Raw genomic sequence first — 55,160 nt, 5'->3', positions numbered from 1 at the left:
CAGCTGGGCGGGCGCCTTCCCCGTCCGGCACAAGGACGGCAGCACCCGGCTGGTGGAGTTCCGCAACATGCGGCTCACCGACGGCCTGGGCGACGTCTACGCCCTCGGCATCGCGGCCGACCACGCCACGGTCCGGCAGGTGGAGACCGACCTCGCGCTCTCCCAGCGGCTGGTCTCCCAGTCCCCGATCGGGCTCGCCCTGATGGACACCGACCTGCGCTTCGTGCTGGTCAACCCCGCCCTGGAGCGGATCGACGGCATCCCCGCGGTCCAGCACCTGGGGCGCCGGGTCCGCGGCACCCTGCCCTTCCAGGACATCAGCGGCACGGAAGCGGCGCTGCGGCAGGTCCTGGCCACCGGCCGGCCCCTGCTGGACCGGGAGGCGGTGGGCGCGCCGGCCGCCGACGACGGGGCCGAGCGGGCCTGGTCGGTGTCGTTCTACCGGCTGGAGGGGGCCCAGGGACGGGTGCTGGGCGTGGCCATGTCGGTGGTCGACGTGACCGAGCGGCACCGGGCCTCCACCGAGGCCGACCGGGCCCGGCGCCGGCTGGCGCTGATCGCCGACGCCTCCGCGCGGGTGGGCACCACCTTGGAGGTGGACCGGACCGCCGAGGAGCTGGCGGCGGTGACGGTGCCGGTGCTGGCGGACATCGCCGCGGTGGACGTGCTGGACTCCGTGGTCTCCTGCCGCCGCCCGGGCACGATGGAGGACAGCGGGCCCGAGCTGTTCCGGGCGCTGGCCCTGTCGACGGCGTACCCGACCGAGGCCGAACAGGCCGCGGACCCGCCCGGGGAACCCGCCATGTACGGCGCGGACCGGCTGGTCACCCGCTGCGTGCACAGCGGCCGGCCGGTGCTGGTGCCCCGGGTCGGCCCGGCGGACCTGGCCCGGATCGCCCGCAGCGCCCCGGCCGCCGCCGCGCTGGCCCGGGCCGGCGTCCACTCCTACCTCGCGGTACCGCTGATCGCCCGCGGCGAGGTGCTGGGCGCGCTGGACCTCAAGAGGGCCCGCAACCCGCTCCCCTTCGACGAGGACGACGTCCTGCTGGCGGTGGAGCTGGCCTCCCGGGCCGCGGTGGGCATCGACAACGCCCGCTGGTTCCAGAGCGTGCGCAACTCCGCCGTCACCCTCCAGCGCAGCCTGCTCCCCGGCCGGCCGCCACCGCCCCTGGGGCTGGAGATCGCCTCCCGCTACCAGCCCGCGTACGCCTCCAGCGAGGTCGGCGGGGACTGGTACGACGTGATCCCGCTGGCCGGGGAGAAGACCGCGCTGGTGGTCGGGGACGTGATGGGCAGCGGGATCGACGCCGCCGCCACCATGGGCCGGCTGCGCACCGCCACCTGCGCCTTCGCCGACCTGGACCTGGAGCCGGAGCAGGTGCTCCGGCACCTGGACCGGATCACCGCCGGGCTGGAGCACTACATCGCCACCTGCCTGTACGTGGTCTACGACCCGCACGGCGCGCGCTGCCGGATCGCCAACGCCGGGCACCTGCCGCCGGCCCTGGTGCCGGCCGCCGGGCCGCCGTTCCTGGTCGAGCTGCCCACCGGGGCGCCGCTGGGCGTGGGCGGGGTGCCCTTCGAGACCGTCAGCGTGCCCTTCGCCCCCGGCGACCAGCTGGTGCTCTACACGGACGGCCTGGTGGAGACCCGGCACGACCCGATCGACGAGCGGCTGGCCGCGCTGACCGCCCTGCTGGAGGGCGCCCAGCGGCGGCCCCTGGAGGAGACCTGCGACCTGCTGCTCGGTTCGCTGCGGCAGGCCGGCTACCTCGACGACGTGGCCCTGCTGCTGGCCCGGAGCCTGCCGTGACGCCCCGGGGCCGGCCGCGCAGCGTCGCCGGGCAGGTCTTCGCCCTCCAGGCGCTGATCGTGCTGCTGCTGGTGACCGTGGGCGCCCTGGCGCTGGTCCTGCAGGCCAAGCACGACACCGAGCGGGACGCCCGGGACCGGTCGCTGGCGGCGGCCGAGGCCTTCGCACAGGCCCCCGGGCTGGCCGCGGCGCTGCGCTCGCCCGATCCCACGGCCGTCCTCCAGACCCGGGCGGACGCGGCCCGGCGGGCCTCCGGGCTGGACTTCGTCGCCGTCATGACCACCGACGGGATCCGGTACACCGACTCCCGTCCGGAGCTGATCGGGAAGCGGGCCGACGGCGACCTCGCCCGGGCGGCGGCCGGCGACTCCTTCACCGAGCTCTACAAGGGCGAGCCCAGCGACGCGGTCCGGGCGGTCGTCCCGGTCCGTGACGACACGGGCAAGATCGTGGGCCTGGTGGGCACCGGCATCGAGGTGCGCACGGTGGCCGACGCGGTCGGCGGCCAGCTCCCGCTGCTGCTGGGGGCCGCCGCCGGGGCGCTGGCCCTGGCCACCACCGGCGCCGCCCTGGTCAGCCGCCGGCTCAAGCGGCAGACCCACGGCCTGGGCCCGGTCGAGATGACCCGGCTCAACGAACACCACGAGGCGGTGCTGCACGCGGTGCGCGAGGGCGTGCTGATCGTCGGCGCGGACCGCCGGCTGCTGCTGGCCAACGACGAGGCGCGGCGGCTGCTGGACCTGCCGGCCGACGCCGAGCAGAAGCACGTCGGCGAGCTGGGCCTGGCGCCGAGCACGGCGGAGCTGCTGGAGTCGGGACGGGCCGCCACCGACGAGGTGCACCTGGCCGGCGACCGGCTGCTGGCGGTGAACGTCCGGCCCACCACGACCCGGGGGCGGGACCCGGTCAGCGTGATGACCCTGCGGGACACCACCGAGCTGTCCGCGCTCAGCGGCCGGGTGGAGCTCGCCCGGGGCCGGCTGGAGCTGCTGTACGACGCGGGCGGCCGGATCGGGACCACCCTGGACGTGGTGCGCACCGCCGAGGAGCTGTCCGAGGTCGCGGTACCCCGGTTCGCGGACTTCGTCACGGTCGAGCTGGTGGACGCGGTGCTGCACGGCGGCGAGCCGGCCGGCACCCCGGTGGAGATGCGCCGCACCGCGCTGCACGGCATCCGGCCGGACCAGCCGCTCCAGCCGGTGGGCGACCTGATCCGGTTCGTGCACCCGGCCACCCCGATGGCCATGGCCCTGGACACCGGTCACGCCGTGCTGGAGGCCGATCTGACCGCGACGACCGGCTGGCGGGCGCACGACCCGCAGGGGGCCGAGGCGGCCCTGGCGTACGGCATCCGCTCGCTCGTGTCGGTGCCCCTGCGGGCGCGGGGGGTGGTGCTCGGGCTGGCGAACTTCTGGCGGACCGGGGACGCGGAGCCCTTCGGCCCGGAGGACACCTCCTTCGCCGAGGAGCTGGCCGCGCGCGCCGCGGTCTCCATCGACAACGCCCGGCGCTACACCCGCGAGCACACCATGGCGGTGACGCTCCAGCGCAGCCTGCTGCCCCGGGTACTGCCCGAGCAGAACGCCGTCGAGGTGGCCTACCGCTACCTGCCGGCCCAGTCCGGGGTGGGCGGCGACTGGTTCGACGTGATCCCGCTGCCCGGCGCCCGGGTGGCGCTGGTGGTGGGCGACGTGGTGGGGCACGGGGTGCACGCCGCGGCCACCATGGGGCGGCTGCGCACCGCGGTGCACAACTTCTCCTCGCTGGACCTGCCCCCCGACGAACTGCTCGGGCACCTGGACGAGCTGGTCACCCGGATCGACCGGGACGAGGCCCGGGACGGCGCCGCCATCACCGGCGCCACCTGCCTGTACGCGGTGTACGACCCCTCGACGGGGCGGTGCGTACTGGCCCGGGCGGGGCATCCGGGGCCGGCGCTGGTGCACCCGGACGGGGTGGTGGAGTTCCCCGAGGTGCCGCCCGGACTGCCCCTGGGGCTGGGCGGGATGCCGTACGAGACGGCGGAACTGGAGCTGCCCGAGGCCGGCCGGCTGGTGCTCTTCACCGACGGGCTGCTGGAGGACCGGGAGCGGGACCTGGAGACGGGGCTGGCGCTGCTGCGCGGCGCGCTGGCCCATGCGGGCCGCAGCGCCGAGCAGACCTGCGCGGACGTGCTGCACGCACTGCTGCTGCCGGAGCCGAGCGACGACATCGCCCTGCTGGTGGCGCAGGTGCGGCGGCTGCCCGCGGACCAGGTGGCCGAGTGGCAGGTGCCGGGTGATCCGGCGGCGGTGGCGGCCGTGCGGGCCGCGGGCTCCCGGCAGTTGGCCGCGTGGGGGCTGGGCGATCTGGCCTTCACCGCCGAGCTGATCCTGAGCGAACTGGTCACCAACGCGATCCGGTACGGCGAGCAGCCGATCCGGGTGCGGCTGCTGCGGGACCGGGCTCTGGTGTGCGAGGTGGCCGACCAGAGCAGCACCTCCCCGCACCTGCGGTACGCGGCCACCACTGACGAGGGCGGCCGGGGCCTGTTCCTCGTCGCGCAGTTCGCCGAGCGCTGGGGCACCCGGTACACCCAGCGGGGGAAGGTGATCTGGGCCGAGCTGTCCCTGGCGGAGCCGCCCGGGGCGGACGGGGGCCCGGCGGGCGAGCCGGACCTGGACGCCCTGGAGGGGCTGGCCTGGTGAGCCCCCGGTGTCAGGAGCCGTCGCGGACGGCCACGATGCCGTTGAAGACCCCGACATAGGCGGTGCCGTCCGGGCCGAGGGTGATCGGCGCCCAGTTGTTGTCGTAGCCGGGGCCGGTACCGGTCAGCCGGCGCCACCGGCGCGCGCCGGTGCGGAAGTCCACGGCGGTCAGGTACCAGGCGTCGATGCCCAGGGGGTTGCGGTCCTTCTCGTAGAAGTAGAGCAGGCCGTTGCCGGCGGAGAGCTTGGGCACCGTCGAGGGCGAGCGGATCCCGCTCTCCCAGACGGTGTCGCAGCCGCTGCCGTCGGGCCGGACGTCGATCCGGGTGACCCCGCCGGTGACGGTCTTGCCGAAGAGCAGGGAACCGACGTTCTCGTAGCCGTAGTTGTTCTCCACGACCAGGCTGTCGCCCCAGGTGACCAGGGAGTTGTCGGTGGTGGAGGCGCCGGCGCGGAAGACCGGCACCCGGCACACCAGCCGCCGGTCCGCGGGCACGTCCGCGCCGCGCCGGTAGACCAGGACGTTCATGCGGTCGTCGGCGTTGTCGGTGATCGCCACGTACCCGCCGCCGGTGCGCGCCGGATCGCCGAAGAGGTCGGGGGTGGTGCCCGAACCCTGGTTCACGGAGCCGGGTTTGGTGCCGGAGCCCCGGTCGTAGGTCTGCCGCCACACCACCCGCGGGGTGCCGTCGGGTGCGGCGGTGAAGGAGTACAGGGCGTGGTCGGTGACGATCGAGACCCCGTCGGCGGCCACCGAGAAGGAGTTCTGGATCTCCTCCCCGGCCAGCCGGACCGCGCGGATCACCGAGGTCCGCGGGTCGACGGTGCCGACCCGGCCCTGCCGGGTCACCCACCAGATGCGGCCCTGCCAGTCGGGCATCACGGAGGTGACCGGGTCGCAGCCGCCCTTGGGGCGCAGCTCGGTCCAGCGGACGCAGTCGTGCGGCACGAGACCGGTGAGGTCCCAGTCGTCGTCGACCCTGAACCTCCAGCGCCCGTCCGGGCCTTGGACGTGCGCCAGCCGCAGGATGTGCTGGCGGGAGTCGGCGAGGACGGCCCGGTCCCGGTCGTCGAGGTAGAAGTAGGCCCCGCCGGAGGTGTCCTTGAAGATCTTCGACAGGTCGAGGGTGGTGAGGGCCGCGACGGTCGAGGAGCGCTGCGGCAGCCGGTACTCGGCCAGCGTGGCCAGGCTCCGCGGGTCCAGCAGCTTCACCCGGAACCCGGCGAAGGTCCCGCAGACGGCGACCAGCCGGCCGGCCCGGTCGAAGGTGGTGGTCGCACACTCGCCGCCGAGCGCGGCGATCCGCCGACCGGTCACCTTCGGGTCCCGGCCCAGCGGCCCGGACCAGGGGTAGCTCGCGCTCCCCCCGGCGTCGGCGTGCATGCCGCTGCGGCCGTTGGGCGCCATGTACGGGTGCCGGGGCGGTCCTTGGCCCGGCAGCGGGTCGGGCCTGGCGGGGGCCCCGTCGTACCGGCTGACCAGGCGGTGGCCGGGGGTCTGGGGGATGCCGTGGGCGGGTGCCGGGATCCCCAGGACGGCCGCGGCCAGGGCCAGCACCGGTAGCACCGCGCAGTGCGGTCCGCTTCGGAACATCCGTCGCCTCCCTCGTGGCACGGGCCGTGCCGCCGCCGGGACGGTAGGGCGCACCGGCCGAGGAATCCAGAGCCGCGGGGCCCCGGCCCGGGTACGGGTGCCGTGGCTTGGGCCCGCGGGGCCCCGGCCCGGGTACGGATGCCGTGGCCAGGGGTGCCGCGGGTACGGGTGGCCGCTGCGCGGAGCGGTTCCCCACCCCGCCCTCCCCCAGACTCCGTCCGGGGGGACCCCCATCCCGAAACCATGGGCTCCGCCCCCGGACCCCCGTTGCCCGGGCGCTACGCGCCGGGCCTTTCGGGGCTCCGCCCCGGACCCCGCGCCTCAAACGCCGGCGAGGCTGGAATTGCCCCGCCACGGCTGGGAGGCGCCCCCAGCGAGGCCGCGTAGTCCCCGGGTTGGTCCTGCCGCAGGGCCCGCAGGCCACGGGGCGTCAAGCGGCGAGGGGACCCACACACCACGACCGCCCGCCCCGAAGCCCCCCTCAAGGCCGGAATCCCCCCACCACCCCCGCCGTGGCCGCCAGTCCGTCGTGCAGGGTCGGCGCGATGCTGCTGCTCGCGAGGTAGAAGCCGAGGAGCAGGCAGACCAGGGCGTGCGAGAGCTTCAGGCCGCCGCTGCGCAGGAAGATCACCGCGAGGACGAGGAGCAGTACGACCACGGAGAGGGAAATGACCATCGAGACCTCCTACGCCGCCGCGGCCGAGTGCGGCCGGCCGCACGGGTGGGGCCCCGTACGGCTGCGGCATCCGGGCGCCATCGTGGCGCAGCCGGCGGCCCCGGCACGGCCGCGACGTGGGGGCCGTCCGGGTGAATGACCCTGGGTGACGGCGCGTCAAGATCCTTCCGCACAGCACTTGATGCTCCACCGGCCACCGTGTCATATATGTCTAGACCTTTACCCCGAGGGGAGGAGCCACCATGCGCCGCACCACCGCACCGGCGGCCGCACTCTGCTGCACCGCACTGTGCTGCACCGCCCTGCTGGCCGCCTGCGGGGGCCCCGGCAAGGACACCACCGCCCCGCACTCCCCCGCGGGGCTGAGCGCCGCCACCGGCAGCGCGACCTCGGCCCACGTGATGTGGGACGCCGCCGCGCAGGCCGACGGCGTCACCGGGTACCAGGTCTTCCGGGACGGCCGGCTGGTCCTCGACGTACCGGCCGAGAAGACCATGGTGGACGTCGAAGGCCTCTCCCCCGCGACCGCCTACGCCTTCACCGTCCGGGCGAAGGACGCGGCCGGGAACCTCTCGCCGCTGACCGCGGCGGCCAAGGTGACCACGGCCGCGGCCGCCGCCCGGGACGACCGCGCCCCCACCGCCCCGGCCCGGCTCACCGGACGGGCCGAGGACGCCCGTACCGTCTCCCTGGTCTGGACGACCGCCACCGACGACACCGCCGTCACCGCGTACGACGTCTACCAGGGCGGGGTGCGCATCCACACGGCCGCCGCGGCCGAGCGCACCGCCCGGCTGACCGGGCTGCGGCCCGGCACCTCCTACCGCTTCACCGTCCGGGCCCGGGACGCCGCCGACCACTCCTCGCCGGACGGCCCGGCGCTGGCCCTCACCACCCCCGCCGCGCCCGACGACGACTCCACCGCCCCCGTCGACCTGCTCGCCGCGGTCTCGCCGGGCGTGCTCGAACTTTCCTGGAGTGCGCCCGGAGGCGCTCATCCTCCGCTCGAGTACGAGCTGTACGTGAACGGAAAAAGCGCGACCGTGATCCGGTGGGGGGCCGGCGCGGTCCCCACCGGACGGGCCGTCTACCGGATGGACACCCGGGAGCCGGCGGGCACCGTCTGGGCCCTGAAACTCCGGGCCCGGCTGGCCGACGGCGGCTGGGGCGACTTCTCCGCGGAGCGATCGGTCACGCTCGCATCACCTGCGTCACACTGAGCCCTCAGTTGATGACTATTCGATCAACAATGATCAATAGGACTTGCCCGACCGGGCCTTTGAGTCAGAATCTGACGCCGTGCTGGGGAATCTGCCGCCGGAATCGGCGAGCTTCGTGGGGCGGGGCGCGGAACTGGCGCAGCTGGCCTCCCATTTGGAGACGTACCGGCTGATCACGCTCACCGGGGTGGGCGGGGTCGGCAAGTCACGGCTCGCGCTGCGCGCCGCCCGGGCGGCCCGGGCGGGCCGTCCGGACGGCGTCTGGTGGGTGGAGCTCTCCCCGCTGCGCGACCCGGGGCTGCTCTCCGCCACCGTCGCGCACGCCTTCGGGCTGGCCGAGCAGCCCGGCCGCTCCCCGGACGAGAACCTGTGCGCCTGGCTGTCGGACAAGAAGCTGCTGCTCGTGCTGGACACCTGCGAGCACTTGGTCGAGGCCTGCCGCCACCTGGTCGCGGAGCTGCTGCAGTCCGCTCCCGGGCTGACCGTCCTGGTCACCAGCCGGCAGCCGCTGGCCTGTCACGGCGAGCGGGTCAGCGAGGTCCGGCCGCTGCCGGTGGACGGCCCGGACAGCGACGCCCTGGCCCTCTTCCGCGAGCGCGCCCTGGCGGCCACCGCGCACGCCGCGGACGCCTTCGCCGACCCGGTCCGCCGGCGGACCGCCCTGGAGGTCTGCCGGCGGCTGGACGGCATCCCGCTCGCCCTCGAACTGGCGGGCGCCCGGATGCGGTTGTGGAGCCTGGAGGAGATGGCCGAACGGCTGGAGGCACGCTTCGACGTGCTGGCCGACGGCCACGACCCCCAGGTGCCCCGGCACCGGACGCTGCGCACCGCGATCGGCTGGAGCCACGAGCTCTGCGAGCCGCTGGAGCGGCTGCTGTGGGCCCGGCTCTCGGTCTTCGCCGGCGACTTCGACCTGGCCGCCGCCCGGGCGGTGTGCTCCGGGGGCCCGCTGCCCGCCGCCCGGGTCGAGCGGCTGCTCGCCTCGCTGGCCGCCAAGTCGGTGCTGCGGCGCACCGTCGAGGGGGCCCGGGAGCGCTACCGGATGCTGGACACCATCCGCGAGTACGGCCGCCAGTGGCTCACCGAGCTGGGCGAGGGGGCGCTGGTGGCCACCCGGCACGCGCACTGGTTCGCCGCGCTGGCCCGGCAGGGGGACGCGGGCTGGCTCGGGCCCGAGCAGCTGGACTGGTACCGCCGGATCAGCACCGAGCACATGGAGCTGCGCACCGCGCTGGAGCACCTGCTGGGCACCGATCCGCACACCGCCCTGGAGATGGCCGGGCACCTGTGGTTCTTCTGGTTCGGCTGCGGCCACCTGCGGGAGGGCCGGGGCTTCCTGGAGCGCGCGCTGGCCGGCGGCCCGGCCGAAGGGCCCGCGCACCTCCAGGGGCTGTGGGCGCTGGGGCTGACCGCGATGCTCCAGGGCGACCTGGTGACCAGCCTGGCCATCGGCGAGGACTGCGTGCGGATGGCCGAGGGGGGCGAGGACCCCGAGCCGCGGCTGCGGGCCGCCTACCTCACCGGGGTGTCCGCGCTGATGCCGGGCGATCCGGAGCGGGCCCTGGCCCTCACCGGGCCCGGCCCGCGGGCGGCCCGGCACGGCCGCCCCGACGGCCCGGGCTGGCTGCTGTGCCAGCTCGGCAGCGCGTACGCCCTGTGCGACCTGGAGCGGTACGAGGAGGCCACCGCGGAGGCACGGGGGCTGCGGGAGGCCTGCGCCCGGCTGGGCGACCGGTGGCTGCGGGCGTACGCCGACTACGTGCTGGCGGTGGCCGCGCTCCGGCTCGGTCACCCGGGCGAGGCCGCCCAGCACGTCCGGTCCATGCTCTCGGGCAAGCGGCTGCTGCACGACAGCTTCGGCATCGCGATCGGCCTGGACCTGCTGGCGGCCGCGGTGGCCGCGCAGGGCGACGGCGAGCTGGCGGCCCGGCTGCTGGGCACCGGGCACGCCTGGTGGCGGACGGTGGGGCAGCCGCAGATGGGCTCGCCCTCGCTGCGCGCGACCCGGGACGCCGGCGAGCGGCAGGCCCGGGAGTCGATCGGCGACGAGGCCTACGAGCGGGCCTTCCACGGCGGCGCCCAGGTGCTGCCCCAGGCGGGCTGAGACGGCCCCGGACGGGGCCGTGGGGTGGATCCCCCGCCCCGGCGGGGCGGGGGGCGGGCTCCCGTCAGTACGGGAGGGTTCTGCCCGACGGGGTGCGGAGGTCCTGTTCCCTGGGTGCGGGCTTCGGGGTGGGCTTGCGGATCTGGATCTGACGCATGGTCTTCCCCCTTCAGACTCGGGCGAGGAGCGTGCGGCGCGGCTGCACCACACGGCCGTCCGGGAGCTGCTCCCCGGTGTCGTCGAAGAGGACGACGCCGTTGCAGAGCAGGCTCCAGCCTTGTTCCGGGTGCGATGCCACGGTGTGGGCGGCGTCGCGGTCGGCGCTGTCGGCACTGGGGCAGGGCGGCTGGTGGGGACACATGGCGCACCTCCTCGCTCAGTGGCGGCGGAGGGCCGGGTGGTCACTGCGGTCCGAACCGCCATCCACGGTGGCCGGAAGTATTACTGATCAGAAGCTCCGGATGGAACCCGTATTCGAGGTTCGTCTCACGGACCGGAAGGAGTTTTACGATCAGTACATGCCCCTTATCCGGATTGTGCACACCGCGGATGTAGCGCCGTACGAGGCATGGCGGCGGTTGACCGACTGGGAGCGGCACGGCGCACAGGTCCCGTTCACGGTGACGTTCCTCACCACCGCACCACCCACCGCCGTGGGCACCCGCTTCACCGCGCGCACCGGTTTCGGGCGCCTGTCCTTCGACGATCCGATGGAGGTGGTGGCCTGGCGGCCGCCGGCGGCGGGCGCGCCGGGCCACGTCCGGCTGGAGAAGCACGGCCGGCTGGTCCTGGGCTGGGCCGAGATCGAGGTCCGCCCGGCGCCCGCCGGGGGCAGCGAGGTGCACTGGCGGGAGGAACTGCGCGTGCGGGGCCTGCCGCGGCTGCTGGACGCCCCGCTGGCACTGGCCGGCCGGGCCCTCTTCGGAAGGGCGCTCGGCCGGCTGCTGGCCGGCTAGCGGGGCGTGCGGCCGACGACGGCCGGCCGCCCCGGCGCGTTTCCTTCAGACCAGCCGTTCGACGGCCGGGGCGTCGTACGCGGCGCGGGCGGCGTGCACCTCGTCCATGTGGTCCTCCGCCCAGGACTTGATCGCGCGCATGAGGGGCAGCAGCGAGCGGCCGAGCGGGGTCAGTTCGTAGTCGACGCGGACCGGGACGGCGGGGGTCACGGTGCGCGACACCAGGCCGTCGCGTTCCAGGTGGCGCAGGGTCTGGGTGAGCATCTTCTGGCTCACGCTCGCGAGCCGGCGGCTCAGTTCGCCGTAGCGCTGCGGTCCGTCGGCGAGCGCGTTGACGGCGAGGCTGACCCACTTGTCGGAGATCCGGTCCAGCAGCTGCCGGGCCGGGCAGGCGGCGAGGTAGGCGTCGTAGGCGGTGCTCGCCTCGGCCCGGCGCTGGGCGGCGGTGCGGGTGGTCATGGCTCTCCTTCCGGTGCCGTGGGCACCTCGAAGTGCGTACTTCCCGCTGGAGAGTAGCCCTCCCTACGGTGTGCGGCATGGTCGGTGAAGAGTTCATGAGGGCGGTGGTCGCCCGCGGTTACGGCGGATCCGAGGTCCTGGAGGTGGTGCGGGTGCCGGTGCCGGAGCCGGGCCCCGGGCAGGTGCGGGTCCGGGTCGAGGCCGCGGCGGTGAACCCGGTCGACCTGGCCACGCGCTCCGGTGCGCTCGTCGGGGCCGGGTTGATGGCCGCCCGGGAGCGGACGGGCATCGGCTGGGACGTCGCCGGGGTGGTGGACCGGGTCGGCGAGGGCGTGACGGCGTTCTCGCCGGGACGGCGGGTGATCGGGCTGCGCGACCTGCTCGACGTGTCGCTGGGCGGCTACGCCGAGTACCTCGTCCTGGAGGCGTCGGCGCTCGCCGAGGCGCCACCCGGTACGCCTGCCACGGCCGCGGCGACACTGCCGCTGAACGGCCTCACGGCCTTCCAGGCGCTCGGCCTGCTCGGTCTCCCCGCGGGCCGCACGGTGCTGGTGACCGGGGCCGGCGGGGCGGTCGGCGGCTTCGCCGTCGAACTGGCGGCGCGGCGCGGACTGCGGGTCGTCGCCCAGGCCGGCGCAAGCGATGCGGGGTTCCTCCGGCGCCTGGGCGCCGACGCGGTCGTCGGCCGTGACGCCGGCGACCTCGGGCACGAGGTCCGGCGCCTGGTGCCGGGGGGCGTGGACGGTGCGCTCGACACGGTGGGGCTGGGCGTCCGCGCCCTGGCCGCGGTGCGCACCGGGGGCGCCTTCGTCACGGTGGTCGGCGGCTCGGCCCCGCTCCCCCTGCGCGGTATCCGGGTCCACCAGCAGTGGATCAGTGCGGACGGGGCGGCGCTGGCCGCTCTCGCGGCCATGGACCTGACGCTGCGCGTCGCCGGGGTCCTGCCCCTCGAGCGGGCGGCCGAGGCCCATGACCGGCTCGCGGCGGGCGGGATCCGGGGCCGGCTGGTGCTGGTGCCGTCGGGGGCGGCCTGACCCGTCGGCCGGCTGCGGCGCCGCCACCGGCGGAACGTGCGAGGACCCCGTCCGGTCAGGTCCGGGACGGGGTCCTCGCACGAGCGGGGCCTGCGGGTCGCAACGCTCCCGCGCGGCTAGCGGATCGGCATCTCGGCGAGGGTGCGGGCGATGACCAGGCGCTGGATCTCGCTGGTGCCCTCGAAGATGGTGTAGATCGCGGCGTCCCGGTGCATGCGCTCCACCGGGTACTCCCGGGTGTAGCCGTTGCCGCCGAGGATCTGGATGGCCTGGGCGGTGACCTTCTTGGCGACCTCGCTGGCGTACAGCTTGGACATCGAGCCCTCGGCCGAGGTGAAGGGCCGGCCCGCGGTGGCCATCCAGGAGGCGCGCCAGACCAGCAGCCGGGCCGCGTCGATCTGGGTGCGCATGTCCGCGAGCTGGAAGGCCACGCCCTGGTTGTCGATGATCGGGCGGCCGAACTGCGTCCGGGTCCTGGCGTAGTCCAGGGCGACCTCGTAGGCCGCGCGGGCGGTGCCGACCGCCATGGCGCCCACGGCCGGCCGGGAGGCCTCGAAGGTGGCCATGGCGGCGTTCTTGACCCTCTCGCCGCCCGTCTTGGCGCGCTCGCGGGCCCGGGCCAGCCGCTCGTCCAGCTTCTCCTTGCCGCCCAGCAGGCAGGAGCCGGGCACCCGGACGTCCTCGAGGACGACCTCGGCGGTGTGCGAGGCGCGGATGCCGTGCTTCTTGAACTTCTGGCCCTGGGAGAGGCCGGGGGTGTTCGGCGGGACGATGAAGGAGGCGTGCCCCTTGGTGCCGAGCTCAGGGTCGACCACGGCCACCACGATGTGGACGTTGGCGATGCCGCCGTTGGTGGCCCAGGTCTTGGTGCCGTTGAGCACCCATTCGTCCTTGGCCTGGTCGTAGACGGCGCGGGTGCGCATGGCGCCCACGTCGGAGCCGGCGTCCGGCTCGGAGGAGCAGAAGGCCGCGACCTTCACGTCGTCCGGGGTGCCGTACATCTGGGGGATCCAGGTGCCGATCTGCTCCTCGGTGCCGTTGGCGACCACGCCGATGGCGGCCAGCCCGGTGCCGACGATGGAGAGCGCGATGCCCGCGTCGCCCCAGAAAAGCTCCTCCATGGCCATCGGGATGCCGAGGCCGGAGGCGTCGAAGAACTGCTGGGCGTAGAAGTCCAGGGAGTAGATGCCGACCTTGGCGGCCTCCTGGATCACCGGCCAGGGGGTCTCCTCGCGCTCGTCCCATTCGGCCGCGGCGGGACGGATGACATCGGCGGCGAAGCCGTGGAGCCAGTCCCGCACTTCCTTCTGGTCGTCGCTCAGCTCCATGGTGAACTCCGCCATGACCCCTCCAGGCTGTAGCCTTGATCCGCACAGCGCCTTACTGGCGGTAACCCCAAGATGTTACTTGCGGTAACCGCAGTCTGTTACTCGCCAGTAGGACATGTCAACCGCCGTCGCCGATTCGGCCCCGGGGGTGTGCGTGGTGTTACGTTGCGCCTGCGTCACGCAATCAGCACGGGCGGGGAGAAACACGTCGATGGAGACCACGCAGCAGACCGGCCGGTCGGACGGCCAGCAGATGACCGCCGACCGGCGGCGGCGCGAGCTGCTCGAGGCCGCCGACCGGGTCGTACTCCGGGACGGCCCCAAGGCCTCCATGAACGCCATCGCGGCCGAGGCCGGCATCACCAAGCCGATCCTCTACCGGCACTTCGGCGACAAGGCCGGCCTCTACCAGGCCCTGGCCGTCCGGCACACCGACGCGCTGCTCGACTCGCTGCGCGCGGCCCTGGACGCGCCCACCGAGCGGCGCAGCCGCGTCGAGGCCACCCTGGACACCTACCTGTCCGCCATCGAGGCCCGGCCGCAGGTCTACCGGTTCCTGATGCACCCGGCCGAGGACTCCCAGACCGCCGACCGCGGCTTCGACGTGGGCCGGCACTCCGCCCCGCTGCTGCGGCGGCTGGGCGAGGAGCTGGCGAAGGTGATCGCGGAGCGGGTGGACCTCGGCCCGGCCGGCGAGGAGCTGGCCCGGATCTGGGGCCACGGCATCGTCGGCATGATGCACGCGGCCGGGGACTGGTGGCTGAGCGAGCGCCCCTGCGAGCGCGGCACGCTGGTCCGGGGCCTCACCGACCTGCTCTGGGGCCACCTCGCCACCGCCGGCAACCGCGAGGGCGGCCCCGGCTTCTGAGCCCGGGGCTCAGTTGCCCCAGGGTGCCTTCGCGATCTGCTTCTGCAGGCGGCGGCCCCGCAGGCCGGTGACCCGGTCCGCGTACACGGTCCCGTCGAGGTGGTCGCACTCGTGCTGCAGGCACCGGGCGAAGAACCCGGTCCCCGCCACCCGCACCGGCCGCCCGTCGGAGGTCACGCCCTCGACCACCGCGTGGTCGAAGCGGACCGTGCCCGCCTCCAGCCCCGGCAGGGACAGGCACCCCTCCGGGCCCCGGACCTCGATCCCGTCGGCCTCGACGAGCCGGGGATTGACGACATGGCCCACGTGACGTACGTCATCGTCGTCGGGGCAGTCGTAGACGAACACGCGCTGGGGGACGCCGATCTGATTGGCCGCGAGACCCACGCCCTGGGCGGCGTACATCGTGGCGAACATGTCCTCGATCAACCGGTCGAGGGCCGGGCCGAATTCGGTGACCTCCGCGCAGGGGGCGTGGAGCACCGGATCGCCCAGCAGGCTCATGGTGCGGACGAGACCGGAATTGCCGGGGATCGGGCGCTGTCGCATGGCCGTAAGAGTACGTCGGGCGAATATATGAGGGATCCACAGCGGCGCCGAGGTCGGGGCCCTGTCCGGATCTGGATAGGCTGAGCCCGGACCGACGCAAGGAGGAACAAGGACGATGGCAGGCAACACAGAGCCGCTTTCGCCGCGGGCCAAGCTGGCCGTGACGGCGGGCAAGGCCGCGGCGGCGGTGTCGCGGGCCGCGGGGCGCGGAAGCGGATCGGTGATCGGGGGCAAGGTCGCGCTCAAGCTCGACCCCGATCTGCTGGGACGACTGGCGCAGCACCTCGACGTCGTCCTGGTGTCCGCGACGAACGGCAAGACCACCACGACCCGGCTGATCGCGGAGGCCCTGCGGGCCGCCGGTCCGGTCGTGTCGAACGCGCTGGGCGCCAACATGCCGGCCGGCATCACCTCGGCGCTGGCGGGCGGCTCGGACGCCAAGTACGGCGTCATCGAGGTCGACGAGAAGTACCTGGCCGGGGTCGCCCGGGACGTGACGCCCAAGGCGATCGCGCTGCTGAACCTCTCCCGCGACCAGCTCGACCGCGCCGCCGAGACCCGGATGCTCGCCGAGAAGTGGCGCGAGGGCCTGGCCGGCACCAAGGCCGTGGTGATCGCCAACGCGGACGACCCGCTGATCGTGTGGGCCGCCTCCTCCTCCGCCAACGTGGTGTGGGTGGCCGCCGGCCAGGAGTGGAAGGACGACGCCTGGTCGTGCCCCTCCTGCGGCGGCGTGATGCAGCGCCCGGGCGACGACTGGTACTGCGGCGAGTGCGGCTTCCGCCGCCCCACCCCGAGCTGGGCGCTCAACGGCGACCACGTCCTCGACCCGCACGGCAGCGCCTGGCCCATCCACCTCCAGCTGCCCGGCCGGGCCAACAAGGCCAACGCCGCCACCTCGGCCGCCGTGGCCGCCGTCTTCGGCGTGCCGCCGCAGGTCGCGCTGGAGCGCATGTACCAGGTGCAGGCGGTGGCCGGCCGCTACGACGTCGTCTCGTTCATGGGCCGTGAGCTGCGGCTGCTGCTCGCGAAGAACCCGGCGGGCTGGCTCGAAACGTTTTCCCTGATCGACCCGCCGCCCGCGCCGGTGATCCTCTCGGTGAACGCCCGTGGCGCCGACGGCACGGACACCTCCTGGCTGTGGGACGTGGACTACGGCCGGCTGGCCGGGCACCCGATCTTCGTGATCGGCGACCGCAAGCTGGACCTGGCGGTGCGCCTGGAGGTCGCCGGCGTGGACTTCCGCGTCTGCGAGACCCTCGACGAGGCCGTCCAGCTCGCCCCGCCCGGGCAGATCGAGCTGATCGCCAACTACACCGCCTTCCAGGACGTCCGCCGCCGCGTCGGCAACTAGCCCCCCTCGAGGACAATGAGCATGAGCGACAACAGCCTGCGTCTGGTGTGGGTCTACCCGGACCTGCTCAGCACGTACGGAGACCAGGGCAACGCCCTCGTCGTCGAGCGCCGGGCGCGCCAGCGCGGCCTGGACGTGCAGCGCCTGGACGTCCGCAGCGACCAGCCGATCCCCACCTCGGGCGACATCTACCTGATCGGCGGCGGCGAGGACCGGCCGCAGCGGCTGGCCGCGGAGCGCCTGGTGCGCGACGGCGGCCTGGAGCGTGCGGTGTCCAACGGCGCGATCGTCTTCTCGGTCTGCGCCGGGTACCAGATCCTGGGCCAGGAGTTCGTCAACGACCAGGGCCAGCGCCAGCCGGGCCTGGGCCTGCTGGACGTGGTGACGGTGCGCGGCGAGGGCGAGCGGTGCGTCGGCGACGTGCTGGCCGACATCGACCCGCAGCTGAACCTCCCCCAGCTGACCGGCTTCGAGAACCACCAGGGCGTCACGCACCTGGGCCCCACGGCCCGGCCGTTCGCCCGGACCCGGATCGGCCGGGGCAACGGAACCGGCGACGGCACCGAGGGCGCGTACAACGACACCGTCTTCGGCACCTACATGCACGGCCCGGTGATGGCCCGCAACCCCCAGATCGCGGACCTGCTGCTGAAGCTGGCCCTCGACGTGAACGCCCTGCCGCCGGTGGACGACCGCTGGTACGAGGCGCTGCGCACGGAGCGCATCGCGGCGGCCACCCAGCCCGCCTGACCTGCCCGTGCGGCCCGCCGGCCGGACCGTCCCCGCACCGGGGGCGGTCCGGCCGGCGGCGTCTGCGGGGCCGCCCGCCGGGGTCCGGGGCCACCGGCGCGTCGGCCTCCGCTCGGAAACGATCCGGCCACCGGTGAACTACTCCTCAGTAGGTTCTCGGCCCTCCCTCGGCACTCCCTCAGCGCTCCCTCGGCGATTCCTCCAAAGGGCTGTGCCCGGCATGTGGAGCATGGTTCAGTCCAACTGCGATCCGCTTGTAGGGTGGCGGTCAGATCCAACCGGACGACGTGGTCCGGTCGTCGGCCCACGTTGCAAAGGTTCTTCCTGCCATGCGCATTGGTGTGCTCACCTCCGGCGGCGACTGCCCCGGCCTCAACGCTGTCATCCGCTCCGTCGTGCACCGCACGGTCGTCGACCACGGCGACGAGGTGATCGGCTTCCTCGACGGCTGGAAGGGCCTGCTGGAGAACGACTACCGCAAGCTGGACCTCGACTCCGTGAGCGGCATCCTGGCGCTCGGCGGCACCATCCTGGGCTCCTCCCGGGTCCAGCCGGCCCACCTGCGCGACGGCGTGGAGCGCGCCAAGGGCCACGTCGCCGACCTGGGCCTGGACGCGATCATCCCGATCGGCGGCGAGGGCACCCTCAAGGCCGCGCACCTGCTCTCGGAGGCCGGGCTGCCGATCGTGGGCGTGCCCAAGACCATCGACAACGACATCGCCGCCACCGACGTGACCTTCGGCTTCGACACCGCCGTGGGCGTGGCCTCGGAGGCGCTGGACCGCCTCAAGACCACCGCCGAGTCCCACCAGCGCGTGATGGTGGTCGAGGTGATGGGCCGCCACACCGGCTGGATCGCCCTGCACTCGGGCATGGCGGCCGGCGCGCACGCCATCGTGGTGCCCGAGCGGCCCTTCGACATCGAGGAGCTGACCGCGATCGTCGGCGAGCGGTTCTCGGCCGGCAAGCGGTTCGCGATCGTGGTGGTGGCCGAGGGCGCGAAGCCCCGCCCGGGCACGATGGAGTTCGCCGAGGGCGGCAAGGACATCTACGGCCACGAGCGGTTCGCCGGGATCGGCAACATCCTCGCCGTGGAGCTGGAGAAGCGGCTCGGCAAGGAGGCCCGCCCGGTCATCCTCGGCCACGTCCAGCGCGGCGGCACCCCCACCGCCTACGACCGGGTGCTGGCCACCCGCTTCGGCTGGCACGCGGTCGAGGCGGCGCACCGGGGCGAGTTCGGCATGATGACGGCGCTGCGCGGCACGGACATCGCGATGGTGCCGCTCGCCAGCGCGGTGGAATCCCTCAAGACGGTGCCGGCCGACCGGTACGCCGAGGCGCAGAACGTACTGTGATGTGATCAACCCGTACAGACCCGCCCCCGGAGGCCTCGGCCGCCGGGGGCGGGTCTAGTGTGGTGGGGCACCACAGGCACCGCACCCGGGGCCCCGGATCCGGGGCCCTCCTTCAGGAGTGAACACATGGACCACAGCGGCCACGGCATGTCCGGTATGGACGGCATGACCATGGACCTCCCGCCGTTCACGCTGGGGCGGGGCCTGGAGTTCTCGGCCGACCCGTTCTTCCTGATCGGCTGCCTGGTGGGGCTCGGCCTGTACGGCTGGGGCGTGCTGCGGCTGCGCCGCCGGGGCGACGCGTGGCCGGTGGGCCGGACGGTCGCCTGGGTGGTGGGCGTGCTGAGCGTGGGCGTGGTGATGAACACCAAGCTGAACGACTACGGCATGGTCATGTTCAGCGTGCACATGGTCCAGCACATGATCATCAGCATGCTCTCGCCGATCCTGCTGCTGCTGGGCGGGCCGATGACGCTGGCGCTGCGGGCCCTGCCGCCGGCCGGCCGGGGTCGCAAGGGCCCCCGCGAGCTGCTGCTGATGCTGCTGCACAGCCGGTACATGCGCGTGATCACGCACCCGGCCTTCACCATCCCGATGTTCATCGCCTCGCTGTACGGCCTGTACTTCACCCCGCTCTTCGACTTCCTGATGGAGAGCAAGACCGGGCACATCGCGATGATGGTGCACTTCCTGATGGTCGGCGTGGTCTTCTTCTGGCCGATCATGGGCGTGGACCCGGGCCCGCACCGGCCCGGCTACATCATGCGGATGCTGGAGCTGTTCGCCGGCATGCCCTTCCACGCCTTCTTCGGCATCGCCCTGATGATGGCCACCGAGCCGATGATCTCCACGTACTCCGACCCGCCGGCCTCGCTGGGCATCGAGGCGCTGGCCGACCAGAACGCCGCCGGCGGCATCGCCTGGGCCTTCAGCGAGATCCCCTCGGTGCTGGTGCTGATCGCGCTGATCTTCCAGTGGTACCGCTCCGAGCAGCGCACCGCCCGCCGGGCGGACCGGCGCGCGGACCGGGACGGCGACCAGGAGCTGGCGGCCTACAACGCCTACCTCGCCTCGCTGCAGACGCGCGGGCAGTAGCGGAATCCGGGTACCAGGCGCGACCATGGGTGTATGCGCGGTTCTGTGAAGTGGATGGCCGCCCTGACCGTGGGCGTCCTGGTTGCGGTCTCCGCCTATTCGGTGGCCCTCGGCAGCAACGGCTGGCTGTGGTTCGGCTGGGTGGTGCTCGGCATCCTGACGGCCGGCGTCGCCGCCTCCCGCAGCGCCTGACCCCCGTCTGGTACGCCCGGCCCCGAGCCGGATACAGTCGGCGGTTTCCGCTACCGAGGGGGGTCGGGACGTGTTCTACCACCTGCTCAAGCACGTACTGCTGGGACCGTTGCTGCGACTGCTGTTCCGGCCCCGGATCGAAGGGCTCGAGAACATCCCGGCCGAGGGGGCCGCGATCGTGGCGGGCAACCACCTGTCGTTCTCGGACCACTTCCTGATGCCGGCCATCCTTTCGCGCCGGATCACCTTCCTGGCCAAGGCCGAGTACTTCACCGGGCCCGGCCTCAAGGGGCGGCTGACCGCCTTCTTCTTCCGCAGCGCGGGCCAGATCCCGGTGGACCGCTCCGGCAAGGAGGCCGGCCAGGCCGCGATCCGGGAGGGGCTGGGCGTGCTGGGCCGCGAGGAACTGCTGGGCATCTATCCCGAGGGCACCCGCTCCCACGACGGCCGGCTCTACAAGGGCAAGGTCGGGGTGGCGGCGATGGCGCTGGGCGCCGGGGTGCCGGTGATCCCCTGTGCGATGGTCGGCACCTTCGAGATCCAGCCGCCCGGCCAGAAGATCCCCAACATCCGGCGGGTGACCATCCGCTTCGGCGAGCCGCTGGACTTCTCCCGGTACGCGGGCATGGAGCGCGAGAAGGCCGTGCTGCGCGCGGTCACCGACGAGATCATGTACGCGATCATGGAGCTGTCCGGCCAGGAGTACGTGGACCGGTACGCGGCGGCCGTGAAGGCCGAGGCCGAGGAAGCCAGGAAGGCCCAGCGCAGGTCGCGCTGAGCCTTCTCGGTGCGGGCCGGGCCGGCCGGCACCCGGTGGGACCGGATGCCGGACGGCTCAGGGCGTTACTTGACGGCCGGCAGGTCGGCGAGCAGGTTCTTCGCCTGGGCGCGGGCCGTGGCGGCCGACGGGACCACGGGGGTCGCGTGCGGGGCGCAGGTCACGTCCGCGGCGTCGACCTTGCCGCGCAGCAGGTACGCGTCGACGCGGTTGTTGATGCAGGGGTTGACCAGGCCGGTGACACCGTGCGAGCCGGCGCCCTTCTCGGTGATCAGGCGCGAGCCGTAGAGGCGGTTGTGCATGACCACGGCACCCTGGTACGGGGTGGCGGCGTCACGGGTGGACTGGACGATCAGGACCGACGGCAGACCCTTCTTGGCGCCGACCTGGATCGGGTTGGACTGCTTGGCCTTCCAGGTCGCACACGGCAGGTTCATCCAGGCGTTCGCCCAGGTCATGAACGGGTAGTCCTTGTGCAGCTTGGTGTTGTCGCGGTTCCACTTGGCCCAGCTGGTGGGCCACTTGGCGTCCGCGCACTCGACGGCGGTGTAGACGGCGTTGCCGTTCTCCGCGGTCTTGTTGCCCTGGATGTCGGTCATGTCCGGGGCGGCGGCGTCGATCAGCGCCTGGGTGTTGCCCGCCACGTAGTCGGCCCAGGTCTGGGCGACCGGCACCCAGGCGGAGTCGTAGTACGGGGCGCTCTGGAAGAAGCCGATCAGCTCGGCCGGACCGACCTTGCCGCCGAGCGGGTTCTTCTTGGCCGTGGCGCGCAGCTTGAGCCACTGGGCCTCGACCTTGGCGGCCGTGTTGCCGAGGTGGAAGTGCGCGTCGTTCTTGGCGACCCACTTCTTCCAGTCGTTCCAGCGCATCTGGAAGGCGACGTCCTGCTCCAGGTTCGCCTGGTACCAGATGTTGTCCTTCGCCGGGTTCACGACGCTGTCGACGATCATGCGGCGCACGTGCGACGGGAACAGCGTGGCGTAGACGCCGCCGAGGTAGGTGCCGTAGGAGACGCCCAGGTAGTTGAGCTTCTTCTCGTGCAGGGCGGCGCGGATCACGTCGATGTCGCGCGCGGTGTTCGGGGTGGTCATGTGCGGCAGCATCGCGCCGCTGCGCTCCTTGCAGCCGTCCGCGTACTCGGCGGCGAGCTTGCGCTGCGCGTTCTTGTCGGCGACCGAGTCCGGGACCGGGTCCATCTTCGGGGCCTTCACGAACTCCTGCGGGTCGATGCAGGAGATCGGGGCGGAGTGGCCGACGCCGCGGGGGTCGAAGCCGACGAAGTCGTACGCCTGGGAGACCTTCGTCCACAGCGGGTTCTTGGTGGTGACCCGGAGCGGGAAGCGCATGCCGGAGCCGCCGGGGCCGCCCGGGTTGTAGACCAGGGCGCCCTGGCGCTGGGCCTTGGTGCCGGTGTTGCCGATCATGTCGACGGCGAGCGAGATCTGCTTGCCGTACGGCTTGGTGTAGTCGAGCGGGACCTTGACCCAGCCGCACTGGATCGGGGACGCGAAGCCCCAGTCGGCCGGACAGTCCTTCCAGGTGATGCCCCGGCCCCAGGCACGGGCGGCCGCGATGGCGGCACCCTGCGCGGCGGAGACGGTGGTACCGCTCTGGGTCTGGGCGTCGGCCGCGGCCGACGGGGCCACGAAGGCCCCCGCGATGAGCGTGCCCGCCATCAGAGTGCCCGCGCTGCCGAGCACCGCTGTGCGTATCACGTGTAAATCCCCCTGCGTCATGTGCGGCCGGTCATGGCCGTGTTCGAACGACTGCCCCCGGATCCTTTCGTCTGAGTGGTCCCTGACAACAGGGTGCGGTGACGTTCTTTACCAACCCGATAACCGGAAAGACGTGTACCGCTCAGCGGTACCCCCTTGACAAAGACCCGCAGTTCACCGGGCGTACAGCTGCTCGCACTCGGCCAGCAGGGTCCGCAGCCGCAGGGCGTCGGGGGCCAGGACGGTGACCAGGACGGCGGGTCCGGCCAGGGGGGTGGCGGCGGCGAACTCCCCCAGCAGCCGCTCCCGGGGCGGGTCCGCTTCGAACGCCGGGTCGACCACGAGCAGCTGACCGAGCGCCCGGTGGCCACCGAGGACGGCCGGGCCGTCCCAGCCGCCGGCCGCCCCCGGACCGCAGCCCAGCTCCTGGTCCAGCAGCGGGCGGCCGGCCCGGGTGACGGCGAGCCGGGTGGTGAGGCGGCCGGACTGCTCGCCGGTCCGGCCGAGCACCTGCTCCTCCCGCAGCACCAACCGGGCGGTACCGGCCAGTTCGGCCGAAGTACGGGTGAACAGGACACTCCCCGCCGCCGAGATCAGGGGTTCGGGCAGCCAGCGCAGGACGGCGTCCTCACCGACGGTCAGCCGGACCTCGTATCGGGCCGGCGCACCGGTCCGGCCGGGCAGCGCGAGGGTGGCGGCGGCCGAGGTGACCGTCAGCTCGGCGCCGTCCCCCACGGCCGCCTCCACGGCCAGCCGGTCACCGCCCAGCGGGGCGCTCATGGCACCGACCAGGGTGACCCGGGCCCCGGGGCCGGTGCCCCGGGTGCGGCGCAGCGCGAGCGGCCCCTCGCCGGCCAGCAGCGGCAGGGCGGTGCCGCCGCGGCCGTCCGCGGTGGCCGCGATCCGGGCGGTGGCCCGCACCCCGGACGGGAGGAGGGCCGGCAGCTCCGGTTCGAGGACCCCGATCTCCGGGGCGGGGGCACTCACGCCCGGACCGCGGCCCAGGCGGCCAGCCGCTCCCGGACCCAGCCGGCGACCGGGGCGACCCCGTCGGGGGCGGCCAGCGAGGTGAAGGCGACCGGGAGTTCGCCGCGCTGCGCCTTGGCGTCGTGCGCCATCCGGTCCAGGTCGGAGCCCACGTACGGGGCGAGGTCGGTCTTGTTGACGACGAGCAGGTCGGCGGTGGTGACCCCGGGGCCGCCCTTGCGGGGGATGTCGTCCCCGCCGGCCACGTCGATCACGAAGATCTGGGCGTCCACCAGCCCCTTGGAGAAGGTGGCCGTCAGGTTGTCCCCACCGGACTCGACCAGGACCAGGTCCAGCGGGCCCACCGCCTCCTCCAGGTCCTCGACGGCTTCCAGGTTGGCGGAGATGTCGTCGCGGATCGCGGTGTGCGGGCAGGCCCCGGTCTCGACCGCGGCGATCCGCTCCGGAGGCAGCACGGCCTCGCGCAGCAGGAACTCGGCGTCCTCGCGGGTGTAGATGTCATTGGTGACCACCGCGAGGGAGAACTCCGTGCGCAGCGCCCGGCAGAGCGCCGCCACGGTGGCGGTCTTGCCCGAGCCGACCGGTCCGCCCAGCCCGATGCGCAGGGCGCGGCGGGCGCCGTCGGGGCGGACCGGGGGCGCGGCGTGGGTGTGCCGTTCCGGGTAGGTCACCGGGTGGTCGAGGTGCATGGGGACTCCATGAGAAGAAGAAGGGGAAGGCGGTTCAGGAGGCGAACAGCCGTACCGGCCAGTCGGCGTGGGCCTGCGCGCCGATCTCCAGCAGCGGCGAGGCGGCGGCGGGCAGCTCCGCGGGGCCGCCGAGGCGGGCCCGCTCGGCCGCGTCCGCCGCCCGGACGGCCACCTCGTCGAGCTCGGGCGCCAGCCGCGCCAGTACCGCGGTGGCCTCGAAGGGGTCCAGGCCGAGCAGCCGCACGGTCGCGGTGACGGGGCCGCCCACGCTCTCGTACGCCGCCACGGCCGCCGCGTCGAGGGGACCGAGCCCGGCCGCGCGGGCGGCCAGCCCGAGGGCCACCGGCTGGTGGGCACCGCGCGGGAAGGCGGCGGCCAGCGCCGCCAGGCCCGTGTCCCCGGGCCAGACGGCCCGGGCGGCCCGGGTGAGCTGGCGGCCCAGTTTGCGGGCCGTGGCCCGCAGGGCCGGGGCCGGGGTCCGGGCGTCCGCGGCCGCGTCCAGTGCGGCCGGGTCGAGGCCGAGGGCGGCCGCCGCGGCGAGCGCGGCGGCCACCAGCCCGGCGGTGTGCAGCCGCCCGCGGCAGAAGGCGGCCAGGCTGTCCGGGCCGGTGATCCGGCCGGCTTTCACGGCTGCCTCGGCCCCGCCGGAGTGGGCGTGCCCCCCGGCGGGGAAGCGGCCGTCGGCCAGGACGAGCAGGGCGGCCCGGCCGGCGGGTGGGGTGGTGGTCACGGCCGCCCGCTCAGAAGAGGAAGTAGCGCTGGGCCATCGGCAGGACCGCGGCCGGTGCGGGCTCGACCGGCTCCCCGTCGATGGTGACGGTGAAGGTGTCCGCGTCGACCTCGACCCGGGGCCGGGCGTCGTTCTCGCGCATGTCCGCCTTGGTCACCGAGCGGGTGCTCTCGATGGCCACGAACTCCTTGCCCAGTCCCAGCCGTTCGGGCAGCCCGTCCGCCAGGGCCGCCGCGGCGGTGAAGTTGACCGAGTTGTGCGCGGGGGCGCGGCCGTACGCCCCGTACATCGGCCGGGGCAGCACCGGCTGGGGGGTGGGGATGGAGGCGTTGGCGTCGCCCATCTGCGCGTAGGCGATCTGGCCGCCCTTGATGACCAGTTGGGGCTTGACCCCGAAGAAGGCCGGGTCCCACAGGACGAGGTCGGCGAGCTTGCCGGTCTCGACCGAGCCGATCTCCCGGGCCAGGCCCTGCGCCACGGCCGGGTTGATCGTGTACTTGGCGACGTAGCGGCGGGCCCGGTGGTTGTCGGCCCGGCCGTCCCCGGGCAGCGCGCCGCGGCGCTTCTTCATCACGTGCGCGGTCTGCCAGGTGCGCAGGATGACCTCGCCGATCCGGCCCATGGCCTGGGAGTCGGAGGAGATGATGGAGATGGCGCCGAGGTCGTGCAGCACGTCCTCGGCGGCGATCGTCGAGGGCCGGATGCGGGACTCGGCGAAGGCCAGGTCCTCGGCGACGGCGGGGTTGAGGTGGTGGCAGACCATCAGCATGTCGAGGTGTTCCTCGACGGTGTTGAGGGTGTGCGGCCGGGTCGGGTTGGTCGAGCTGGGCAGCACGTTGGCCTCGCCGACCACGGTGATGATGTCGGGTGCGTGCCCGCCGCCGGCGCCCTCGGTGTGGTAGGCGTGGATGGTCCGGCCGGCGATCGCGGCGAGGGTGTCGCCGACGAACCCGGCCTCGTTGAGGGTGTCGGTGTGCACGGCGACCTGGGCGCCGGTCTCCTCGCAGACGCTCAGGCAGGCGTCGATGACGGCGGGGGTGGCCCCCCAGTCCTCGTGGATCTTGAAGCCCAGTGCGCCGCCGCGCAGTTGGGAGTGCATGGCCTCGCGGGACATGGTGTTGCCCTTGCCGAGCAGCCCGATGTTGACGGGGTGGCCGTCGAGCGCGGCGAACATCCGGGCCAGGTGCCAGGGGCCGGGGGTGACGGTGGTGGCCTTGCTGCCCTCGGCGGGGCCGGTGCCGCCGCCGACCAGGGTGGTGATGCCGGAGGCCAGCGCCTCGTCGAGGATGGTCGGCGAGATGAAGTGGACGTGGGCGTCGATGGCGCCGGCGGTGAGGATCTTCCCGTTGCCGGAGATGATCTCGGTCTCCGGGCCGATCACCAGGCCGGGGGTCACCCCGTCCATGGTGTCGGGGTTGCCGGCCTTGCCGATGCCGGTGATCCGGCCGTCCCGCAAGGCGACGTCGGCCTTGACGATCCCCCAGTGGTCGAGGATGACGGCGCCGGTGACGACGGTGTCGGGGGCGCCCTCGGCGCGGGTGGTGCGGGCCTGTCCCATCGACTCGCGGATCACCTTCCCGCCGCCGAAGACCGCCTCGTCCCCGGCCCGGCCGGGGCCGCCGCTGCGGTCCTCCTCGATCTCGATGAACAGGTCGGTGTCGGCGAGCCGGATCCGGTCGCCGGTCGTGGGGCCGAAGAGGTCGGTGTACGCCTCGCGGGTCAGCTCAGCCATCGAGGTCTCCTCGGGTCTCGCCGCGCAGTCCCGGTACGGTGCGCAGCCCGGCCAGCGGGACCAGCTCGACCTCGACGGGCAGGCCGGGCTCGAAGCGCACCGCCGTGCCGGCCGCGATGTTCAGGCGCAGGCCCCGGGCGGCGGGGCGGTCGAAGTCGAGGCCGGGGTTGGCCTCGGCGAAGTGGTAGTGGGAGCCGACCTGGACGGGGCGGTCGGCGGCGTTGAGCACGGTCAGGCGGGTGACGGGGCGGCCCGTGTTGAGGGGCACCGGCCCGTCGGCGTGCAGGATCTCGCCGGGGATCATGGGGGGCACCTCAGACGATCGGGTCGTGGACGGTGACGAGCTTGGTGCCGTCCGGGAAGGTCGCCTCGACCTGGACGTCGTGGAGCATCTCGGGGATGCCGTCCATGACCTCTTCCCGGGTGAGGACCTTGCGGCCGGAGGCCATCAGCTCGGCGACGGTGCGACCGTCGCGGGCGCCCTCGAGGATGTGCGAGGAGATCAGCGCGACCGCCTCGGGATGGTTGAGCAGCACGCCTCGGGCCCTGCGCTTCTCGGCCACGTCGGCGGCGACGTGGAGGAGCAGCCTTTCCTGTTCGTGCGGTGTCAGTTGCACGGGGATCCACCTCACTGGCGGGAAGATGATCAAGCACCGGAACGGTCCGGACACTAGTCGCGCTCAACAGTTTGTTGACCACCCCTTGTCAACTGCTGGTCAGGACTTGCCACTCGCAGAGCCCTTTTTGGCCAGTGGACAACCCCCGCTTTGCGACGACATGGGACGCGGACCGGATCCCGCAGCGTAGGGCGCGCGCTTTTCCGCTGCGTTACCCCACGTTTCGGGCGGTCGCGCGGTTCGACCCCGATCCGGCCACCGACGGGCCGCCGTATACCGGCGGTTACCCACACACCCACCCAACTCGCAACGTGGCGGGCTGGGTACGGAACGTGACCTGACGAAGCATCCACGTCCTCACCGGACTCACCCGTACGGAGTACTCCACTTACGCATCCTTGACATGACATCGGACAGATCGCCGCAGAACGCAACCGCGCAGGTCAGAGGGGGCGTCCAGGCTTCCGGGAGGGTGCGAACCGGAGGCTCGGGAGCCAATTCCGGCATACGTGAGGAGTCTCACATATAGCCGATTCGATGCGGTTCCCGGGCGATTTCTGCGTCAGGATCCCTGTCGACGACAAGCCCCCGCCGCCGCGGCGGGGCGGTCCGGGCGGACGCCGAGTCCTGCCGCCTCACCCGGACGACTGGTCGACAGGAGTGCATCGGCAGGAGTGGAGGACCCAGCAGTACGGGTCGGCGGACCGTCATGGTCCGGCGCCGGCCCTTGGGGTGAAGCCGTACGCCGCCCCCGTCCCGCCCGGGACGGGGGCGTTCTGCGGCCGGGCGAACTTCGCCGCCCGAACCCGACAGGTCATCCTTCACAGGCGGCTGACGAAGGGTTGCGCATGTCTGCGCTCAAGAACGTCCCGTCCGCGCTGTCCCGGGCCGGCCTCACCTCGGCCCTCACCCTCGCCCTGGCGGGGGGCGCGATGCTCGCCCCCGGCGCCCAGACCGAGGCGGCGGCGGCCACCCCCGGGGCCAAGGCCCTCGCGGTGGCCGCGTCCAAGAAGGGATCCCCGTACCAGTACGGGGCGTCGGGCCCCTACCGCTTCGACTGCTCGGGGCTCACGCTGTACGCCTTCAAGCGCGTGGGCAAATCGCTGCCGCGCACCGCAGCGCAGCAGTACAACCGCACCTCGCACATATCGGCGGGCTCCCGGCAGCCGGGCGACCTGGTCTTCTTCCACTCGGGGGGTTCCATCTACCACGTGGGCATCTACGCCGGGGGCGGCAAGGTCTGGCACTCCCCCAAGACGGGCTCCACGGTCCGTCTCGAGCGGATCTGGACCGGCAGCGTCAAGTACGGCCGGGTGCGGTGATTTCCCTCCGTTTGGCGTGATGCGCAGGTAGGTTGACGGTCCCGGCGGCTCCCCGCCGGGACCGTCGACCAAGGAGAGACGTGTCCTTCCTCAACCCCGTCCGGCACATCACCTTCGACGCCCGCGACCCCTACGCGACCGCCGAGTTCTGGGCGGCCGTCACCGGCTACGCCCTGGACCCGTCCGAGAAGGGCGACGACGAGGTCCTGATCGACCCGGGTCAGCCCGGGGTCCCCGGCCTCCTCTTCATCCGCGTACCGGACGAGAAGACCGTCAAGAACCGCGTCCACCTCGACATCCAGCCGCCCACCGGCACCCGGGACGAGGAAGTGGCGCGGCTGCTCGCCCTCGGCGCCCGGATCGCCGACGACCGGCGCACCTCCGAGGGACTGGGCTGGGTCGTGATGACCGACCCCGAGGGGAACGAGTTCTGCGTGGAGCGCAGCGCCGTCGAGCGCGGCCTGACCTGAGCCGGCGCCGGCGGGCCGGCCGGCCGCCCCTCAGCCGCCGGACTCCACGACCGCCGCGGGGGCGGCCGCCGTCCAGGGCAGCGCGATCCACACGGTCTTGCCGCCGTCCTCCGTCGGGCACACCGACAGCCGGCCGCCCGACTCGGCGGTCAGCCACCGGATGATCACCATCCCGCGGCCGTTGTCCTGCTGTACGGCGGCCGGCAGCCGCCGGGGCCAGCGCGGGTGGCTGTCGGTCACCCCGATCCGCAGCTGCTCGTCGCGCTCCAGCCGCAGGTCGACCGTGAAGGTCGGGGACTGCCCGAAGGTGTGCTGCACGGCGTTGGTGGCCAGCTCGGAGACGATCAGCCGGACGCTGTCGGCCTGCGGGGAGTCCTGCGGCAGCCCCCACTCGGTCAGCACGTCCGCGACGTGTCTGCGGGCCGCGGACACCGAAGCGGGATCGCTCGGCAGAGTGACGGTGGCTTCCTGGTGGTCGGCCATGGACTGTCCCTTTCCCACCGGGGCCGGACTCCGACTCGTGGCGGATGACCTCGCGGCCGGTCCCGGATCTGTGCTCCGCGCCAGACTGCCACTCTCCGGGGCACCGATGCGGGCGATCCCCCAAGATATGCATATATCTGTCGCTCGAAGCGGTGAACTCTGCTACGGAAGACCGTATTTGGGCACGACGGCCGGCACGACGCCGGTGGAAGGAGGCCGGCGATGCAGCACGGTCCCGCGGTTCGCCGCCGCAAGCTGGGCGAGGAGCTGCGGACGCTCCGCGACCGCTCCGGTCTCACCAGCGGCGAGGCGGCCCGGCTGGTCGGGTGGCACCAGTCGAAAGTCAGCCGCATCGAGACGGGCCGCAGTGGCGTGAAACCGGAGGACGTTCGGCTCCTCCTGGACGCGTACGGCGTCGGGGACACCCGCGAACGCGCCCTCCTGGAGGCGCTGGCCGCCTCGGCGGGCGACAGCGGGCAGGGCCGCCAGTGGTGGCACGAGTACCGGGGGCTGCTGCCCCAGGAGTACCGGGACTTCATCAGCCTGGAGGCGAGCGCGGGGGCGGCCCGGACCGTGGAGCTCTCGGTGGTGCCGGGACTGCTCCAGACGGCCGGTTACGCCCGTGCGGTGACCCGGGCGGCGCTGGGCGGCCTGCCGGAGCCCAAGGTGGACGCGCTGGTGGACGTCCGGCTGGCCCGGCAGGCGGTGCTGCGGGCGGACCCGCCGCTGGAGCTGAGCGCGGTGCTCGACGAGGCGGTGCTACGGCGTCAGATCGGCGGCCCGGAGGTGATGCGGGAGCAGCTGCGGCACCTGGTGGCCGTCGCCGAGCTGCCCCAAGTCCGGCTCCAGGTACTGCCGTTCAGCGTGGGAGGCCATCTCGGCCTCACCGGGCCTTTCGTTATCTTCTCATTTCCGAGCATTGCCGATCTGGACGTGGTTGTTCTCGACCATTTGACGAGTAGCCTCTATTTGGAGCGGAAGGAAGACCTCGAGGCGTACGGCGCCGCGTTCCGCACGATCCAGGCGCACGCCCTCCCGCCCCACGACTCGTCGGATCTCATCAGCGCCATCGCTGACGGTGCGTAGAAGGAGGCACACCCCCATGTCCGCAACCCCCCTACCCCCGAGCGGACTTCTGAACAGAGCGACCTGGCGGCGCAGCAGCCGCAGCACCGGCATGAACAACTGCGTCGAAGCCGCCGAACTCGGCGGTGAACTCCTGGCCGTGCGGGACTCGAAGCGGATCCACGGACCCGCGCTCCTGTTCACGGGCACGGCCTGGCAGGGCTTCCTGTCGTACGTACGGGTGGCCGGCCGGCCCGGCTCCGGAAGCTGACCCCCTCTCTTCCGGAGCACGGCCCGGGCCCCCGGCGCGAACCGCCCGGGGTCCGGGCCGACGTCGTCAGCCGGCGGTCGGCGCGGTCCGCAGGATCGTGCCGACCGCACGCTCGATCTCGGCCTCGGTGAGGTCCGCGCGGGCGGTCAGCCGGAGCCGGGAGATGCCGTCCGGCACCGACGGCGGGCGGAAGCAGCCCACCGAGAGCCCCGCCCCGCGGCAGTCCGCCGCCCAGGCCAGCGCCTGCGCCGCCGAAGGCGCCCGGACCGAGACCACCGCCGCGTCCGGGCGGGCCGCCGTCAGCCCCGCCGCGGTCAGCCGCTCGTACAGCGCCGTGGCCACCGCACGGGCCCGACCGGCCCGCTCGGGCTCGCGGCGCAGCAGCTCCAGGCTGCCGAGCGCGGCGCCCACGGCCGCCGGGGCCAGCCCGGTGTCGAAGATGAAGGTGCGGGCCGCGTTCACCAGGTGCTCGATGACCTTCGCCGGGCCCAGCACCGCCCCGCCCTGGCTGCCCAGCGACTTGGACAGCGTCATGGTCGCCACCACGTCGCCGTCACCCGCCAGGCCCGCCGCGTACAGCGCGCCCCGGCCGCCCTCACCCAGGACGCCCAGGCCGTGCGCGTCGTCCACCAGCAGGGCCGCGCCCTCGGCCCGGCAGGCCGCCGCGTACCCGGCCAGCGGCGCCGCGTCCCCGTCGACCGAGAAGACCGAGTCGGTGACCAGCAGCCGCCGGCCGCCCTCGTGGGCGGCCAGGGTCTTGCGGGCCGCCTCCGGGTCGGAGTGCGGGATCACCGCGGTCTCGGCGCGCGAGAGCCGGCAGCCGTCCACGATCGAGGCGTGGTTCCCGGCGTCCGAGACGACCAGGGCGCCCCGGTCGGTGAGCGCGGTGACCGCGGCGAGGTTGGCGGCGTAGCCGGAGGACAGCACCAGCGCCGCCTCGAAGCCGCAGTGCTCGGCGAGCGCCCGCTCCAGCTCGGTGTGCAGTTCGGTGGTACCGGTCACCAGCCGGGAGCCGGTGGCCCCGGCCCCCCAGCGGCGGGCCGCATCGGCCGCCGCCCGGACCGTCTCGGGGTGCCGGGCCAGGCCGAGGTAGTCGTTGCTGGCGAGGTCCAGCAGCGGCGAGTCGGCAGGGCGCGGGCGCAGGGTGCGCACCAGGCCGGCCCGCTCCCGGACCCCGGCCGCCTCGTCGATCCAGTCGAACACGTCGGCTGCGGCCGCCTCCTGCGGGCCCCGGGTCCGGGGCGCGGAGGGCTCGTGCGGGGGTACGTCCTGCGGCATCGGCTCGGTCCTCGGGTTTTGTGGGCTGTCCACAGACCCTAGCGGCCGGTCCGGAGAGGACTGGTGTGGTGATGCCCACACCGCCTTCGAGTCATCTTGTAGCTTCCCTCCTTGGCCGAGGGCCGCACTGTGAGACAGGATCTCGCCTATGGACCTGCTGAACACCCTGGTGGAGAAGGGGCTGCGGCGCGAGCTGCCGACCCGTGAAGAGGCGCTCGCCGTGCTGGCGACGTCCGACGACGAACTGCTCGATGTGGTGGCCGCGGCCGGCAAGGTGCGGCGCAAGTGGTTCGGGCGTCGAGTGAAGCTCAACTACCTCGTGAACCTGAAGTCCGGGCTCTGCCCCGAGGACTGCGGCTACTGCTCCCAGCGGCTCGGCTCCAAGGCCGAGATCCTGAAGTACACCTGGCTCAAGCCGGAGGAGGCCTCGCAGGCCGCCGCGGCGGGCGTGGCCGGCGGCGCCAAGCGCGTCTGCCTGGTGGCCAGCGGCCGCGGTCCGACGGACCGGGACGTGGAGCGGGTCGGCAAGACCATCGAGGCGATCAAGGAGCAGAACGAGGGCGTCGAGGTCTGCGCCTGCCTCGGCCTGCTCTCCGACGGCCAGGCGGAGCGGCTGCGCGAGGCCGGTGCCGACGCGTACAACCACAACCTGAACACGTCCGAGGCCACGTACGGACAGATCACCAAGACCCACACGTACCAGGACCGGGTGGACACGGTGCAGAAGGCGCACGCCGCCGGTCTGTCCGCCTGCTCCGGCCTGATCGCGGGCATGGGCGAGAGCGACGAGGACCTGGTCGACGTCGTCTACTCGCTGCGCGAGCTGGACCCGGACTCGGTGCCGGTCAACTTCCTGATCCCCTTCGAGGGCACCCCGCTCGCCAAGGAGTGGCACCTCACCCCGCAGCGCGCGCTGCGCATCCTCGCGATGGTGCGGTTCGTCTGCCCCGACGTCGAGGTCCGGCTCGCCGGCGGCCGCGAGGTGCACCTGCGCACCCTCCAGCCGCTCGCGCTCCAGCTGGCCAACTCGATCTTCCTGGGCGACTACCTGACCAGTGAGGGCCAGGCCGGCCAGGCCGACCTCGACATGATCGCGGACGCCGGCCTCGAGGTGGAGGGCGCCGGTACGACGACGCTGCCCCGGCACCGCTCCGAGGTCGCCGCGGGCGGCGGCTGCGGCTCGCACGCCGGCGCGTCGGTGTGCGGTTCCGAGGGCGACGCCGGCTGCGGCTCGGGCTGCGGCGGGTGCGCGGGCCACACGGCCGACGACCGGGCCGCCGCCGAGGTGGTCGCCGAGGCCGAGGCGGTGGCCGAGGCCGCCGAGACCGGCGCGCAGGACCCGGCTCCGGCCCAGGCCGCCCCCGGTGAGGTGCGCCCCGAGCTGGTGGCCGTGCGCCGCCGCGGCGCCGGAACGGACCTCGCTCCGAATGCCTGATCAGCTGACCGCGGCCGAACTCCGGGCGCTGGACCGCCAGCACGTGTGGCACCCGTACGGGCCGATGCCCGGACGCCAGGAGCCGCTGGTGGTCTCCTCGGCGTCCGGGGTCCGGCTGCGCCTGGCCGAACCGGTCGAGGGGCAGACCGAGTTGGTCGACGGCATGTCCTCCTGGTGGTCGGCGGTGCACGGGTACAACCACCCGGTGCTCAACGACGCGGTCACCGGCCAGCTGGGGCGGATGAGCCATGTGATGTTCGGCGGGCTCACCCACGAGCCCGCCGTCCGGCTGGCCGCCCGGCTGGTGGAGATCACCCCGCCGGGGCTGGAGCACGTCTTCCTGTCCGACTCGGGCTCGGTCTCGGTCGAGGTCGCCGTCAAGATGTGCCTGCAGTACTGGCGCTCGGTCGGCCGGAGCGGCAAGACCCGGCTGATGACCTGGCGCGGCGGCTACCACGGCGACACCTGGCAGCCGATGGCGGTCTGCGACCCCGAGGGCGGGATGCACGAGCTCTGGCAGGGCGTGCTCAACCGCCAGGTCTTCGCCGACGTGCCGCCGTCCGGCTTCGACGCCGAGCCCGACCCGGCCTACGTGGCGCACCTGCGCGAGCTGCTGGCCGCGCACGCCCACGAGGTCGCGGCCTTCATCGTGGAGCCGGTGGTGCAGGGGGCGGGCGGCATGCGCTTCCACTCCCCCGGCTACCTGCGGGTGCTGCGCGAGCTGTGCGACGAGTTCGAGGTCCTGCTGGTCCTCGACGAGATCGCCACCGGCTTCGGGCGCACCGGGGCGCTGTTCGCGGCGGACCACGCCGGGATCACCCCCGACGTGCTGTGCGTGGGCAAGGCCATGACCGGCGGCTACCTGTCGATGGCCGCGACCCTGTGCACCTCCCGGGTGGCGGACGGGATCTCCCGGGGCGACGTACCGGTGCTGGCGCACGGGCCGACCTTCATGGGCAACCCGCTGGCCGCCTCGGTGGCGCTGGCCTCGATCGACCTGCTGCTGGCCCAGGACTGGCCGGGCGAGGTCAAGCGGATCGGGGCGGGGCTGCGCGAGGGCCTGGCCGGCGCGGCGGAGCTCCCCGGGGTCAAGGACGTACGCGTCCTGGGCGCGATCGGCGTCGTCCAGCTCGACCACGAGGTCGACATGGCGGCCGCCACCCGGGCCGCGGTCCGCGAGGGCGTCTGGCTGCGGCCGTTCCGGGACCTGGTGTACACGATGCCGCCGTACGTCTCCACGGACGAGGACGTCGCGCGGATCTGCCGCGGAGTGACCGCGGCGGCGCGGGAAGGCTAGAGATGAGCGTGTTGTTCGTGTCCGGTACGGGCACGGAGATCGGGAAGACCGTGGCGACCGCCGCGATCGCCGCGGCGGCGCTGGCCGCCGGGCGGTCGGTGGCGGTGCTGAAGCCGGCCCAGACGGGCATGGCGCCCGGCGAGCCGGGGGACGCCGCGGAGGTGGCCCGGCTGGCCGGGCCGGTGACCACGGCCGAACTGGCCCGCTACCCGGAGCCGCTGGCGCCGGACACCGCCGCCCGCCGGGCCGGACTGCCGTACGTCACGCCCGCGCAGGTCGCGGAGGCGGCGCAGAAGCTGGCCGCCGACCACGACCTGGTCCTGGTCGAGGGCGCGGGCGGCCTGCTCGTCCGCTTCGACGACGAGGGCCGCACCCTGGCCGACGCGGCCCGCCTCCTGGACGCGCCGGTGCTGATCGTCGCCCCGGCCGGCCTCGGCACGCTCAACTCCTGCGCCCTGACCGCCGAAGCCCTGGCCGCCCGCGGCCTGCGCTCCCCCGGCGTGGTCATCGGCAGCTGGCCGGCCGCCCCCGACCTCGCCATGCGCTGCAACCTCGCCGACCTCCCGAAGGTCTCAGGCACCCCCCTCCTGGGCGCCCTCCCCACCAACGCCGCCACCCTGGCGTCCTTCCCCACCACCGCCCCCACCTGGCTCTCCCCCACCCTCCACGGCACCTGGTCCGCAGAGTCCTTCCTGGCAACCTGGCCGGCGTAACGACACCGGCGCACCACCCCGGCCTCACCGATGGCGGGGGCCCAACCCAGCCTCACCGGCGTTGCAGGCCCGGGGCCCCTATCCAGCCCCGCCGGCAGCGGGAGCCAACCCAGCCTCACCGGCGTTCGAGGCGCGGGGCCCCTATCCAGCCTCGCCGGCAGCGGGAGCCAACCCAGCCCCGCCGGCGTTCGAGGCGCGGGGCCCCTATCCAGCCTCGCCGGCAGCGGGAGCCAACCCAGCCCCGCCGGCGTTTGAGGCGCGGGGGTCCGGGGGCGGAGCACCCGAAAGCCCGGCGCGGAGCGCCGGGGGCGGGGTCCGGGGCGGCAGCACCCGGTTTCGGGAAGGGGCGGGGAGGGGACCAGCTCCGCGCAGCGGCCCCGAACGAGGCCCGCACCAACGCCCAGGCCCCGACCCGCCCAGGGACCGCAGGCCAGGGAAAGGGGCCAAAGCCAACGGCAATGGCCCACCCAGGAGCCACCGGCCGAGACAGGGGCAAGGGCCACCTGCCCAGGCAGGGGCAAGGGCCACAGGCAAGGGCCACAGGCACAGGCACAGGCACCGGCACGGACCACGCAAGGCCCACGCAAGGCCCGGCCCAGACCAAGCCCACCACCCCAAGGGCCCCGCCTCCACGGATGCCCACCCCACCCCGGGGAACACTAGGGGCAGCACCCCAAGAGGAGGCTCCCCCCATGCCCATCGGCAAACGCCAACGACCCCCCGTCCACCACCCCCTCTTCGCCCGCGTGTACGCCGGCCTCAGCACCACCGCCGACACCCACGCCGGCGTGGCCAAGGTCAGGGACCAACTCCTGACCGGCCTCACCGGCCGCGTCATCGAGATCGGCGCCGGCAACGGCCGGAACTTCGCCCACTACCCCCGCGCCGTCTCCGAGGTCGTCGCCATCGAGCCGGAGCCCACCCTCCGCCGTCTCGCCGTCCGCGAAGCCCTCCGCTGCGAGGTCCCCGTGGACGTCGTACCCGGCGTCGCCGAGGCGCTGCCCGTCAAGAGCGAGGCCTTCGACGGGGCCGTCGCCTCCCTCGTGCTCTGCTCGGTCCGCAGCCTGCCCCGGGCCCTCTCCGAGATGTACCGCGTCCTGCGCCCCGGCGCCGAGCTGCGGTTCTTCGAGCACGGCCTGGCCCCCGGCCCCAACATGGCAGCCTTCCAACGGCTGCTGGACCGTACGGTCTGGCCCCGCCTCTGCGGCGGCTGCCACACCGCCCGGGACCCCCTCGCCGCCATCGAGGCGGCCGGCTTCGACGTGGTCTCCCAGCGCGGCATGCGGATCCCGGAGCGCGGCCCCGCCTTCCCCGACTCGTACTGCGTGCTCGGCACGGCGCGCCGCCCGTACGTCTGACCCGGGTCGGGAGCCGGCGGCATACCCCCCGCGCGGGGGATGCGCCCCGTCGTACCCCGTTCTACGCTCGCCTCCTGCTCACCGACGGGGGGACACCGTGACGACAGCGGATTCCGGCAGGGGCACGGCAGCGCGTGCCCGCGCACTGACCAAGGCGTACGGCACGGGCGAGACCACCGTGCTGGCGCTCGACGCCGTGGACGTGGACATCGACCGGGGCCGCTTCACGGCGGTGATGGGCCCCTCCGGCTCGGGGAAGTCCACGCTCATGCACTGCCTCGCCGGCCTGGACACCGTCTCGGCGGGCGGCGTCTGGATCGGCGACACCGAGATCACCGGACTGCGCGAGCGGGAGCTGACCCGGCTGCGCCGGGACCGGATCGGCTTCATGTTCCAGTCGTTCAACCTCCTGCCGACGCTCTCGGCCGCGGAGAACATCACCCTGCCCATGGACATCGCGGGCCGCCGGCCCGACCAGGAGTGGCTGGACCGGGTGATCGACACGCTCGGCCTGCGCGACCGGCTCCGGCACCGGCCCAACCAGCTCTCCGGCGGCCAGCAGCAGCGGGTGGCCTGTGCCCGGGCGCTCGCCTCCCGGCCCGAGCTGATCTTCGCCGACGAGCCCACCGGCAATCTCGACTCCCGGGCCGGCGCGGAGGTGCTGGCGTTCCTGCGGGAGGCGGTGGACTCCCTGGGGCAGACGGTGGTCATGGTCACCCACGACCCGAGCGCCGCGGCCTGCGCCGACCTGGTGCTGTTCCTGGCGGACGGCCGGATCGTGGACCGGATCGAGGCCCCGACCGCCGCCGCGGTGCTGGAGCGGATGCGCCGCTTCTCCGCGCCCGCGGCGACGGGGCCGGCCGGACCGGCGGCTTCCGAGGGCTCCGGAGAGGGGAGTTGAGGCCACCGTGCTCCGGGCTACGCTCCGCAGCTTCCTCGCCCACAAGGGCCGGCTGCTCCTGTCGGCCCTGGCGGTCCTGCTGTCGGTCGCCTTCGTCACCGGCAGCCTGATCTTCTCCGACACGGTCACCCGTACCTTCGACCGGCTCTTCGCCTCCACGGCGGCGGACGTCACGGTCGGCCCGCCGGGCGACCTGCGCGAGCGGATGCCCTCGGGGGCCGTCCGTACCGTCCCCGCCTCGCTCGCCGACCGGATCGCGGGGGTGCCGGGCGTGGCCGCGGTCCACGTCGAGGCGGCCGTGCACAACCTCACCGTGGTCGACTCGCGCAACCGCCCGGTGGGGCCGACCACCGGCGCCCCGACCATCGCCTCCAACTGGTACGCCGCTGAGCACAGTCCGGTGGAGCTGACCCGCGGCCGGGCTCCGCACGGCCCGGAGGAGGCGCTGCTCGACGCGAACACCGCCGCGCGGAAGAAGGTCCGGATCGGGCACACGCTGACCGTGCTCGCCCCGCCCGGATCGTTCCGCGTCCGGGTGGTCGGCATCGTCACCTTCACCACCACCAACCCCGGCGCGGCGCTGCTCTACCTGGACACCCCGACCGCCCAGACCAAGCTGCTGGGGGCGGCCGGGCAGGCCTCCTCCCTGGCGGTGGACGCGGCGCCGGGCGTCCCCGACGACGTGCTCAAGGCCCGCGTCGCGGCGGCCCTGGGGCCGGGGTACGAACTGCGCACGGCCGCCGAGCAGGCCAAGAACGCCGCCGAGCAACTGGGCGACTTCCTCAAGGTCATCAAGTACGTCATGCTCGGCTTCGCCGGGGTGGCCGTGCTGGTCGGGGTGTTCCTCATCGTCAACACCTTCTCCATGCTGATCGCCCAGCGCACCCGCGAGCTGGGGCTGTTGCGGGCGCTGGGGGCGGACCGCCGCCAGGTGCGCCGGTCGGTGCTGGCCGAGGCGCTGCTCCTGGGGCTGGTGGGCTCGACCCTGGGGCTGGCCACCGGCATCGGCCTGGCGGCCGGGCTGATCGCGCTGCTGGGGCTGGCCGGGATGAACCTCAGCGCCTCGGAGATGGTGGTCGGCCCGGGCACCCCGGTCGCCGCCTATCTGGTGGGGCTGGTGGTGACCTTCGTGGCGGCCTATCTGCCCGCCCGGCGGGCCGCGGCGGTCTCCCCGATGGCCGCCCTGGCCGATGCCGAAGTCGCCGGGGTGGGCAAGCCGTTGCGGGTGCGGGGGCTGGTGGGCGCGCTGGTGGGGCTGGCCGGGGCGGCCGCGCTGGCGGGCTGTGCGGCGAGCGAGGAGACGGGGCGGGCGGCGCCGCTGCTCGGGGTGGGCATCGTGCTGACCCTGGTCGCGATGGTGGTCGCCGGGCCGCTGCTGGTGCGGCCGCTGATCCGGGTGCTGGGCGGGGCGTTCCCGCGGGTGTTCGGTTCGGTCGGCCGGCTCAGCCAGCGCAACGCCCTGCGCAATCCGCGGCGGACCGGGGCCACGGCCGCGGCCCTGATGGTCGGGCTGGCGCTGGTGGGCGGCCTGTCGGTGGCGAGTTCGTCGATGGCGGCCTCCTTCGACCAGCAGATCGACCGCACGCTGGGTGCCGACTTCGTCGTCCAGAACACCAACTTCATGCCCTTCCCGGCGGAGGTCACCGCGGCGGTGCGGGGTGTGCCGGGCGCGGCGCTGGTGGTGCGGCAGCGCTTCAGCCCGGTCGCGGTGCGACTGCCGGACGGCAAGCGGGTCGAATCCACGGCCGCCGGGTACGACCCGCGGCTGGACGAGGTGGCGCACGTCCCGTACGCCCGGGGCGGTACGCCCGACGTCATGGCGGCGGACGCGCTCGGGATGGACGCCGAGTTCGCCGCGGACCACGGCCTGCGGCCGGGCGACGCGGTGCCCGTGCTCTTCCCGGGCGGTCGGACGGCCCTGCTGCGGGTCGCCGCACTGACGGAACTGGACGCGCCGCGCGGCCCGGGCATGGCGGGCGGTCTCTTCATGGGGCTGGCGACGCTGGAGCGGTACGTCCCCGGCGGGCAGGACGCCGCGCTGTACGTCAACGCCGCGGCCGGGGTCGACGCGGAGCTGCTGCGCAAGCGGCTGGAGGCGGCCCTCTTCCCGTACCCGCAGGTGCAGGTGCGCGACCAGGCCGACTACAAGGAGCTGATCCGGCAGCAGATCTCGGTGATGCTGATGCTGGTGTACGGCCTGCTGGCGCTGGCGATCATCATCGCCGTGCTGGGGGTGGTGAACACCCTGGCCCTGTCGGTGGTGGAGCGGACCCGGGAGATCGGGCTGCTGCGGGCCATCGGACTGTCCCGGGCCCAGCTGCGGCGGATGATCCACCTCGAGTCGGTGGTGATCGCGGTGTTCGGGGCGGTGCTGGGGCTCGGGCTCGGCCTGGTGTGGGGCCTGTCGGCGCAGCGGGTGCTGGCGCTGGAGAAGATGACCGCGCTGGCGGTGCCCTGGCCGGTGATGGTGGAGGTGCTGCTGGGCTCGGTGGTGGTCGGCCTGGCGGCGGCCGTCCTGCCGGCCCTGCGGGCCGCCCGGATGAACGTCCTCACCGCGATCGCCCACGAATGACCACCCGCGGCCCCCGGCCGGACCCCGGGGGCCGCCGCCGGACCGCCTCATCTGTCGAAGGGCTTCACCCACCGCCGCCAGTGGTCCTCCTGGTGATACCCGGCCGCAGCCCAGGCAGCCTGCGCCTGCACGTTCTCGACCAGCACCATCGCATCCCCGCGCCGGCCGCCCAGCTCAAGGAACCGCTGTTCGGCCCTCTCGAGGAGCGTCTTGGCGATGCCTTGCCGACGATGGGAGGGAAGCACAGCGAGCCGATAGAGCGATGCTCTCCAGCCGTCCCAGCCTGCAATCAGAGTCCCCACGAGGAGCCCGTCAGACTCCGCAAGGATCAGAGCGTCTGGATCACGTCCGATGAGCCGAGTCACCCCCGCAATGTCGTCTGTGATGGAGGTGCCTTCGGCGGCTTCCTTCCAGAAGGCCAGGACGCTCGCGGCGTCGGCCTCGGTAGCACTGCGTGTCTCGATCATGGAGCCGAGACAAACACAGGGCCCCAACGTCCAGCCACTGCCTTTCGCACTGCGAGACGGGCAGGTCAGGGCATGAAGTACAAGGACGCCTGTCCGGGGCTGAGGGTAGTCAAGGTTCGCCGTATCAGCCGCGACACCGAAGCCTCGGCGGCGCCGGCGGAGCAGGACGCCCGACTGTCCGGGTTCGCGGACAGGCAGAGCTTCGAAGTGGTCGGGGACGTTGAGGATGCCACCGTGCCCGGCGCGATCAACCTCGACCGACGGCCCACGCTCAAAAAGTGGTTCAGTGAGCCGTACCTGTCCGAGTGGGATGCCCTGCTCTTCACGGAGCAGGACCGCATCACCCGCGATGACCTCCACTGGTGGGGGTTCGCGATCTGGCTCAAGGACAAGGGCAAGAGCGTCCTCTTGCTCGATGAGCCGAACTTCGAGCTGGACACGTCCGAGGGCCGCATGATGGCCGGGTTCAAGGCGTACGCGAACGCCAAGTAGGGGCTGCTCAGGCACGCACGGGGTTGGACGGGTCGTCCAGCCATGCCGTCTGCCCGTCACGGCCCACGGTGAGACCGAAGCGGGTGAAGTCGGGGGAACCCTGCCCCACCCACCATCGGTAAGCGGCCTCCCGCTCATCCCAGAGGCGTCGGGGGCCGGACTGCACTACGAGGTAGTCACCTGCCCCGGACTCGTAGTCGATGGACGCCCACGACTGGCGGTCGTCGCCGTACAGCCACAACACGTAAGCGTCTTCGTCCTCGTTCTCGTCGTCCCGCTCCACTGACCAGAACATCCCGGGCGCGCGGAGATTGATGGCGAACTGAGGAGCCCACCCGTCGATATCTTCCGGCGAGAGGGCGGTACGGCTCTGGATGCCGTCTGCGGGCCACTCCTCGCCCCGGAGGTACACGTCATGGGTTGCTCGGTCGGGACGCTGCTGCCGGAGCCGCATGAACGCGCTGGGGCGCGTGAAGTGCCCCGACGCCCTACCGGGCTCGGTCACGACAAGCCGGGCGATACCTTCACCGCCGTTACCCGGCCCCCAGGGGGCGACGATCACCCCGCCCGTGACCGTCTGCTCTACCCACGCGTAGGGGACATCACCGATCGAGCATGTGGCAATGATCCGGTCGTACGGGGCGCGTCCCGGGAACCCGAGCCGGCCATCCCCCACGACGGTCGTGGGGAAGAAACCCGCGTCCTCCAAGTTGCGGGATGCGGACTTGGCTACGGAGGGGTCGAACTCGATCGTGACGACGTTCTCGGAGCCCGTGCGGTGACACAGAAGAGCGGCGTTCCAGCCGGTACCGGACCCGATTTCGAGAGTCCGGTGTCCGTCCCGAGCGTTAAGGTCCCCGAGCATGGAGAAGACCATTTCGGGCTTGGAGTTGGAACTACTCGGGGTAGTCCCTACGCCGTCCCCGTCGTGCTCGCCGTCGTCCCACTGAGTAGTGAGAGGGATGTCCGAGTAGACGGCCCTGTACCAGGCTTCGGGATCGGTTCCGTAGTCCACGGCGCGGCCCTGCTCGGTACCGTCCGGGATACCGGGCCAGATGCGCTCAGGGACGAACAGCTCACGCGGGACCGCATGGAACGCCCCCAGCCAATCAGTCTGCAATGCGCCCGATGCAACGAGCGCAGAGGCGAGCCCCGTAGGGCCCGCCGCCTCTTCGCGCGCGGTCATGTGCCCCTACTTCTTCGGGCCGGAGCCGTCGGAGGAGTTGCCACCGCTGCCGGTATCGGTCCCGCCGCCGCCGTGTCCGCGGCCGCTGCTTCCGTCGTCCTGCTGGCTGCCGCCCTGACCGCCTCCGGTACCACCGCCGTGCTTGGGGGTCATCGTGCGTCTCCTTCTTGTCGTCGGATGGTGTGGGGGTCGAGCCTTGCTTGCCCACCCTGGCGGGGTTGGGAGTCTGAAAGGGGCTATCCGCCCCAGCCAGGGGAGACGATGAGCGCGGCCGTTGCGACCCATGCCGCTGCGGCGTCGAGGGTCGCTCGGCTGGGCCTCCCAGTCGCACGACTCGTGCAGGCACCGCTCACGCGTGCCCCCGCACGGCATGGCGCCGGATCAACACGTTCCGGTCGCTCACGACCGTGCCAGCGAGGGGCCCATGGGCGGCCGCCCGTTCCTGGGCCCAGGTCTGGCACCTCGCGCAGTTGGCGGGAGGCTCCGGCCAGGGGGCATGAAGAGGTTTGCCGCCTGCTGCTGTGCCGTCGTTGCTGCCGCCATCACGCACCCTCCGCGCCGCTGTCTCGGTCCGGGGGAATCCTTCACCGCTCTTGAACAGCGAAGGGGGATGATGCGCGTTGTGGACTAAAGATCACCTGAGAGCCGCTGAGCACCCGTGCAGGAAGGTGCGGGCGTCGTCCCCGAAGAGCGCCCGGTCCTCAAGGTGGGCGTGCTCCTCAAGGTGGCTCATCACGTCCCGGGGGTCGCGGAAGACCATCACCCCGGACGACAGCTCGACGGTTGCAATACGGTCGTCGTAGACCGTGAAGGTGTTCAGCGGGGCGGGGCCGGTGGACACCGTTATGGGGATGACGCCGAGCCTCACGTTCGGCAGGTGCGTGAGCGAGGCCAGGTGGTCGATCTGCACCGCGAGTGCGGCGGGCCCTACGAGGGGCCAGCGAACGGCTTGCTCGGTGAGGACGAACGTGAACCGCTTCGAGCGGTCGTAGAGGACCTGTTGCCGTTCCAGCTTCCGGGCGATCGTCTTGGAGTGGTCGCCGGGAATGTGCGCGAGGCTCTCCCGGATGTACTCCGGCGTCGAGAGAAGCCCTGTGATCATCGACAGCAGGAAGACCCGGAACTGATTCGATGACGCTTCGAGGCCGGCCAGCTCACGTTGCTTCTTGTCCAAGCCCTTTCGGCGCATACCCCGGGCGCCCTGCCACTCCGTGTTTGCCAGTCGGGCCAACGTCATGACCTGAGTGACCAGAGCTGGGGGTGCCTCGCAGGCTCGCAGAAGTTGCTCCACGTCCACGAGGGACGGGCGCACCTTGCCGTTCTCGATACGGCTGACCTTGGACTGGGACATGTTGCAGCGGGCAGCGGCCCGGACTCCTGGGAGCCCGGACCGCTTGCGTACCGCTTTCAGCAGGGCCGCTAGCTCCTCGCCTGACTGCCCTATCTCCTCAGGCTCGACACTCACTTAGTGATGTACTCCAGGAACGGCACGGACGCCTCTACGGCGGTCCGCTGGTACTCGATGAACGGGGCAGGGTCGCCCTCGTACAGTTCGCGGCTGATCTGTTTCCCATCCGGCTGGTAGTGCATGAGCACGACCGCGGAGCGGTCGAACATCCAGAAGTCTTGAACGTCCGGCAGCGGGTTCGGCCGGTCGGTCACGTCGAGAATCCGGATGTCTTCTCCGGCGGGCGCCTGGTGCTGGTAGTACCGCTCGAACTCGAACCGCAGGTAGTCGCTCAGCGGCCGTCTGAGGACGTGGACCCGCCCGACGGTGCGGACCCGCACCATCTCCGTCCACGAGTCCTCGTACGGGCCGGGGAAGCGGGCCCCGGCCTTGAAGGCTGCGAACTCGTCCGCTTCCTGCGGTACGAGGTACTGGGGCAGGGTCTCAAGCCGCCACGCTTCCGTCTGGAAGGTGCGGAACCTGGATGCCCAGTCGTCACCATCCAAGAGCACGGAACGCCTCCCTGAGCACTGCTTCGGGGATCTCTACGAGCCCCTCACCGGTCGGCGGGGCGAAGGCGTCGGATACGTCACCCTGGACGATGATCGAGCCGGACGCGGTCCGGTACAGGTTCGGGCAGTCGCCCTGCCCGCATTCGCCGTTTCCGTTGCCGGTGAGCCTGGTCAGTTCCTCGCGTGCCATGGGGAGCCCCCTCCGTGACAGACCCCTCACGAGCCTGATGACCATGACCGTACGAAGGAGCCCCTACCGCCGTCCATGCGCGAACGCGACTATGCGCGTCTTCGCATAAACCCGTACCTGCGCGAGCTACGTTGCCCCTGAGCGACACACAGCCCTGGCGCACCGGGCCACCGGCTTTCGCGGGCTGGGACGATCTCGGTGGCTTTGCCGATCCTTTACTATGGGGGGAACCGTCCTCCGACTTCGAAAGGTGTGAGCGTCCGCCCATGGGCGAGCCTCCCAGTACCCGACATCGCGCACGACTCCTCCTCCTGGCCGATCATGGGACGGAGGTGAACCGATGACCGAAGTGCTCCTGCTCATCGTGGCGCTGCTGCTCTGCCTGGCCTGCGGGGCGTTCGTCGCGGCGGAGTTCTCGCTGACCACGATCGAGCGCGCGGAACTGGAAAACGCCGTCGAGCGCGGCGACCGCGGTGCCTCCAGCGCCCTGAAGGCGGTCCGGAGCCTGACCTTCCAGCTCTCCGGCGCCCAGCTCGGCATCACCGTCACCGGCCTGGTCATCGGCATGCTCTCCGAGCCCTCCATCGCCGCGCTGCTGCGCGGGCCGCTGCGGGCCGTGGGGCTGTCGGACTCCGCTGCCTCCTCCACCGCGCTGGTCCTGGGCACCGCCCTGTCGACGGTGGTCCTGATGGTGGTCGGCGAGCTGGTCCCCAAGAACTGGGCGATCTCCTCCCCGCTGGCCGTCGCGCGCCGGGTCGCCACCCCGCAGCGGGCCTTCAGCACGGCCTTCAAGCCGCTGATCGGCCACCTCAACACCACCGCCAACCACATGGTGCGGCGGTTCGGCCTGGAACCGGCCGAGGAGCTGGCCTCCGCCCGTACCCCGCAGGAGCTGGTGGCACTGGCCCGGCACTCCGCCAAGGAGGGCGCGCTGGAGAAGGACACCGCCGAGCTCTTCGTGCGGACCCTGAACCTCGCCGACCTCACCGCGGAGAACGTCATGACCCCCCGGGTGCAGGTCACCGCCCTGGACGTGCAGACCACCGCCGAGGACGTGGCCAACGCCACCCAGGCCACCGGCCTGTCCCGCTTCCCGGTCTACCGCGGCAGCCTGGACACCGTCGTCGGCACGGTCCACATCAAGGACGTGCTGGCCCTGCCGGCCGAGGAGCGGCACCGCTACCCGGTGGCCCAGCTGCTCCGGGAGCCGCTGCTGGTCCCCGAGTCGCTGACCGTGGACCGGCTGCTGGACCGCCTCTCGGGCCGCCAGACGATGGCCGTGGTGATCGACGAGTACGGCGGCACGGCCGGAGTGGCCACGCTGGAGGACATCGTCGAGGAGGTCGTCGGCGAGGTGCGCGACGAGCACGACCCGCACGAGACCCCCGACCTGGCCTCCGCCGGCACCGACGCGACCGGCCGGGCCCTCTACTCGGCCGACGGCGCGGTCCGCACCGACCAGCTGGCCCGGATAGGGATGCGGGTCCCGGAGGGGCCCTACGAGACGCTGGCCGGGCTCATAGCCACCTCGCTGGGTCGCATTCCCACGGTGGGCGACAGCCTCGAGCTGGACGGCTGGAAGGTGGACGTGGTGGACGCCACCGGGCGCCGCGCCGCGCGGGTGCTGTTGCACGTACCGCCGGCCGGGACCCCCGGCCAGAGCGTCGGCCCTGACGCGGAGGGGGCCCGATGACCGCGGTCCAGCTCCTGATCGGCTTCCTGACGCTGGTGGTCAACGCCTTCTTCGTCGGCGCCGAATTCGCCCTGATCTCGGTCCGGCGCAGCCAGATCGAGCCCTTCGCCGAGCGCGGCGACCGGCGGGCCCGCAGCGTCCTGTGGGCCCTGGAACACGTCTCCGCCCTGATGGCGGCGGCGCAGCTCGGCATCACGCTGTGCACCCTGGTACTGGGCGTGGTCGCGGAGCCGGCGATCGAACACCTGCTGTCGCCGGTGTTCGGCTTCTTCGGGGTGCCGGAGGGCCTGACGCACGCGATCTCCTTCGCGATCGCCCTGGCCGCGGCCACCTACCTGCACATGCTCTTCGGCGAGATGCTGCCGAAGAACATCGCGCTGGCCGAGCCGGTCCGCACGGCCCTGGCCCTGGGGCCGCCGCTGGTGACCCTGACCCGGGCGCTGCGGCCGGTGATCTTCGCGATCAACGCCTTCGCCAACACCCTGCTGCGGCTGCTGCGGGTGGACGTGAAGGACGAGGTCTCCGCGACCTTCTCGGACGACGAGCTGGCCCGGATGGTCAAGGACTCCAGTGACGCCGGGCTGCTGGACGGCCGGGCCAGCGAGCGGCTGCACGACGCCCTGGAGCTGGGGCGGCGGCCGGTGACGGACGTGGCCCTGCCGGTCGACCGGGTGGTGACCGCCCGCGAGGGGATCACCCCCGAGGAGCTGGAACGGCTTTCCGCCGACTCCGGGTACTCGCGGTTCCCCGTGGTCGACGACGGCCGCCGGATCCTCGGCTACCTGCACGTCAAGGACGCCCTGGACGCCCCGCGGCGGGAGGAGGCCTTCCCGCTCGCCGCGCTGCGCACCATCGCCCAGGTCGGGGCGGAGACCCCGCTCGACGACGTGCTGACCGCGATGCGGCGCAGCCGCACCCACCTGGCGGCGGTCCAGGGCGCCGACGGCACCCTGGCGGGGCTGGTGACCATGGAGGACGTGCTGCGCGAGCTGTTCGGGAACACGCCCGGCGCCTGATCGCCCCGGCCGCCCGCCGTTCCCGCCGCCCTCGGGCCGCGGGAACGGCGGGCGCTCCGCAGAACCGCGCGGTAACATCGGCCCGTCATGGAAATGAATGCCTCGTACACCAGTTTTGTCGCGGTCGGCGACTCGTTCACCGAGGGCATGTCCGACCGGCTGCCCGACGGGTCGTACCGGGGCTGGGCCGATCTGCTCGCGGCTCGGCTGGCCGCCCGTGAGCCGGGCTTCCGGTACGCGAACCTCGCCGTCCGGGGCAAGCTGATCGGCCAGATCGTCGAGGAGCAGGTGGACTCGGCGGCCGCCATGAAGGCCGACGTGGTCACCCTGGTGGGCGGGCTGAACGACACGCTCCGGCCCAAGTGCGACATGGGCCGGGTCCTGGGCCTCCTGGAAGAGGCCGCCGCTCGGCTCGCCCCTTCCTGCGGACGCCTGGTGCTGATGCGCTCCCCCGGCCGCAACGGCCCGGTGATGGACCGCTTCCGCCCGCGCATGGAAGAGCTCTTCGACTTCATCGACGTCCTCGCCCGGCGGCACGACGCCCTCGTGGTGGACCTGTACGGGGCCCCGGTGCTGGCCGACCCCCGCATGTGGGACGTGGACCGGCTGCACCTGACCCCCGAGGGCCACACCCGGGTCGCCGAGGCGGTCTGGCAGACCCTGGGCCTGCCGCCGGAGTCCGACTGGCGGTCCGAGCTGGCACCCCCGGTGCCGCCGGCCTGGACCGCGCGGCGGGCCGAGGACGTCCGCTTCGCCCGGCAGCACCTGCTGCCCTGGATCGGCCGCCGGCTCACCGGCCGGTCCTCCGGGGACGGTCTGCCGGCCAAGCGCCCGGAGCTGCTGCCGTACGGCGAGCCGCTCGGCGAGCCCTCCGGGCCCACGCTCTCGTAGCAACGCACAATCGGGCCCGGGGCGCTGGCCTGCGTGAATCGACAGTAGAATCCGTACACGTGACAGCCAAGCCCCGCATCCCCAATGTCCTGGCCGGCCGCTACGCCTCCGCGGAGCTCGCCGTCCTGTGGTCCCCCGAGTACAAGGTGACGCTGGAGCGTCGGCTGTGGCTCGCCGTACTGCGCGCCCAGAAGGACCTCGGCATCGAGGTGCCGGACCAGGCCCTCGCCGACTACGAGCGCGTCCTGGAGCAGGTCGACCTCGCCTCCATCGCCGAGCGCGAGAAGGTCACCCGCCACGACGTGAAGGCCCGCATCGAGGAGTTCAACGCCCTCGCCGGCCACGAGCACGTCCACAAGGGCATGACCTCGCGCGACCTCACCGAGAACGTCGAGCAGCTTCAGATCCGCCTCTCCCTCGAGCTCGTCCGCGACCGCACGGTCGCGGTGCTGGCCCGCCTCGGCAAGCTCGCCGGCGAGCACGCCGAGCTGGTCATGGCCGGCCGCTCCCACAACGTCGCCGCGCAGGCGACGACCCTGGGCAAGCGCTTCGCCACCGCCGCCGACGAGCTGCTGGTCGCCTACGGCCGCCTCGAGGAGCTGCTCGCCCGCTACCCGCTGCGCGGGATCAAGGGCCCGGTCGGCACCGCCCAGGACATGCTCGACCTGCTCGGCGGCGACGCCGGCAAGCTCGCCGACCTGGAGCAGCGGATCGCGGGCCACCTCGGCTTCGCCCAGGCCTTCACCTCCGTCGGCCAGGTCTACCCCCGTTCCCTCGACTACGACGTGGTCACCGCGCTGGTCCAGCTGGCCGCCGCCCCGTCCTCCATCGCGAAGACGATCCGCCTGATGGCGGGCCACGAGCTGGTCACCGAGGGCTTCAAGCCCGGCCAGGTCGGCTCCTCCGCGATGCCGCACAAGATGAACACCCGCTCCTGCGAGCGCGTCAACGGCTTCATGATCATCCTGCGCGGCTACGCCTCGATGACCGGCGAGCTGGCCGGCGACCAGTGGAACGAGGGCGACGTCTCCTGCTCCGTGGTCCGCCGCGTGGCCCTGCCGGACGCCTTCTTCGCTCTGGACGGTCTCATGGAGACCTTCCTGACCGTGCTCGACGAGTTCGGCGCCTTCCCCGCCGTCGTGGCCCGCGAGCTGGACCGCTACCTCCCCTTCCTGGCCACCACCAAGGTGCTGATGGGTGCGGTGCGCGCCGGTGTCGGCCGCGAGGTCGCCCACGAGGTCATCAAGGAGCACGCCGTCGCCTCCGCGCTGGCCATGCGCGAGCAGGGCGCCGAGCGCAACGAGCTCCTGGACAAGCTCGCCGCGGACGAGCGCATCCCGCTGGACCGCGCCCAGCTCGACGCCCTGATGGCCGACAAGCTGTCCTTCACCGGCGCCGCGGGCGACCAGGTCGCGACCGTGGTCTCCCGCATCGAGGAGATCTCCAAGCAGCACCCCGAGGCCGCCGCCTACACCCCGGGGTCGATCCTCTGAGTCCCGAAGAGCTGGCCGCCGCCCGTGACCGCGTCATCCCCGACGTGGTCGCGGGCGGTTTGCGCGTCCTCTTTTGCGGGATCAACCCGGGCCTGATGTCCGCCGCCACCGGCCACCATTTCGCCCGCCCGGGCAACCGCTTCTGGCCCGTCCTGCACCTGTCCGGCTTCACCCCCCGCCGGCTCGCCCCCGCCGAGCAGGACGAACTCCTCTCGTACCGCCTGGGCATCACCAATGTGGTGGCCCGGGCCACCGCACGGGCCGACGAACTCGCCCCCGAGGAGTTCCGCGAAGGCGGCCGCCTCCTGACCGCCAAGGTCGAACGGCTGGCGCCCCAGTGGCTCGCCGTGGTGGGCGTGACGGCCTACCGCACCGCCTTCGGCGACCGCCGTGCCCAGATCGGCCCCCAGGAGCGCACCATCGGCTCCACCCGTATCTGGGCCCTCCCCAACCCGAGCGGCCTCAACGCCCACTGGACCGCAGAGACCATGGCCGAGGAGTACGCCCGCCTCCGCCTGGCCGCCCAGTCCGAGGACTGACCGCCTTCCCCCTCGGGCGCCCCGCGCCCGAGGCCCCTCACGGCGGGTCGGTCGCGGTGACCGCCGCCATCAGCAGCAGCGGCTGCTCCTCACCGCCGGCGGCCGCATAGACGGCCACCCACTCCTCGGCCACCCGCCACAGGTGCACGTGGTCCGTGGTGCCGCTGACCTCCCTCCACGGCGCCGGTATCTCCTCCCCCGAGGCCCAGCGCTCCTGCACCGTGCCCATACCGACGACGTCCGGCTCCCCCCAGCCGTCCGTCAGCGCCTGCACCAGGGCCGTGTACTCGGCCCCGATCTGCTCGGCCGCCGCCACCCGGTCGGACCCGTCGCCCTCCCAGAACGCCTGGCTGCGCCCGAGCTCGACCAGCGCGTACCCGGCCCCTTCCCCGGCTCCGCCGCCCACCCCGAGGCGCGCGGCGCTGCGCAGCCGGTCGATCGTCTCGCGTCGCTGTGCCGTGGTCATGCCGTCAGTAAACCCGGCGGCACTGACAACTGGCCCCGCGTCAGGCGTCCCTACGACGCACCGCCAGGCAGCCGGCGACCAGCGCACCCGCACTCCACAGCGCCGTGACCCCGAGGCCGCTCCACGGGCCCAGCGCGTCCCCTGCCCCTTGGTGCAGCACCAACTGCCCCGCCCGGTCGGGCAGGAACTCCGCGGCTCCCCCCGCCACGTCCCCGACGACATAGGACACGATCAGCACGAAGGGTATGAGGATCCCCAGCACGGCCGTCCCACTGCGCACCAGCGCCGTCAGCCCGGCCGCCAGCAGTGCCATCGACGCCAGATAGGCACCGCTGCCCAGGATCGCCCTGCCCACCTCGGCGGCACCGGGCCCGGCCGTGCCGGCGTGCCGGAACCCCTGTCCGCAGAGGTAGGAGGCCAGACCGGCGGACGTCCCCACGCCCAGGGAGAGCGCACCGATCACCGCGGTCTTGGCGAGGTAGAACCGCGTCCGGTCGGGCACCGCGCAGAGCGTGATGCGCAGCGCGCCGTTCTGGAATTCGCACGCGACGGCCGTGGCGCCGAAGGCCAGCGCGGCTATCTGCCCGAAGGCGACCCCCTGGAAGAGGGGGAAGAGGGCGTCGCCCGCCGCCCCGTCGGCCTCGCCGTCGGTCAGGGCGGTGCCGAGGACGGTGACGCCGACGGTGGCGAGGAACACCGCTGCGAGGGTCCAGAGGGTGCTGCGTAGGGAACGCGTCTTGATCCACTCCGCGTGGATCACGGGCCGGCCGGGCAGGGCGGGAGTGCGCATGGTCAGACCTCCAGGGCGGCGAGGGGAGCGGTGGGCGCGGCGAACGCGGCTGCTCCGGCGGTCAGGGCGAGGTAGGCCTCTTCCAAAGAGGCCCGCTCATCGAGGAGTTCCAGGAGGGGCACGCCCTCCCGGGCCGCCAGGACCCCCACTTCTTCCGCCGTCGTCCCCGTGACGGTCCACCGGTCATCGGGCCCGGCGACCGGTGTGTGCCCGGCCGCCGCGAGCACGGCGGCCAGTCGCTCCCACTCGCGCGTGCGTACGCGCACGCGCGGGGGACTGTGGATGTCGATGAACTCACTCATCGACATGTCGGCCAGCAGCCGTCCCCCGCCCAGGACGACCAAGTGGTCGGCAGTGGCCGCGGTTTCGGCCATGAGGTGACTGGAGACGAGGACCGTCCGCCCGTCGGCGGCCATCCGCCGCATCAGCTCGCGTATCCAGATGATCCCCTCGGGATCCAGGCCGTTGGCCGGTTCGTCGAGCATCAGCACGGCCGGGTCCCCGAGCAGGGCCGCGGCGATCCCCAGCCGCTGGCGCATCCCGAGCGAGAAGGTGCGGATGCGCGTACGGGCCACCGCCGCGATGCCCGTCTCCTCCAGGACCTCGCCCACCCGGCGGGCGGGCAGGCCGTTGCTCACCGCGAGCGCGAGGAGGTGGTCGTGGGCGGTGCGCGAGCCGTGCGCCGCCTGCGGGTCGAGCAGGGCGCCCACCTGCTCCAGCGGGCGCGTGAAGCCGGTGAAGGGACGGCCGCCGATCGTGGCCGTGCCGGACGTCGGTCGGTCCAGGCCCAGGACGAGCCGCATGGTCGTCGACTTGCCCGCGCCGTTGGGCCCGAGGAAGCCGGTGACCCGGCCGGGTCGGACGGTGAAGGTCAGGCGGTCCACCGCGCGGGTGGATCCGTAGGTCTTGGTGAGTTCTCGAATCTCGATCGCGTTCATACCCCCGAGCGTGCCCGCCGGCCCTCCCGCCGCTCTTCCCCCGCGCGGGGGGACCCTCTCCCCCGCACGGGGGAGACGCGTGGGGCGGGGCCGCTGGCACGATGGCGGCATGTCCAGATTTCTTCGCGCGCCGGTACAACCGGTCACGTATTCGCGCTGGTTGCACCTGTGCGTGCCGCTGCTCATCGTCGCGGTGTGGCTGTTCATGTTCCCGCACTGGCCGTGGGGGATCGTGCTGCTGGTCGCACCCGCGGGGCTGCTGCCGTGGGCGCGGGTGGCGGAGGGACTGCAGGCCCGGTTCCTCCTCACCCCGCACACGTGGGGAGAGGAGGACGAGGCGATCAGCACCACCCGCTCGGCGACCTGGCCCGACCGCTGGCGGACGGTGCTGTGGATGGAGACCCGGCTGGCGTTTGCGGTCGTGGCGGTCGGGGCGACCAGCTGGCTGCCCTTCGTCAGCGTCGACCTCTTCGCCCAGGCGATCGGTCATCCGCTCGGCTCGGAACCCCGCTTGCCCGCCCTGCCCCGGCCGCTGGCGGCGGTCCTGGCGCCGCTGCCGATGGTGCTGTTGATAGGCCTGATCGTGCTGCTCGGGGAGCTGATAACCACGGTGGCGCGGCGCCTGCTCGGGCCCTCGGCCACCGACCGGCTCACGGCCTTGGAGGAGAGGACGGAGCGGTTGCTCGAGCGCACGCGCATCGCGCGCGAACTGCACGACTCGATCGGGCATGCGCTCACCGTCGCGGTGATCCAGGCCGGGGCCGCCCGGGCCGCGGGCGACGCCGCGTTCACCGAGCGGGCGCTGGGTGTGATCGAGGAGACCGGCCGGACCGCGCTGGCGGACCTCGACCGGGTGCTGGGAATCCTGCGGGAGACCGGTCCGCGTCCCTCGGCGGCGCCCACGCTGGAGGAGGCGGACCGGCTGCTGGAGTCGGCGCGCAGCTCGGGCGCCTCGGTGGAGGCCGACGTGTCCGGGCGCCTGGACCGGTTGCCGGGACCGGTCTCCCGGGAGGGGTACCGGATCCTTCAGGAGGCCCTGACCAACGTGCTGCGGCACAGCGGGCCAGTGCCCGTCCGGGTACGGATCAGCATCGAGGGGGAGGCCATGGAACTGGAGGTGACGAATGCGGTGCCGGAGGTCGTGGCGGCGCGACTGCCCAGCGGTGGCAGCGGGCTGCGCGGGATACGCGAACGCGCCGCGCTGTTGGGCGGGGTGGCGGAATCCGGTCCCGGTGGTGACGGGTGGCGGGTGCGCGCCCGGCTCCCCCTCAAGCGCATAGCCTGAGCGGATGCCGGTCACCGTTCTGCTCGTCGACGACGAGCCCCTGGTGCGCGCGGGTCTGCGCGCCGTTCTGGAAGCCCAGCCCGACATCGAGGTGGTCGGGGAGGCGGCCGACGGGGCGGCGGTGGTCCCGCTGGTCCTCAAGCTGCGGCCGGACGTGGTGGCGATGGACGTCCGGATGCCGCTGATGGACGGGATCGAGGCGACCCGTGCGGTGCTGCGCTCCGTGCCCCGGCCGCCGAAGGTCCTCGTGGTCACCACCTTCGAGAACGACGAGTACGTCTACCAGGCGCTGCGGGCGGGGGCGGACGGCTTCCTCCTCAAGCGGGCCCGGCCCACGGAGATCGTGCACGCCGTCCGGCTGGTGGCCGAGGGCGAGTCGCTGCTCTTCCCGGCGGCGGTGCGGGCGCTGGCGGCGGAGTACGGCAACAGGACGGCCCGCGCGGCCCTGGACGCGGCGGCGCTCACCGAGCGGGAGGAGGAGGTGCTGCGGCTGATGGCGCGGGGACTGACGAACGCGGAGATCGCCGGCCGGATCTTCGTGGGGACGGAGACGGTGAAGTCCCACGTCAGTGCGGTGCTCTCGAAACTGGGGGCGCGGGACCGCACCCAGGCGGTGATCGCGGCGTACGAGTCCGGGTTCGTGGCACCCGCCTGAGGGTGATCGGGGCGGCTGCACCCCCCTCGTTCTCGCCCGGGTGGGGGTGGCGCAGTACGATCCGCCTGAACAGGTGCACGAGCTGGGAGGCAACACGTTGGGGCAGCTGACCGGCGGGGATCCCTCTCTGCTCAGGCGGATCAATTCCGCGGTGGTGCTGCGCGCGCTGCGCGCGGCGGGGGCGTCCACGCTCACGGACCTCACCAGGGCGACGGGCCTGTCCAGGCCCACCGTCGAGGGTGTCGTCGACGGCCTGACCGCCACCGGGCTGGTGGCCGAGGCCGAGATGGAGGAGGGCGCCCGGCGCCAGGGCCGGCCGGCGCGCCGGTTCCGGTTCCGGGCCGAGGCGGGGCATCTGCTCGGCATAGAGATCGGTTCCCACCGGGTCGCCGCGCTGTTGTCGGGCCTGGACGGCCGGGTGATCGGCGCGGGCACCAAGGAGGTGTCCGAGTCGGCCACGGCCGACGAGCGGCTGGAGAAGATCCGGGCCACGGTCGCCGACCTGCTGCGGCGGGCGGGGGTACCCCGGGATTCCCTGCGTGCCGTGGGGGTGGGCAGCCCGGGCATCGTCGAGGCGGACGGCACGGTCCGGCTGGGCACGGCGCTGCCCGGCTGGACGGGGCTGCCGCTGGGCGAGCGCCTGCAGCGGTCCT

General features: G+C 73.1%; 56 protein-coding genes (2 of these 56 running past the window's edge). 32 read left to right on the top strand and 24 right to left on the bottom strand.

Annotation, left to right across the window (positions count from 1 at the left end; genetic code table 11):
• Positions 1-1,813 carry the 3' portion of a SpoIIE family protein phosphatase gene (locus AB0O40_RS02720; RefSeq protein WP_365034917.1) on the top strand. It extends 203 nt beyond the left edge of the window, so only the last 1,813 of its 2,016 coding nucleotides appear in the window; its start codon lies beyond the left edge, outside the window; its stop codon occupies positions 1,811-1,813.
• Positions 1,810-4,500 carry a SpoIIE family protein phosphatase gene (locus AB0O40_RS02715; protein WP_365034879.1) on the top strand — a complete coding sequence of 897 codons (2,691 nt, stop codon included), beginning with the start codon at positions 1,810-1,812 and terminating at the stop codon, positions 4,498-4,500. The genes AB0O40_RS02720 and AB0O40_RS02715 overlap by 4 nt, the downstream gene beginning before the upstream one ends.
• 10 nt (positions 4,501-4,510) lie before the next feature.
• Here AB0O40_RS02715 and AB0O40_RS02710 read toward each other — a convergent pair whose 3' ends face one another.
• Both AB0O40_RS02710 and AB0O40_RS02705 read right to left on the bottom strand, forming a co-directional pair.
• On the bottom strand, positions 4,511-6,094 hold the full coding sequence (locus tag AB0O40_RS02710; RefSeq protein ID WP_365034877.1) for a hypothetical protein: 1,584 nt from the start codon (positions 6,092-6,094) through the stop codon (positions 4,511-4,513).
• Between the two features lie 481 nt (positions 6,095-6,575).
• A complete protein-coding gene (locus AB0O40_RS02705) occupies positions 6,576-6,770 on the bottom strand; it encodes a hypothetical protein (protein WP_365034875.1) in 195 nt (64 codons plus the stop codon).
• 242 nt (positions 6,771-7,012) lie between these two features.
• Here AB0O40_RS02705 and AB0O40_RS02700 point away from each other — a divergent pair, with 242 nt between their 5' ends.
• Positions 7,013-7,990 carry a fibronectin type III domain-containing protein gene (locus AB0O40_RS02700; RefSeq protein WP_365034873.1) on the top strand — a complete coding sequence of 326 codons (978 nt, stop codon included), beginning with the start codon at positions 7,013-7,015 and terminating at the stop codon, positions 7,988-7,990.
• 79 nt (positions 7,991-8,069) lie between these two features.
• Positions 8,070-10,094, top strand: a complete 2,025-nt coding sequence (locus AB0O40_RS02695) for an NB-ARC domain-containing protein (protein ID WP_365034871.1) — start codon at positions 8,070-8,072, stop codon at positions 10,092-10,094.
• A 169-nt stretch (positions 10,095-10,263) separates the two neighbouring features.
• Here AB0O40_RS02695 and AB0O40_RS02690 read toward each other — a convergent pair whose 3' ends face one another.
• Positions 10,264-10,455 carry a DUF5999 family protein gene (locus AB0O40_RS02690; protein WP_365034870.1) on the bottom strand — a complete coding sequence of 64 codons (192 nt, stop codon included), beginning with the start codon at positions 10,453-10,455 and terminating at the stop codon, positions 10,264-10,266.
• Between the two features lie 157 nt (positions 10,456-10,612).
• Between AB0O40_RS02690 and AB0O40_RS02685 the strand changes: the two genes are divergently transcribed.
• A complete protein-coding gene (locus AB0O40_RS02685) occupies positions 10,613-11,050 on the top strand; it encodes an SRPBCC family protein (protein ID WP_365034868.1) in 438 nt (145 codons plus the stop codon).
• A 45-nt stretch (positions 11,051-11,095) separates the two neighbouring features.
• Here AB0O40_RS02685 and AB0O40_RS02680 read toward each other — a convergent pair whose 3' ends face one another.
• The gene (locus AB0O40_RS02680; RefSeq protein ID WP_365034866.1) at positions 11,096-11,509 is read right to left on the bottom strand and encodes a helix-turn-helix domain-containing protein; all 414 of its coding nucleotides are present in this window, start codon (positions 11,507-11,509) and stop codon (positions 11,096-11,098) included.
• Between the two features lie 77 nt (positions 11,510-11,586).
• On the opposite strand from AB0O40_RS02680, the gene AB0O40_RS02675 reads away from it, so the two are divergent.
• Complete coding sequence (locus AB0O40_RS02675) at positions 11,587-12,543, top strand: NADP-dependent oxidoreductase (RefSeq protein ID WP_365034864.1); 957 nt, start codon at positions 11,587-11,589, stop codon at positions 12,541-12,543.
• A 116-nt stretch (positions 12,544-12,659) separates the two neighbouring features.
• Here the strand turns inward: AB0O40_RS02675 and AB0O40_RS02670 are convergent, their stop codons facing one another.
• A complete protein-coding gene (locus tag AB0O40_RS02670; RefSeq protein WP_365034862.1) occupies positions 12,660-13,886 on the bottom strand; it encodes an acyl-CoA dehydrogenase family protein in 1,227 nt (408 codons plus the stop codon).
• Between the two features lie 196 nt (positions 13,887-14,082).
• On the opposite strand from AB0O40_RS02670, the gene AB0O40_RS02665 reads away from it, so the two are divergent.
• Positions 14,083-14,739: a TetR family transcriptional regulator gene (locus AB0O40_RS02665; RefSeq protein ID WP_365034860.1), complete on the top strand. Its 657-nt coding sequence runs from the start codon at positions 14,083-14,085 to the stop codon at positions 14,737-14,739.
• Between the two features lie 9 nt (positions 14,740-14,748).
• Here AB0O40_RS02665 and def read toward each other — a convergent pair whose 3' ends face one another.
• Positions 14,749-15,288 (bottom strand): peptide deformylase, encoded by a 540-nt coding sequence (def, locus tag AB0O40_RS02660; protein WP_365034858.1) that lies wholly within the window; start codon positions 15,286-15,288, stop codon positions 14,749-14,751.
• A gap of 115 nt (positions 15,289-15,403) precedes the next feature.
• Between def and AB0O40_RS02655 the strand changes: the two genes are divergently transcribed.
• The 6 genes from AB0O40_RS02655 (at position 15,404) to AB0O40_RS02630 (ending at position 20,812) form a co-directional block, all read left to right on the top strand.
• Positions 15,404-16,642 carry a MurT ligase domain-containing protein gene (locus AB0O40_RS02655; RefSeq protein ID WP_365034856.1) on the top strand — a complete coding sequence of 413 codons (1,239 nt, stop codon included), beginning with the start codon at positions 15,404-15,406 and terminating at the stop codon, positions 16,640-16,642.
• 21 nt (positions 16,643-16,663) lie between these two features.
• On the top strand, positions 16,664-17,392 hold the full coding sequence (locus AB0O40_RS02650; RefSeq protein ID WP_365034854.1) for a glutamine amidotransferase: 729 nt from the start codon (positions 16,664-16,666) through the stop codon (positions 17,390-17,392).
• Positions 17,393-17,721: 329 nt separating this feature from the next.
• Entirely contained in the window at positions 17,722-18,747 is a 1,026-nt protein-coding gene (locus AB0O40_RS02645; RefSeq protein ID WP_365034853.1) for a 6-phosphofructokinase, read from the top strand.
• Positions 18,748-18,873: 126 nt separating this feature from the next.
• A complete protein-coding gene (locus AB0O40_RS02640; RefSeq protein WP_365034851.1) occupies positions 18,874-19,842 on the top strand; it encodes a cytochrome c oxidase assembly protein in 969 nt (322 codons plus the stop codon).
• Between the two features lie 33 nt (positions 19,843-19,875).
• Entirely contained in the window at positions 19,876-20,034 is a 159-nt protein-coding gene (locus tag AB0O40_RS02635; RefSeq protein WP_365034849.1) for a hypothetical protein, read from the top strand.
• 70 nt (positions 20,035-20,104) lie between these two features.
• On the top strand, positions 20,105-20,812 hold the full coding sequence (locus tag AB0O40_RS02630; RefSeq protein ID WP_365034847.1) for a lysophospholipid acyltransferase family protein: 708 nt from the start codon (positions 20,105-20,107) through the stop codon (positions 20,810-20,812).
• A 65-nt stretch (positions 20,813-20,877) separates the two neighbouring features.
• Here the strand turns inward: AB0O40_RS02630 and AB0O40_RS02625 are convergent, their stop codons facing one another.
• The 7 genes from AB0O40_RS02625 to AB0O40_RS02595 form a co-directional block, all read right to left on the bottom strand.
• Positions 20,878-22,488: an alpha/beta hydrolase gene (locus AB0O40_RS02625; RefSeq protein WP_365034915.1), complete on the bottom strand. Its 1,611-nt coding sequence runs from the start codon at positions 22,486-22,488 to the stop codon at positions 20,878-20,880.
• 213 nt (positions 22,489-22,701) lie between these two features.
• On the bottom strand, positions 22,702-23,514 hold the full coding sequence (locus AB0O40_RS02620) for an urease accessory protein UreD (RefSeq protein WP_365034846.1): 813 nt from the start codon (positions 23,512-23,514) through the stop codon (positions 22,702-22,704).
• The gene (gene ureG, locus AB0O40_RS02615) at positions 23,511-24,203 is read right to left on the bottom strand and encodes an urease accessory protein UreG (RefSeq protein ID WP_365034844.1); all 693 of its coding nucleotides are present in this window, start codon (positions 24,201-24,203) and stop codon (positions 23,511-23,513) included. The genes AB0O40_RS02620 and ureG overlap by 4 nt, the downstream gene beginning before the upstream one ends.
• Before the next feature lie 34 nt (positions 24,204-24,237).
• Positions 24,238-24,933 carry an urease accessory UreF family protein gene (locus tag AB0O40_RS02610; RefSeq protein WP_365034842.1) on the bottom strand — a complete coding sequence of 232 codons (696 nt, stop codon included), beginning with the start codon at positions 24,931-24,933 and terminating at the stop codon, positions 24,238-24,240.
• Positions 24,934-24,943: 10 nt separating this feature from the next.
• On the bottom strand, positions 24,944-26,665 hold the full coding sequence (locus AB0O40_RS02605; RefSeq protein WP_365034840.1) for an urease subunit alpha: 1,722 nt from the start codon (positions 26,663-26,665) through the stop codon (positions 24,944-24,946).
• Entirely contained in the window at positions 26,658-26,969 is a 312-nt protein-coding gene (locus AB0O40_RS02600; RefSeq protein ID WP_365034838.1) for an urease subunit beta, read from the bottom strand. The genes AB0O40_RS02605 and AB0O40_RS02600 overlap by 8 nt, the downstream gene beginning before the upstream one ends.
• 10 nt (positions 26,970-26,979) lie before the next feature.
• Complete coding sequence (locus AB0O40_RS02595) at positions 26,980-27,282, bottom strand: urease subunit gamma (protein ID WP_365034837.1); 303 nt, start codon at positions 27,280-27,282, stop codon at positions 26,980-26,982.
• 848 nt (positions 27,283-28,130) lie between these two features.
• On the opposite strand from AB0O40_RS02595, the gene AB0O40_RS02590 reads away from it, so the two are divergent.
• Positions 28,131-28,604, top strand: coding sequence for a C40 family peptidase (locus tag AB0O40_RS02590; RefSeq protein WP_365034835.1), 474 nt, complete (start codon positions 28,131-28,133; stop codon positions 28,602-28,604).
• A gap of 80 nt (positions 28,605-28,684) precedes the next feature.
• The gene (locus tag AB0O40_RS02585) at positions 28,685-29,074 is read left to right on the top strand and encodes a VOC family protein (protein WP_365034833.1); all 390 of its coding nucleotides are present in this window, start codon (positions 28,685-28,687) and stop codon (positions 29,072-29,074) included.
• 30 nt (positions 29,075-29,104) lie between these two features.
• On the opposite strand, the gene AB0O40_RS02580 is transcribed toward AB0O40_RS02585, so the two are convergent.
• On the bottom strand, positions 29,105-29,557 hold the full coding sequence (locus tag AB0O40_RS02580; RefSeq protein WP_365034831.1) for an ATP-binding protein: 453 nt from the start codon (positions 29,555-29,557) through the stop codon (positions 29,105-29,107).
• Positions 29,558-29,779: 222 nt separating this feature from the next.
• On the opposite strand from AB0O40_RS02580, the gene AB0O40_RS02575 reads away from it, so the two are divergent.
• The gene (locus AB0O40_RS02575) at positions 29,780-30,643 is read left to right on the top strand and encodes a helix-turn-helix transcriptional regulator (protein ID WP_365034830.1); all 864 of its coding nucleotides are present in this window, start codon (positions 29,780-29,782) and stop codon (positions 30,641-30,643) included.
• Between the two features lie 16 nt (positions 30,644-30,659).
• Entirely contained in the window at positions 30,660-30,893 is a 234-nt protein-coding gene (locus tag AB0O40_RS02570; protein ID WP_365034828.1) for a DUF397 domain-containing protein, read from the top strand.
• Between the two features lie 66 nt (positions 30,894-30,959).
• On the opposite strand, the gene AB0O40_RS02565 is transcribed toward AB0O40_RS02570, so the two are convergent.
• Positions 30,960-32,171, bottom strand: a complete 1,212-nt coding sequence (locus tag AB0O40_RS02565; protein WP_365034826.1) for an 8-amino-7-oxononanoate synthase — start codon at positions 32,169-32,171, stop codon at positions 30,960-30,962.
• Positions 32,172-32,319: 148 nt separating this feature from the next.
• Here AB0O40_RS02565 and bioB point away from each other — a divergent pair, with 148 nt between their 5' ends.
• From bioB to AB0O40_RS02535, 6 genes are all read left to right on the top strand, one after another.
• Positions 32,320-33,606 (top strand): biotin synthase BioB, encoded by a 1,287-nt coding sequence (gene bioB, locus AB0O40_RS02560; protein WP_365034825.1) that lies wholly within the window; start codon positions 32,320-32,322, stop codon positions 33,604-33,606.
• Positions 33,599-34,903, top strand: a complete 1,305-nt coding sequence (locus AB0O40_RS02555; protein ID WP_365034823.1) for an adenosylmethionine--8-amino-7-oxononanoate transaminase — start codon at positions 33,599-33,601, stop codon at positions 34,901-34,903. Before bioB ends, AB0O40_RS02555 begins: the two co-directional genes overlap by 8 nt.
• Positions 34,904-34,905: 2 nt before the next feature.
• The gene (gene bioD / locus AB0O40_RS02550; RefSeq protein WP_365034821.1) at positions 34,906-35,616 is read left to right on the top strand and encodes a dethiobiotin synthase; all 711 of its coding nucleotides are present in this window, start codon (positions 34,906-34,908) and stop codon (positions 35,614-35,616) included.
• A gap of 692 nt (positions 35,617-36,308) precedes the next feature.
• A complete protein-coding gene (locus AB0O40_RS02545) occupies positions 36,309-36,974 on the top strand; it encodes a class I SAM-dependent methyltransferase (RefSeq protein WP_365034819.1) in 666 nt (221 codons plus the stop codon).
• Positions 36,975-37,071: 97 nt separating this feature from the next.
• Entirely contained in the window at positions 37,072-37,875 is an 804-nt protein-coding gene (locus AB0O40_RS02540) for an ABC transporter ATP-binding protein (RefSeq protein ID WP_365034817.1), read from the top strand.
• A gap of 7 nt (positions 37,876-37,882) precedes the next feature.
• A complete protein-coding gene (locus tag AB0O40_RS02535) occupies positions 37,883-40,447 on the top strand; it encodes an ABC transporter permease (RefSeq protein WP_365034815.1) in 2,565 nt (854 codons plus the stop codon).
• Between the two features lie 47 nt (positions 40,448-40,494).
• Here AB0O40_RS02535 and AB0O40_RS02530 read toward each other — a convergent pair whose 3' ends face one another.
• A complete protein-coding gene (locus tag AB0O40_RS02530) occupies positions 40,495-40,914 on the bottom strand; it encodes a GNAT family N-acetyltransferase (RefSeq protein ID WP_365034813.1) in 420 nt (139 codons plus the stop codon).
• Between the two features lie 72 nt (positions 40,915-40,986).
• On the opposite strand from AB0O40_RS02530, the gene AB0O40_RS02525 reads away from it, so the two are divergent.
• A complete protein-coding gene (locus AB0O40_RS02525) occupies positions 40,987-41,406 on the top strand; it encodes a recombinase family protein (RefSeq protein WP_365034811.1) in 420 nt (139 codons plus the stop codon).
• A gap of 7 nt (positions 41,407-41,413) precedes the next feature.
• Here AB0O40_RS02525 and AB0O40_RS02520 read toward each other — a convergent pair whose 3' ends face one another.
• The 5 genes from AB0O40_RS02520 to AB0O40_RS02500 all read right to left on the bottom strand — a co-directional run bounded on the left by AB0O40_RS02520 (position 41,414) and on the right by AB0O40_RS02500 (position 44,741).
• A complete protein-coding gene (locus tag AB0O40_RS02520; protein ID WP_365034809.1) occupies positions 41,414-42,592 on the bottom strand; it encodes a methyltransferase domain-containing protein in 1,179 nt (392 codons plus the stop codon).
• A 6-nt stretch (positions 42,593-42,598) separates the two neighbouring features.
• Positions 42,599-42,745, bottom strand: coding sequence for a hypothetical protein (locus tag AB0O40_RS02515; protein WP_365034807.1), 147 nt, complete (start codon positions 42,743-42,745; stop codon positions 42,599-42,601).
• 481 nt (positions 42,746-43,226) lie between these two features.
• Positions 43,227-44,057 (bottom strand): helix-turn-helix transcriptional regulator, encoded by an 831-nt coding sequence (locus AB0O40_RS02510; protein WP_365034805.1) that lies wholly within the window; start codon positions 44,055-44,057, stop codon positions 43,227-43,229.
• On the bottom strand, positions 44,054-44,551 hold the full coding sequence (locus AB0O40_RS02505; protein WP_365034803.1) for a DUF6879 family protein: 498 nt from the start codon (positions 44,549-44,551) through the stop codon (positions 44,054-44,056). Before AB0O40_RS02505 ends, AB0O40_RS02510 begins: the two co-directional genes overlap by 4 nt.
• On the bottom strand, positions 44,535-44,741 hold the full coding sequence (locus tag AB0O40_RS02500; RefSeq protein WP_365034801.1) for a hypothetical protein: 207 nt from the start codon (positions 44,739-44,741) through the stop codon (positions 44,535-44,537). The genes AB0O40_RS02505 and AB0O40_RS02500 overlap by 17 nt, the downstream gene beginning before the upstream one ends.
• Before the next feature lie 340 nt (positions 44,742-45,081).
• Here AB0O40_RS02500 and AB0O40_RS02495 point away from each other — a divergent pair, with 340 nt between their 5' ends.
• The 5 genes from AB0O40_RS02495 (at position 45,082) to mug (ending at position 50,373) form a co-directional block, all read left to right on the top strand.
• Positions 45,082-46,434 carry a hemolysin family protein gene (locus AB0O40_RS02495; RefSeq protein WP_365034799.1) on the top strand — a complete coding sequence of 451 codons (1,353 nt, stop codon included), beginning with the start codon at positions 45,082-45,084 and terminating at the stop codon, positions 46,432-46,434.
• On the top strand, positions 46,431-47,450 hold the full coding sequence (locus AB0O40_RS02490; RefSeq protein ID WP_365034798.1) for a hemolysin family protein: 1,020 nt from the start codon (positions 46,431-46,433) through the stop codon (positions 47,448-47,450). Before AB0O40_RS02495 ends, AB0O40_RS02490 begins: the two co-directional genes overlap by 4 nt.
• An 87-nt stretch (positions 47,451-47,537) precedes the next feature.
• Positions 47,538-48,341: a GDSL-type esterase/lipase family protein gene (locus tag AB0O40_RS02485; RefSeq protein WP_365034796.1), complete on the top strand. Its 804-nt coding sequence runs from the start codon at positions 47,538-47,540 to the stop codon at positions 48,339-48,341.
• 59 nt (positions 48,342-48,400) lie between these two features.
• Positions 48,401-49,834, top strand: coding sequence for an adenylosuccinate lyase (purB, locus tag AB0O40_RS02480; protein WP_365034794.1), 1,434 nt, complete (start codon positions 48,401-48,403; stop codon positions 49,832-49,834).
• The gene (gene mug / locus AB0O40_RS02475) at positions 49,831-50,373 is read left to right on the top strand and encodes a G/U mismatch-specific DNA glycosylase (protein WP_365034913.1); all 543 of its coding nucleotides are present in this window, start codon (positions 49,831-49,833) and stop codon (positions 50,371-50,373) included. Before purB ends, mug begins: the two co-directional genes overlap by 4 nt.
• Positions 50,374-50,410: 37 nt before the next feature.
• Here the strand turns inward: mug and AB0O40_RS02470 are convergent, their stop codons facing one another.
• The 3 genes from AB0O40_RS02470 to AB0O40_RS02460 are packed head-to-tail and all read right to left on the bottom strand — an operon-like array spanning position 50,411 to position 52,567.
• A complete protein-coding gene (locus tag AB0O40_RS02470) occupies positions 50,411-50,839 on the bottom strand; it encodes a hypothetical protein (RefSeq protein WP_365034792.1) in 429 nt (142 codons plus the stop codon).
• A 40-nt stretch (positions 50,840-50,879) separates the two neighbouring features.
• Complete coding sequence (locus AB0O40_RS02465; RefSeq protein WP_365034791.1) at positions 50,880-51,629, bottom strand: ABC transporter permease subunit; 750 nt, start codon at positions 51,627-51,629, stop codon at positions 50,880-50,882.
• Between the two features lie 2 nt (positions 51,630-51,631).
• On the bottom strand, positions 51,632-52,567 hold the full coding sequence (locus AB0O40_RS02460) for an ATP-binding cassette domain-containing protein (RefSeq protein WP_365034789.1): 936 nt from the start codon (positions 52,565-52,567) through the stop codon (positions 51,632-51,634).
• A 109-nt stretch (positions 52,568-52,676) separates the two neighbouring features.
• Between AB0O40_RS02460 and AB0O40_RS02455 the strand changes: the two genes are divergently transcribed.
• The 3 genes from AB0O40_RS02455 to AB0O40_RS02445 all read left to right on the top strand — a co-directional run.
• A complete protein-coding gene (locus AB0O40_RS02455; protein ID WP_365034787.1) occupies positions 52,677-53,852 on the top strand; it encodes a histidine kinase in 1,176 nt (391 codons plus the stop codon).
• A 4-nt stretch (positions 53,853-53,856) separates the two neighbouring features.
• Entirely contained in the window at positions 53,857-54,507 is a 651-nt protein-coding gene (locus AB0O40_RS02450) for a response regulator transcription factor (protein ID WP_365034785.1), read from the top strand.
• 97 nt (positions 54,508-54,604) lie between these two features.
• Positions 54,605-55,160, top strand: the 5' end (the start) of a protein-coding gene (locus AB0O40_RS02445; protein WP_365034912.1) for an ROK family transcriptional regulator. It continues 599 nt past the right edge of the window; the window shows 556 of its 1,155 coding nt (coding positions 1-556); its start codon is at positions 54,605-54,607; its stop codon lies beyond the right edge, outside the window.

It is taken from the genome of Streptomyces sp. NPDC089919, from assembly GCF_040684615.1.
In the GTDB taxonomy this organism is placed as follows: Bacteria; Actinomycetota; Actinomycetes; order Streptomycetales; family Streptomycetaceae; genus Streptomyces.
Note: the sequence above shows the minus strand (reverse complement) of the source record. Positions and strands in the feature narration are given on the sequence as shown.

Coding starts and splice junctions, on each gene's coding strand:
- AB0O40_RS02710 (WP_365034877.1), bottom strand. CDS start 6,094: ATGTTCCGAAGCGGACCGCACTGCGCGGTGCTACCGGTGCTGGCCCTG.
- AB0O40_RS02705 (WP_365034875.1), bottom strand. CDS start 6,770: ATGGTCATTTCCCTCTCCGTGGTCGTACTGCTCCTCGTCCTCGCGGTG.
- AB0O40_RS02700 (WP_365034873.1), top strand. CDS start 7,013: ATGCGCCGCACCACCGCACCGGCGGCCGCACTCTGCTGCACCGCACTG.
- AB0O40_RS02690 (WP_365034870.1), bottom strand. CDS start 10,455: ATGTGTCCCCACCAGCCGCCCTGCCCCAGTGCCGACAGCGCCGACCGC.
- AB0O40_RS02685 (WP_365034868.1), top strand. CDS start 10,613: ATGCCCCTTATCCGGATTGTGCACACCGCGGATGTAGCGCCGTACGAG.
- AB0O40_RS02680 (WP_365034866.1), bottom strand. CDS start 11,509: ATGACCACCCGCACCGCCGCCCAGCGCCGGGCCGAGGCGAGCACCGCC.
- AB0O40_RS02675 (WP_365034864.1), top strand. CDS start 11,587: ATGGTCGGTGAAGAGTTCATGAGGGCGGTGGTCGCCCGCGGTTACGGC.
- AB0O40_RS02670 (WP_365034862.1), bottom strand. CDS start 13,886: ATGGCGGAGTTCACCATGGAGCTGAGCGACGACCAGAAGGAAGTGCGG.
- AB0O40_RS02665 (WP_365034860.1), top strand. CDS start 14,083: ATGGAGACCACGCAGCAGACCGGCCGGTCGGACGGCCAGCAGATGACC.
- def (WP_365034858.1), bottom strand. CDS start 15,288: ATGCGACAGCGCCCGATCCCCGGCAATTCCGGTCTCGTCCGCACCATG.
- AB0O40_RS02655 (WP_365034856.1), top strand. CDS start 15,404: ATGGCAGGCAACACAGAGCCGCTTTCGCCGCGGGCCAAGCTGGCCGTG.
- AB0O40_RS02650 (WP_365034854.1), top strand. CDS start 16,664: ATGAGCGACAACAGCCTGCGTCTGGTGTGGGTCTACCCGGACCTGCTC.
- AB0O40_RS02645 (WP_365034853.1), top strand. CDS start 17,722: ATGCGCATTGGTGTGCTCACCTCCGGCGGCGACTGCCCCGGCCTCAAC.
- AB0O40_RS02640 (WP_365034851.1), top strand. CDS start 18,874: ATGGACCACAGCGGCCACGGCATGTCCGGTATGGACGGCATGACCATG.
- AB0O40_RS02635 (WP_365034849.1), top strand. CDS start 19,876: ATGCGCGGTTCTGTGAAGTGGATGGCCGCCCTGACCGTGGGCGTCCTG.
- AB0O40_RS02625 (WP_365034915.1), bottom strand. CDS start 22,488: ATGGCGGGCACGCTCATCGCGGGGGCCTTCGTGGCCCCGTCGGCCGCG.
- ureG (WP_365034844.1), bottom strand. CDS start 24,203: ATGCACCTCGACCACCCGGTGACCTACCCGGAACGGCACACCCACGCC.
- AB0O40_RS02605 (WP_365034840.1), bottom strand. CDS start 26,665: ATGGCTGAGCTGACCCGCGAGGCGTACACCGACCTCTTCGGCCCCACG.
- AB0O40_RS02600 (WP_365034838.1), bottom strand. CDS start 26,969: ATGATCCCCGGCGAGATCCTGCACGCCGACGGGCCGGTGCCCCTCAAC.
- AB0O40_RS02590 (WP_365034835.1), top strand. CDS start 28,131: ATGTCTGCGCTCAAGAACGTCCCGTCCGCGCTGTCCCGGGCCGGCCTC.
- AB0O40_RS02580 (WP_365034831.1), bottom strand. CDS start 29,557: ATGGCCGACCACCAGGAAGCCACCGTCACTCTGCCGAGCGATCCCGCT.
- AB0O40_RS02575 (WP_365034830.1), top strand. CDS start 29,780: ATGCAGCACGGTCCCGCGGTTCGCCGCCGCAAGCTGGGCGAGGAGCTG.
- AB0O40_RS02570 (WP_365034828.1), top strand. CDS start 30,660: ATGTCCGCAACCCCCCTACCCCCGAGCGGACTTCTGAACAGAGCGACC.
- AB0O40_RS02565 (WP_365034826.1), bottom strand. CDS start 32,171: ATGCCGCAGGACGTACCCCCGCACGAGCCCTCCGCGCCCCGGACCCGG.
- bioB (WP_365034825.1), top strand. CDS start 32,320: ATGGACCTGCTGAACACCCTGGTGGAGAAGGGGCTGCGGCGCGAGCTG.
- AB0O40_RS02555 (WP_365034823.1), top strand. CDS start 33,599: ATGCCTGATCAGCTGACCGCGGCCGAACTCCGGGCGCTGGACCGCCAG.
- bioD (WP_365034821.1), top strand. CDS start 34,906: ATGAGCGTGTTGTTCGTGTCCGGTACGGGCACGGAGATCGGGAAGACC.
- AB0O40_RS02545 (WP_365034819.1), top strand. CDS start 36,309: ATGCCCATCGGCAAACGCCAACGACCCCCCGTCCACCACCCCCTCTTC.
- AB0O40_RS02530 (WP_365034813.1), bottom strand. CDS start 40,914: ATGATCGAGACACGCAGTGCTACCGAGGCCGACGCCGCGAGCGTCCTG.
- AB0O40_RS02525 (WP_365034811.1), top strand. CDS start 40,987: ATGAAGTACAAGGACGCCTGTCCGGGGCTGAGGGTAGTCAAGGTTCGC.
- AB0O40_RS02520 (WP_365034809.1), bottom strand. CDS start 42,592: ATGACCGCGCGCGAAGAGGCGGCGGGCCCTACGGGGCTCGCCTCTGCG.
- AB0O40_RS02515 (WP_365034807.1), bottom strand. CDS start 42,745: ATGACCCCCAAGCACGGCGGTGGTACCGGAGGCGGTCAGGGCGGCAGC.
- AB0O40_RS02500 (WP_365034801.1), bottom strand. CDS start 44,741: ATGGCACGCGAGGAACTGACCAGGCTCACCGGCAACGGAAACGGCGAA.
- AB0O40_RS02495 (WP_365034799.1), top strand. CDS start 45,082: ATGACCGAAGTGCTCCTGCTCATCGTGGCGCTGCTGCTCTGCCTGGCC.
- AB0O40_RS02490 (WP_365034798.1), top strand. CDS start 46,431: ATGACCGCGGTCCAGCTCCTGATCGGCTTCCTGACGCTGGTGGTCAAC.
- AB0O40_RS02485 (WP_365034796.1), top strand. CDS start 47,538: ATGGAAATGAATGCCTCGTACACCAGTTTTGTCGCGGTCGGCGACTCG.
- AB0O40_RS02470 (WP_365034792.1), bottom strand. CDS start 50,839: ATGACCACGGCACAGCGACGCGAGACGATCGACCGGCTGCGCAGCGCC.
- AB0O40_RS02465 (WP_365034791.1), bottom strand. CDS start 51,629: ATGCGCACTCCCGCCCTGCCCGGCCGGCCCGTGATCCACGCGGAGTGG.
- AB0O40_RS02460 (WP_365034789.1), bottom strand. CDS start 52,567: ATGAACGCGATCGAGATTCGAGAACTCACCAAGACCTACGGATCCACC.
- AB0O40_RS02455 (WP_365034787.1), top strand. CDS start 52,677: ATGTCCAGATTTCTTCGCGCGCCGGTACAACCGGTCACGTATTCGCGC.
- AB0O40_RS02450 (WP_365034785.1), top strand. CDS start 53,857: ATGCCGGTCACCGTTCTGCTCGTCGACGACGAGCCCCTGGTGCGCGCG.